The 57671-nt window shown below is 44.3% G+C and carries 48 protein-coding genes and 1 riboswitch (1 of these 49 cut by a window edge); of the genes, 9 read left to right on the top strand and 39 right to left on the bottom strand.

The window, feature by feature from the left end; genetic code table 11:
• Positions 1–53: 53 nt before the first annotated feature.
• The 8 genes from MTR82_RS07480 to MTR82_RS07445 form a co-directional block, all read right to left on the bottom strand.
• Positions 54–1370 (bottom strand): GntP family permease, encoded by a 1317-nt coding sequence (locus tag MTR82_RS07480; RefSeq protein ID WP_246808572.1) that lies wholly within the window; start codon positions 1368–1370, stop codon positions 54–56.
• 143 nt (positions 1371–1513) lie between these two features.
• Positions 1514–2794, bottom strand: coding sequence for a histidinol dehydrogenase (gene hisD / locus MTR82_RS07475; protein WP_246808525.1), 1281 nt, complete (start codon positions 2792–2794; stop codon positions 1514–1516).
• An 86-nt stretch (positions 2795–2880) separates the two neighbouring features.
• Positions 2881–3867, bottom strand: coding sequence for a LacI family DNA-binding transcriptional regulator (locus MTR82_RS07470; RefSeq protein ID WP_246808524.1), 987 nt, complete (start codon positions 3865–3867; stop codon positions 2881–2883).
• Positions 3868–4062: 195 nt separating this feature from the next.
• Entirely contained in the window at positions 4063–4392 is a 330-nt protein-coding gene (locus MTR82_RS07465; RefSeq protein WP_052650881.1) for a hypothetical protein, read from the bottom strand.
• 145 nt (positions 4393–4537) lie between these two features.
• Positions 4538–5680, bottom strand: a complete 1143-nt coding sequence (locus MTR82_RS07460; protein WP_052650880.1) for a YeiH family protein — start codon at positions 5678–5680, stop codon at positions 4538–4540.
• A 137-nt stretch (positions 5681–5817) separates the two neighbouring features.
• Positions 5818–7176 carry a phenylacetate--CoA ligase family protein gene (locus MTR82_RS07455; RefSeq protein WP_246808523.1) on the bottom strand — a complete coding sequence of 453 codons (1359 nt, stop codon included), beginning with the start codon at positions 7174–7176 and terminating at the stop codon, positions 5818–5820.
• Positions 7177–7189: 13 nt separating this feature from the next.
• Positions 7190–7888 (bottom strand): CpsD/CapB family tyrosine-protein kinase, encoded by a 699-nt coding sequence (locus tag MTR82_RS07450; protein ID WP_246808522.1) that lies wholly within the window; start codon positions 7886–7888, stop codon positions 7190–7192.
• Between the two features lie 99 nt (positions 7889–7987).
• A complete protein-coding gene (locus tag MTR82_RS07445; protein WP_052650878.1) occupies positions 7988–8686 on the bottom strand; it encodes a response regulator transcription factor in 699 nt (232 codons plus the stop codon).
• 290 nt (positions 8687–8976) lie between these two features.
• Between MTR82_RS07445 and MTR82_RS07440 the strand changes: the two genes are divergently transcribed.
• Positions 8977–9900, top strand: coding sequence for an LCP family glycopolymer transferase (locus MTR82_RS07440; protein WP_246808521.1), 924 nt, complete (start codon positions 8977–8979; stop codon positions 9898–9900).
• Between the two features lie 81 nt (positions 9901–9981).
• Here the strand turns inward: MTR82_RS07440 and pdxA are convergent, their stop codons facing one another.
• The 6 genes from pdxA to MTR82_RS07410 all read right to left on the bottom strand — a co-directional run bounded on the left by pdxA (position 9982) and on the right by MTR82_RS07410 (position 19105).
• Positions 9982–10980: a 4-hydroxythreonine-4-phosphate dehydrogenase PdxA gene (gene pdxA / locus MTR82_RS07435; RefSeq protein ID WP_246808520.1), complete on the bottom strand. Its 999-nt coding sequence runs from the start codon at positions 10978–10980 to the stop codon at positions 9982–9984.
• Positions 10967–12265 (bottom strand): four-carbon acid sugar kinase family protein, encoded by a 1299-nt coding sequence (locus MTR82_RS07430; RefSeq protein ID WP_246808519.1) that lies wholly within the window; start codon positions 12263–12265, stop codon positions 10967–10969. The genes pdxA and MTR82_RS07430 overlap by 14 nt, the downstream gene beginning before the upstream one ends.
• 14 nt (positions 12266–12279) lie before the next feature.
• On the bottom strand, positions 12280–13272 hold the full coding sequence (locus MTR82_RS07425; RefSeq protein ID WP_052650874.1) for a 2-keto-3-deoxygluconate permease: 993 nt from the start codon (positions 13270–13272) through the stop codon (positions 12280–12282).
• A 174-nt stretch (positions 13273–13446) separates the two neighbouring features.
• Positions 13447–15156: a sigma-54-dependent transcriptional regulator gene (locus tag MTR82_RS07420; protein WP_246808518.1), complete on the bottom strand. Its 1710-nt coding sequence runs from the start codon at positions 15154–15156 to the stop codon at positions 13447–13449.
• Between the two features lie 244 nt (positions 15157–15400).
• Positions 15401–17056, bottom strand: a complete 1656-nt coding sequence (locus tag MTR82_RS07415; RefSeq protein WP_246808517.1) for a sensor domain-containing protein — start codon at positions 17054–17056, stop codon at positions 15401–15403.
• Between the two features lie 45 nt (positions 17057–17101).
• Positions 17102–19105 carry a sensor domain-containing protein gene (locus MTR82_RS07410; protein WP_246808516.1) on the bottom strand — a complete coding sequence of 668 codons (2004 nt, stop codon included), beginning with the start codon at positions 19103–19105 and terminating at the stop codon, positions 17102–17104.
• A 255-nt stretch (positions 19106–19360) separates the two neighbouring features.
• Here MTR82_RS07410 and MTR82_RS07405 point away from each other — a divergent pair, with 255 nt between their 5' ends.
• Positions 19361–20125 carry an NRDE family protein gene (locus MTR82_RS07405; protein ID WP_246808515.1) on the top strand — a complete coding sequence of 255 codons (765 nt, stop codon included), beginning with the start codon at positions 19361–19363 and terminating at the stop codon, positions 20123–20125.
• Positions 20126–20166: 41 nt separating this feature from the next.
• On the opposite strand, the gene MTR82_RS07400 is transcribed toward MTR82_RS07405, so the two are convergent.
• Positions 20167–20652, bottom strand: coding sequence for an SRPBCC domain-containing protein (locus MTR82_RS07400; RefSeq protein WP_246808514.1), 486 nt, complete (start codon positions 20650–20652; stop codon positions 20167–20169).
• Positions 20653–20790: 138 nt separating this feature from the next.
• Here MTR82_RS07400 and uvsE point away from each other — a divergent pair, with 138 nt between their 5' ends.
• Positions 20791–21669, top strand: a complete 879-nt coding sequence (gene uvsE, locus MTR82_RS07395; RefSeq protein ID WP_246808513.1) for a UV DNA damage repair endonuclease UvsE — start codon at positions 20791–20793, stop codon at positions 21667–21669.
• Between the two features lie 90 nt (positions 21670–21759).
• Here uvsE and MTR82_RS07390 read toward each other — a convergent pair whose 3' ends face one another.
• Both MTR82_RS07390 and MTR82_RS07385 read right to left on the bottom strand, forming a co-directional pair.
• Positions 21760–22380, bottom strand: a complete 621-nt coding sequence (locus MTR82_RS07390; RefSeq protein WP_246808512.1) for a sigma-70 family RNA polymerase sigma factor — start codon at positions 22378–22380, stop codon at positions 21760–21762.
• Positions 22381–22444: 64 nt separating this feature from the next.
• Positions 22445–22966 (bottom strand): GyrI-like domain-containing protein, encoded by a 522-nt coding sequence (locus MTR82_RS07385; protein ID WP_246808511.1) that lies wholly within the window; start codon positions 22964–22966, stop codon positions 22445–22447.
• Positions 22967–23203: 237 nt separating this feature from the next.
• Here MTR82_RS07385 and MTR82_RS07380 point away from each other — a divergent pair, with 237 nt between their 5' ends.
• From MTR82_RS07380 to MTR82_RS07365, 4 genes are all read left to right on the top strand, one after another.
• A complete protein-coding gene (locus MTR82_RS07380) occupies positions 23204–24022 on the top strand; it encodes a TetR/AcrR family transcriptional regulator (protein WP_246808510.1) in 819 nt (272 codons plus the stop codon).
• A gap of 13 nt (positions 24023–24035) precedes the next feature.
• Positions 24036–27215, top strand: a complete 3180-nt coding sequence (locus MTR82_RS07375; RefSeq protein ID WP_246808509.1) for an efflux RND transporter permease subunit — start codon at positions 24036–24038, stop codon at positions 27213–27215.
• Positions 27216–27609: 394 nt separating this feature from the next.
• Entirely contained in the window at positions 27610–28635 is a 1026-nt protein-coding gene (locus tag MTR82_RS07370; RefSeq protein WP_246808508.1) for a LysM peptidoglycan-binding domain-containing protein, read from the top strand.
• 156 nt (positions 28636–28791) lie between these two features.
• A complete protein-coding gene (locus MTR82_RS07365) occupies positions 28792–31992 on the top strand; it encodes a hypothetical protein (protein WP_246808507.1) in 3201 nt (1066 codons plus the stop codon).
• Between the two features lie 84 nt (positions 31993–32076).
• Here MTR82_RS07365 and MTR82_RS07360 read toward each other — a convergent pair whose 3' ends face one another.
• The 4 genes from MTR82_RS07360 to MTR82_RS07345 all read right to left on the bottom strand — a co-directional run bounded on the left by MTR82_RS07360 (position 32077) and on the right by MTR82_RS07345 (position 36062).
• Positions 32077–33486 (bottom strand): glycosyltransferase family 2 protein, encoded by a 1410-nt coding sequence (locus MTR82_RS07360; protein ID WP_246808506.1) that lies wholly within the window; start codon positions 33484–33486, stop codon positions 32077–32079.
• Entirely contained in the window at positions 33483–34535 is a 1053-nt protein-coding gene (locus MTR82_RS07355) for a HEAT repeat domain-containing protein (protein ID WP_246808505.1), read from the bottom strand. Before MTR82_RS07355 ends, MTR82_RS07360 begins: the two co-directional genes overlap by 4 nt.
• Positions 34536–34719: 184 nt before the next feature.
• On the bottom strand, positions 34720–35424 hold the full coding sequence (locus tag MTR82_RS07350) for a GDSL-type esterase/lipase family protein (protein WP_246808504.1): 705 nt from the start codon (positions 35422–35424) through the stop codon (positions 34720–34722).
• Between the two features lie 80 nt (positions 35425–35504).
• A complete protein-coding gene (locus tag MTR82_RS07345) occupies positions 35505–36062 on the bottom strand; it encodes a DUF4126 domain-containing protein (RefSeq protein WP_246808503.1) in 558 nt (185 codons plus the stop codon).
• A gap of 275 nt (positions 36063–36337) precedes the next feature.
• Between MTR82_RS07345 and MTR82_RS07340 the strand changes: the two genes are divergently transcribed.
• Positions 36338–37363, top strand: a complete 1026-nt coding sequence (locus MTR82_RS07340) for a glycosyltransferase (RefSeq protein WP_246808502.1) — start codon at positions 36338–36340, stop codon at positions 37361–37363.
• A gap of 59 nt (positions 37364–37422) precedes the next feature.
• Here MTR82_RS07340 and MTR82_RS07335 read toward each other — a convergent pair whose 3' ends face one another.
• The 3 genes from MTR82_RS07335 to MTR82_RS07325 form a co-directional block, all read right to left on the bottom strand.
• Positions 37423–37965, bottom strand: a complete 543-nt coding sequence (locus MTR82_RS07335) for a hypothetical protein (protein ID WP_246808501.1) — start codon at positions 37963–37965, stop codon at positions 37423–37425.
• 73 nt (positions 37966–38038) lie between these two features.
• A complete protein-coding gene (locus MTR82_RS07330) occupies positions 38039–38989 on the bottom strand; it encodes an ABC transporter substrate-binding protein (RefSeq protein WP_052650857.1) in 951 nt (316 codons plus the stop codon).
• Positions 38986–39534, bottom strand: a complete 549-nt coding sequence (locus tag MTR82_RS07325) for a hypothetical protein (RefSeq protein WP_052650856.1) — start codon at positions 39532–39534, stop codon at positions 38986–38988. The genes MTR82_RS07330 and MTR82_RS07325 overlap by 4 nt, the downstream gene beginning before the upstream one ends.
• Before the next feature lie 173 nt (positions 39535–39707).
• Positions 39708–39898, bottom strand: a riboswitch (cobalamin riboswitch).
• A gap of 201 nt (positions 39899–40099) precedes the next feature.
• Between MTR82_RS07325 and MTR82_RS07320 the strand changes: the two genes are divergently transcribed.
• Positions 40100–40504 carry a GIY-YIG nuclease family protein gene (locus tag MTR82_RS07320; RefSeq protein WP_052650855.1) on the top strand — a complete coding sequence of 135 codons (405 nt, stop codon included), beginning with the start codon at positions 40100–40102 and terminating at the stop codon, positions 40502–40504.
• 51 nt (positions 40505–40555) lie between these two features.
• On the opposite strand, the gene MTR82_RS07315 is transcribed toward MTR82_RS07320, so the two are convergent.
• The 15 genes from MTR82_RS07315 to MTR82_RS07245 form a co-directional block, all read right to left on the bottom strand.
• Positions 40556–41647, bottom strand: coding sequence for a threonine aldolase family protein (locus tag MTR82_RS07315; protein ID WP_246808500.1), 1092 nt, complete (start codon positions 41645–41647; stop codon positions 40556–40558).
• 172 nt (positions 41648–41819) lie between these two features.
• Positions 41820–43523 carry a glycerol-3-phosphate dehydrogenase/oxidase gene (locus MTR82_RS07310; RefSeq protein WP_246808499.1) on the bottom strand — a complete coding sequence of 568 codons (1704 nt, stop codon included), beginning with the start codon at positions 43521–43523 and terminating at the stop codon, positions 41820–41822.
• 129 nt (positions 43524–43652) lie between these two features.
• Positions 43653–45176, bottom strand: coding sequence for a glycerol kinase GlpK (gene glpK, locus MTR82_RS07305; protein WP_246808498.1), 1524 nt, complete (start codon positions 45174–45176; stop codon positions 43653–43655).
• A 21-nt stretch (positions 45177–45197) separates the two neighbouring features.
• Entirely contained in the window at positions 45198–46031 is an 834-nt protein-coding gene (locus tag MTR82_RS07300) for an MIP/aquaporin family protein (protein WP_052650851.1), read from the bottom strand.
• Positions 46032–46275: 244 nt separating this feature from the next.
• Entirely contained in the window at positions 46276–46821 is a 546-nt protein-coding gene (locus tag MTR82_RS07295; RefSeq protein ID WP_341801984.1) for a glycerol-3-phosphate responsive antiterminator, read from the bottom strand.
• Between the two features lie 166 nt (positions 46822–46987).
• Positions 46988–47644: a sugar transferase gene (locus tag MTR82_RS07290; RefSeq protein WP_246808570.1), complete on the bottom strand. Its 657-nt coding sequence runs from the start codon at positions 47642–47644 to the stop codon at positions 46988–46990.
• 78 nt (positions 47645–47722) lie between these two features.
• Positions 47723–49048, bottom strand: a complete 1326-nt coding sequence (locus tag MTR82_RS07285) for a UDP-glucose dehydrogenase family protein (RefSeq protein ID WP_246808497.1) — start codon at positions 49046–49048, stop codon at positions 47723–47725.
• Positions 49049–49064: 16 nt separating this feature from the next.
• Positions 49065–49955: a UTP--glucose-1-phosphate uridylyltransferase GalU gene (galU, locus tag MTR82_RS07280; RefSeq protein WP_246808496.1), complete on the bottom strand. Its 891-nt coding sequence runs from the start codon at positions 49953–49955 to the stop codon at positions 49065–49067.
• A 437-nt stretch (positions 49956–50392) separates the two neighbouring features.
• Positions 50393–50596, bottom strand: coding sequence for a hypothetical protein (locus MTR82_RS07275; RefSeq protein WP_199876590.1), 204 nt, complete (start codon positions 50594–50596; stop codon positions 50393–50395).
• Positions 50597–50813: 217 nt separating this feature from the next.
• Positions 50814–51791, bottom strand: coding sequence for a mannose-6-phosphate isomerase, class I (gene manA / locus MTR82_RS07270; RefSeq protein WP_246808495.1), 978 nt, complete (start codon positions 51789–51791; stop codon positions 50814–50816).
• Between the two features lie 34 nt (positions 51792–51825).
• A complete protein-coding gene (locus tag MTR82_RS07265) occupies positions 51826–53211 on the bottom strand; it encodes a sugar phosphate nucleotidyltransferase (protein ID WP_246808494.1) in 1386 nt (461 codons plus the stop codon).
• A gap of 369 nt (positions 53212–53580) precedes the next feature.
• Positions 53581–54822: a glycosyltransferase family 4 protein gene (locus tag MTR82_RS07260; RefSeq protein WP_246808493.1), complete on the bottom strand. Its 1242-nt coding sequence runs from the start codon at positions 54820–54822 to the stop codon at positions 53581–53583.
• Positions 54823–54833: 11 nt separating this feature from the next.
• Positions 54834–55982, bottom strand: coding sequence for a glycosyltransferase family 4 protein (locus MTR82_RS07255; protein ID WP_246808492.1), 1149 nt, complete (start codon positions 55980–55982; stop codon positions 54834–54836).
• Between the two features lie 28 nt (positions 55983–56010).
• Entirely contained in the window at positions 56011–57375 is a 1365-nt protein-coding gene (locus MTR82_RS07250) for a hypothetical protein (protein ID WP_246808491.1), read from the bottom strand.
• Between the two features lie 51 nt (positions 57376–57426).
• On the bottom strand, positions 57427–57671 hold the final stretch of the coding sequence (locus MTR82_RS07245) for a glycosyltransferase family 2 protein (protein WP_052650842.1). 712 nt of this gene lie beyond the right edge of the window; the window shows 245 of its 957 coding nt (coding positions 713–957); its start codon lies beyond the right edge, outside the window — the gene reads right to left on this strand; it ends in the stop codon at positions 57427–57429.

The following is a 57671-nucleotide window of genomic DNA, read 5'->3' as shown; positions in this document are numbered from 1 at the left end:
AAGTATACCCAAAAAACTTTTGGTCGAAAAAAAGTTTTTTGGGTATCGCTTTTTTATAAACCTAGTGAAAATAGAATAACAGCCAATACGGTTCCGAGAATCGGAACAACTACAGTCAATGCCCCGAATGCCGGATACGCGTCTTTATGCGTTTCTCCAGCAATTGATCGTATAGTGGTTACCACGTATCCGCCTTGCGGCAAGGAATCCAGAGACCCCGAAGAAATCGCGACTGACCGATGCAATGCTTCCGGATCGACGCCAAGATCCAGATAATGAGGAGCCAGCAATGGCAAGGCAATGGCTTGCCCGCCTGATGAAGATCCTGTAAGTCCTGCGATAATGGCAACCGCCAACGCGCCGCCGATTAATGGGCTTCCTGGAATTCCAGTCATCACATCTACAGCTGCTTCAAAAGATGGCGTGGCTTTTACCACACCGCCAAAACCGACTACTGCAGCCGTATTGGCAATTGCAACAACAGCGCCCATTGCGCCGTCCCCGACCGCTTTTCCAAAATTATGGAAATACTTCCGGTTGATTAGGTACGTAGCTAAAATCCCGCCGGATAACGCAATGATTAACGCAGAAGTCCCTAAACTATTATGGAAGATAAATGAAATGATGAGGACAACCGCTAATGGAATCATGCTGAGCAATGGATTCGGCAAATCTTTTCTGGTTTCCTGCGTTTCATCCGTTGCACGTGCGACAAAACGTTCTCCATTTGCCAATGCTTTGTTGATCATTTTTTTCAGCCACCAATAACCGAAAATCATCATAAATATAGCAACGAAAATACTGACTTCCCATCCTGCATAGGGAGTTGTCTTTAAGAATTCAATTGGAATCCAGTTTTGAATTTCCGGAGATCCCGCTGAAGTCATTGTAAAAGTCGTAGAACCAAATCCAAGCGCCGCCGGAATAAAGCGTCTCGGCAAATCTGCTTGTCTGAACAAGCTCAGTGCCATCGGATAAACAGAAAACGCGACAACGAATAGGCTGACTCCTCCGTAAGTCAGCACGGCACAGGCAATGACAACCGCGAGCGCCGCCCGTTTCATGCCGATTTTTCCAACAATCCATTGGGAAACGCTATCAGCTGCACCGCTGTCCTCCATAACTTTTCCAAATATAGCACCAGCTAAGAACATTAAATACCATGAAGCGATAAATCCAGTAAACCCTGTCATATAGTTCGTTAAAAAGTTTGCCGCTCCCTCTTCCGCTAATTGCGGAAAAATGGGCAATCCGTTGAATATTGCTACTAACAGCGCCGTCAATGGGGCTGCAATAAGTAAATTCATCCCTCTCATTGTTAAATAAATCAGCAGAGCCAACCCGCCGAACATTCCAATCATGCCGATAATGCCCAACATACCTTTCCCCCTCTTCTTAAAATCCCAAGCCCTGCTCCCCCTAATGTAAATCACGAGCAAAACTTTTCTGCACCATGTGTCCACTTTATACAGAAATCAGCGGGAATTGATTTCCCGCTGACGGTTGTGAAAAATTATTTGTTGCCGTATCTTCTCACACGCAATAGTGCCTGTTCGGCATGCCCAGCGAAGTTTTCCAATTGGCATAGGCGTGCTGCATATTCACCAATATAGGCGCTCGCTTCCGGAGTGGTCACTTTTTGATACGTCACGGTTTTGATAAACTTTCCTACCCATAGTCCGCCTGTATAGCGGGCTGCGCCTTTAGTCGGCAGCGTATGGTTGGTTCCAATCACTTTGTCACCGTATGCGACATTTGTTTCTGGCCCTAGGAATAAGCAGCCATAATTCGTCATATTTTCTAAGAAATAATCGGGATCTTCCGTCAGGATTTCAACGTGTTCGAAAGCTAAACGATCCGCTTCTATACGCGCTTCTTCAATGGAATCAACCAATAAAATCTGTCCGTAATCCGACCAGGATACACGTGCAACGTCTGCTGTCGGCAAAGTTTCCAATTGGCGTTCAATTTCTTTTACGGTTTCTTCAGCCAACTCTCTGGAAGTGGTAATCAATGCCCCAGGAGAAGTCGGTCCATGTTCACCTTGTCCTAAAATATCTGTTGCGACCATTTCTGCATCCGCTGTATGGTCAGCAACTACCAGTGTTTCCGTAGGCCCAGCAAACAAATCAATTCCTACGCGTCCATAAAGCTGGCGTTTTGCTTCCGCAACAAATGCGTTGCCCGGACCAACAATCATGTCGACAGCTTCAATTGTTTCCGTGCCAATGGCCATGGCCCCCATCGCCTGGATGCCGCCAAGCAAGTAAATTTCATCAGCGCCTGCCAACGACATCGCTGCGATCGTCGCATGTGGAATTTCTCCGTTAATTGGCGGTGTGCAAGCGATAACCCGTTTGACCCCAGCAACTTTTGCTGTCATCACACTCATATGTGCCGAAGCTACCATTGGATAGCGCCCGCCAGGAATGTAGCAGCCTACACTGTTTACCGGAATATTTTTATGGCCTAAAATAACGCCTGGAATATGCTCGACCTCTACATCATTCAGAGAAGCCAATTGCGCTTCTGCAAATGCACGGATATTTTTTTGGGCAAACTTAATATCCTCTATCACCTCTGACGGAACTTTGGAAACGATTTCATTTATTTGCGCTTCACTTAACCGGAATGATTCCGGAGCCCATTTATCGAATTTCTCAGAAAGCTCTTTTACTGCTTTGTCTCCTCTAGCTTCTACATCCTTTAAGGCCTCGGCAACGATTTGAGAAACTTTCGAATCGCTGGCGCTTACTTCTTCCTGCGATTTACCTGCTTTTAACACTTCAACCATTTGAATCCCTCCATTTTTTGCATACGTATGCAAATTTCACTCTACCTAGAAGAATATTTCAATTATTTATAAAAGTCAACATTTTTCTAAGTTGTCAGTCGTTCAATTAAGGCTCCATCCACTTCTACTTTTCCTGATTTCCCTGTATATGCAGCAATTTCATCCATTAAGTATGAAGTTGTAAAATGAATCATTTTCTCTACAGGCTGCCGCCAAGTTGTCAGTTGATATGAAGGCCAATCAGCCATTTCAATATCATCAAATCCGATAACTTTCGTCTCTTCAGGAATTTTCACCCCTTGTTGTTTCAAAGCATCTACTGTTCCAAGTGCCATAATGTCATTGGCTACAAAAAAAGCTGCCGGTACATGTCCCGATCGGATTGCTTTAAGAGCTGTTTGGTAGCCTCCTTCATACGTATAATTAGAAGCATATTTTGTATAAGGAATCTGTCGGCTTTCAAGCACTTCAAAAAAACCTCTTTGCCGCTCACGGCTTGTCGAAGTATCTTCATTGCCGCTGATATATACCATGTCAGTTACCCCTTTTTCTAACAAGTACATTGCTACTTTACGTCCTGCATCCAAGTTGTTGCAGCTGACGGAATAGAAATCATCGGTCTGCAATTTACGGTTAAAAAAGACAAGCGGAATTTTATTTTCTTTAAATTCATTTGCTACATTTAATGACATTGTCGCATCGGTGATAATAACGCCTGCTACGTTGTAATTTAATAGTATTTCAATATCTTCTGCTTCCAATTCTTCATTGTTGGTATGAACGAATAATACACTAAACCCCAATGCCTTGAACGCTGCTGTAAACCGGGTCAATACCTGCGGGTAAAAAGGATTGTCCACGCCTTTCATTACCAGTCCGATAATCCGGGTCCGGTTGGTGATTAAGCTTCGGGCAAATTCATTGGGCCGGTAACCCAATTGTTTAGCAGCCGCCAATACTTTTAACCGTGTTTTTTCCGACACTTTTGCTCCCTCAAAATAGACGCGGGATACAGAAGATTGGGAAACTCCTGCTAGTTTGGCAACGTCTTTTGCAGTGACTGTATGATTCATGTCCATCAACCCTTTTCCGATATATTCGAATAATAGAATACACTATTTTCCATTCTTAAGCACTAATTGCTTCTAGTATTTCCGAATATAAAGCGGCTTATTGATAAATTGATCTTTCAGTTTACGGTTTCTGCATCTTTTTCTGCCCATTAGAAAAACCCAGCAGAAGCAATGGAGCTTCGTACTGGGCCATTTTCACAAATGAAAGGATTCATCATAAATCGGCTTCATATGCAAATCGAATTTGCCTTTCACTTCTTCAATATCATAGATGTTTCCGGGAATTTCACCTTTTTCAATTTTTTCGATATGGGTTTTTACCAGATCCGCAAAATATTTGCCGCAAGCGACATCATTTGGATATTGCGCTTTCACTCTTTCGACAAGTTCTTCACTCATAATTTCCTTAAATGCGTAGTACAAGGCTGCATTGATGAGCGTTAATGAATCTTTGCCTGCATAGGAAACGAAATAATAATTGCCATACCGGTCTTTCAACAAGTCTCTTTTCGCTACAACTTCCATTCCGTCCACTCTCCTTCAGTCCTTTGCCATTCCATACCCTTAGCCTTTCTTCCAAAAACGTATGCCTGCAGATTTGGCTTCCCAATCTGTCGGCTTTCCATCCAACCCAAAAACCAGCGGCGATGGCCACTGGTCTTTTTTTCATTTACACCGATATGAATCCGCCGAATAAAGAGATCAGCAATAAGCTGACCATGCCGACGGAAATCGCTGCGATAAACCCGATATAGAACGGCTTGATGCCCATGCCTTTGAAGACTTTCAAGTTCGTGCCTAGCCCGACGGCTGCCATTGCAAGCCCGAGCATGTATGTGGAGCCAAAAGAACTCCAGAAACTATAAAAGCCTTCCCACGCCGCCGGATCAAATAGGCCAAAAGCCAAACCGGAAGAAGCAACGGTAGAGTCGCCAATTGTCCGCAGCAACGACAGCAATAGAAACCCTAAAATAAATAATGGGAATAATTTATACCATTTCGGCAATTGAGCTGCCTGCCCATTTTCCCGATTGTTCCGGTAGAACAAGAATGAGACAAACGGGATGACCGCGATGATGAACACATTGCGGGTAAGTTTCGTGATCGTTGCGACATCGACTACTGTCGACGAATTGTACAATTGATCGTAGATTAACGCTGCCCCTGTAACTTGCGCTGTATCATGGATGGCCGTACCCAGGAATAACCCCGCTTTTATCGGCTCATCAGCGAAAAAAGCATTGGCCAGGTATGGATAAAACAGCATGCCGAGCAAACCGAAAATCGTAATATTGGCAACTGCATAGGATATTTCATTTTCCTTTGCTTTAATAACAGGTGCTGTCGCCATAATGGCGGTAACACCGCAAATGCCGGTGCCTGTCGCAATCAACGTCCCTAATCGCTTGGATTGATTCATTTTCGCGGTAAAAAATAAGGTTACAAAAAGTCCGACTGAAATACATGCCACGATGAGCGGCAATCCCCAAGCTCCTAATTTTAACGCTTCTGTCATGCTCAGGCGCAGTCCGAGCAAAATAATTCCCGCGCGCAATGCATATTTAAGGGCAAAACTGATGCCTTTAGCAAATGCATCCGGCAAACCGATTGTATTGCGGATCAGGATTCCAAGCACGATGGCTACAAAAATCCCTGATATTGGGCTAGCGCCGCCCTCCGGCAAAATTGCTGCAGCGCGCAATGCAGCGCCAATCCAATCTGCACCGATGATCCCCGCCATCATGACGATAAAACAAAGCAATAATCCTGGAATCAGGCGGAGAAAAGATGCTTTCTTAACATTTTTAACCATAATCCTTCTTCTCCTTACCTCTAACTAGTCTTTCCTATCGTAACATTTTCAAAGCATTAGAGGGAATGAACAGGCTTCTAAGGCACTCCACGAAAAAAGAACAGGGATTTCTCCCTGTTCCCAGTTTTACTATCACGCTATTTGGCCAATTTGTTAATGACTAATTGAAAATCATCTTTAAGGCTTCGTGGCATTTCTTCAACCACCCGGATATTAAATTTCGTATCCTGGCTGAATGCGGACTGTAAATTTTGGTGAATCGTTTCAGTCAATTCATTTGTATAGGACTCTCCAGCTTCGACAAACACTTCAATCGCTTCTTTTTTGTGTTGGAAAAAATGGATTTTCTTTATGCCGTCGGATAACTCATGGCCGGTTTCATCCAATTGCGGAATGTCTACTTTGGCGTTATCTGCTGTACGCAAACGGCTGGAATCAGGATCTTTGCGGCTTTTAATAACAGGTTGGGTAGATCCACAGGCACAAGGAGACTCCGCATCCTTCACTTCTGCATATTCCCCTGTTCTGCATCTTATAATCGGCGTCCCATAGCTCATAAAATTCGTCACAATCATTTCTCCATCTTCAGCCAGTTCAATAATGCCGGCTTTAGGATGGACGTGGAATTTCCCTGCCTCGCATTCGGACATGACCGGAAATTCATAAGACGGAAGAAACAAATTTCTCACCGGACAGCCAAAAGCTTTTTCGATTTCTGTTCTTTGAGCAGCATCCATTAGTCCCCCTTGCAAAAAGAGCGCTTGCGGCGGGGAAGCCAGCTTCTCCTGCGCTTCGTTCAAAAAGGCAGCCAGCTTGTATAGGATGGGAGCAGTCCCGATGATAAGTGCCGGCTTGAAATCGTTCAAGTTTCGAATGTACACTTCCGAATTGCCATTCGTGCAATAGTAGTTTGAATACAACCGTATCTTCTCTGGACGGTTATCCCTCCAATAGATTTTCTTTTCCTGAGCTTCCGGCACGATTTTTCTCGAAGTGAAAATCGCTTGTTTCAGTCCTTTAGAGTCAGCGCCGTCCTGCTGTTTAAAGAAATCCATAAAGGCATTGCGCTTTTGGATATCTCCCTTTGTAAGCAAAAACTTAAGCGGGATCCCTTCCCGGTCAATTTCATGGGCTATAGCCGCTGCTGAATCATCCGCTGCATGCATCATCTGAATATTTTGATGGATGGCTTCTCTTTCTACTACGGGAAGCTTCGGCAAGTCAGAAAGACCTTTGAGCGCTTCTACATCTATGCCTTCATAAAACTTCCGATAAAATGGGCTATGCTCGATTGAATGCTTCAGCAATTTGTGAATTTCCTTCCACTGGACTGCTTCTCCAAATTCATCCGCTCTTTTTGATGCAAGCTCCCGCAGCAACTCGGCATAGATTTCACCATACCGCTCTTTTTTCACCTTTTTGTTTTCGAAGCGCACATAAAGGTTTTGGAAGTATATCGGCAGATGCTTATAGAGCATCGATGAGAAATTTCGCAATGCTGCTTCCTCCTTAGTCCGAATGATAGCCCTCATAATAATTCCGGCTTTTTCCAACTTCGTGTTTATTTAAAATGACCCCTAATATAGTGGCTTTTGCGGCTAGCAATGCTTCCTTTGCTTTTACTATTTGCTGTTTATCGGATTTTCCGCTGCTCGCTACTAAAACTGTACCGTCGCATTTATTGGCTAAAATTTTCGAATCTGCAATGGTTAAAACCGGAGCCGAATCAAAAATGACTATATCGTAATACTTTTTCATTTCAGCCATCAATTGTTCCAAAGCGGCGGCTCCTAACAGTTCCGCCGGATTGGATGGAACATGGCCGCAAGGAAGCACTTCCAAGCCGACTATGCCCGTTCGCTTGACCGTATCCAAAAGTTCGCCTTTTTTCATCAGCAAACTCGAAAAGCCGTTGCGGCTTGAAATGTCGAAAAAATGATGCAGGGCCGGCCTCCGCATGTTGCCATCCACAAGCAGCACTTTTTTGCCTGATTCTGCGTAGACGATGGCTATATTTAAAGCGGTGGTCGTCTTCCCTTCCCCGTTAGTTGCTGAAGTGAAGAGAATGGTTCTTACATTCGAATCTGGCATTGTAAAATTCAAGTTTGTGCGGATGCTTCTATATTGTTCTGCAGCGAGCGAATTCGTTTTGGGTATGTCGAAGCGCTTTCTTTCGCCTGCATGCTTTGTTTTCTTTTGAATCCCCATCGGGTTCCAACTCCTCCGTGCTGCAAGATTTCCCCTCTCCTTTCGATAGGGCAGGTTTATCTTGGCGAACATTGTTTGCTGGGCTGTATGCCATTGAATTCAATTCGCGCTATGCGCAAATTTATAGCCGAATCCTCGGATGGTGCGGATATAGATTGGATTGGCCGGATCTTTTTCGACTTTCCTTCTCAGATTGCTGATATGGACCTTAACTGTTTGAAGTTCTCCGGCAGAATAATAGCCCCATATTTGGTTGTATAGCTGTTCGGCTGTCCACACACGATTGGGCTGCTTGGCCAGCAATAAAAGCAGCTGAAACTCTTTGTGATTCAAGTGAATAGGCTTTCCGGCTACATACACCTGCCGTGCATCTGCATGGATATGTAAATCACCAAACCGAAGCATCGCTAAATCGTCCGTTTCTTTCGTCCATCCGGTTCTTCTTAGTACAGCACGAATTCTTGCTTCAAGTTCATTGAAATCGAAAGGTTTTGTAATAAAGTCATCTCCGCCCGCATCCAGGCTTTGTATTTTGAAAGATAGCTCTTTCCGGTAACTGATGAAAAGGATGGGCAGCCTTGACCGGGAGCGGATTTTCGCACACACTTCCAAACTGTTGATGCCAGGCATTTCAGCATCCAACAAAATCAAATCCGGTTCTCTTATTTTGAGCAGTTCAATAACCTCAGAGCCTTCATTTACTTCGATGACTTTGTATCCTTTCGTCTTCAAAAAAGCATGGATCAACTCCCGCACCCATTTTTCCTCTTGAATTACCATGACTGTCGCGCTCATCATCCTATTTCCCCCTATCTGAAATCCGCCAGACCGGTAATGGATACCTTTAAATTTAATTAAATATTCAGAAATATTAGAATCACTTACATTCCATTATATGGACCGAGTGTAGGTGTATTCGTACAAAAATCATACCATTTTTATCATTAAAAAAGTATATTATTTTTTCTGAAAATTCAAATAAAACTATTGACCTAATATCGAATCCGGTTTACGCTATGAAAAAGAATGCATTTGGTCTAAACGTCCCCTCCTTCCTTTCTTAAAATTTCTTTAAAAGGAGAATGAAAATGGCTCAATATCCTACGAATCGCAAAAAGAAAACTTTTACTAAGTGGCTATTGATAGCTCTCGCTTTGCTCGTTGTTACAGGGTCTCTCGGGTTCATTGCGCTATTCCCGAAAGCTACGAGTACATTGGAGGAAATTCATGAACCGCTGACCCGGCAAGTATCGGCGAAACGCCCAGAAAAGGTTGCTCTGGAAGAAAAAGAACCCCTGTCCATTTTGCTGCTGGGAGTTGATGAGCGGGAAAACGATAAAGGAAGATCAGATACGATTGTGGTTCTGACAGTCAACCCCTCTACTCAGTCCATTAAGATGATCAGCGTTCCAAGAGATACCTACACTGAAATTGTTGGTTTTGGCAAGCACGATAAAGTAAATCATGCTTTTGCTTTCGGGGGAGCCGAAATGTCTTTGGAAACGATTGAGCATTTGCTCGATATTCCCATTGATTATGTCATGCAGGTCAATATGGAAGGGTTTAAGGATATTATTGATGTTCTGGGCGGCATTACCGTTACAAACGAATTTGCTTTCGATGGATTTAGCGAAGGGGAAATTTTGCTGAGCGGCGAAGATGCCTTGGAGTATGTGCGAATGAGAAAAGAAGATCCGGACGGCGACTTTGGAAGGCAGAACCGGCAAAAGCAAGTTTTGAAAAGCATATTAGCTAAAACGGCTTCTGCTAATGCTCTCTTTAATTATTCTAAAATCCTGGATGCTTTAGGCGACAATGTCAAAACCAATATGAGCTTCTCGGAAATGATGGATGTCCAAAGCAACTACCGTTCGGCCATCCAATCAATCGAATCGATCAGTTTTGACCGCGGCCGCGGCGAAATGATGGACGGCATCTGGTACTACCAGATGGATGAACAGGAATTAACTGGAGTTCAGCATCTTTTAAAAGAACATTTGGAGATAGAATAAAAAAACAAGGCTCTGCCCACAGCAGAAGCCTTGTTTTTTTCATTATAAAGTTATCCATCATGAACCCTGTGAACAGGCTATTTATTTCTTTGGCGCAAGCTCTACTGCTTGCCGCAAAGCTTCTACTAAACTCTTTTCATCCGCAATTCCTGTACCGGCAATATCAAACGCTGTGCCGTGATCCACGCTTGTGCGAATAATCGGCAAGCCGACTGTAATATTCACTCCTGCTTCCAACCCCAGTACTTTGACAGGAGCATGGCCTTGGTCATGATACATGGCAACCACGATATCGAAATCGCCTCGCACGGTGCGGAAAAACAACGTATCGGCTGGCAGCGGCCCTTGAACATCGATGCCTTGGGCTACCGCTTTTTCGATAGCCGGAATGACCTTTTCTTCCTCTTCGCCGTAGCCGAACAAACCATTTTCGCCCGCATGCGGGTTAATTCCGCAAACTGCAATTTTCGGGTTTTCGATTCCCGCTTTTGTCAGTGTTTCATGAGCCAATTGAATGACATGAAGCACCCGTTCCGGATTAATCATCTTAATCGCATCAATAATCCCTACATGAGTGGTTACATGAATCACCTTTAGATTTGGTGCGGATAGCATCATCGAATAGTCTTTTGTTCCTGTCAATTCCGCTAAAATCTCTGTATGCCCAGGATAGCGATGGCCGCCTTTTTGCAGCGCTTCTTTATTCAATGGAGCTGTACAGATTGCGTCGATTTCCTGGTCATTAGCTAAGCTGATCGCTTTTGCCAAATATTGAAAGGCGGCATCACCCGCTGCAGCCGATACTTCTCCAATCGGCAAATCGATCGGCAATAAATTCAAGTCCAGACAGTCAATCGCCCCTTTTTCAAATCCGGCTTCAGAAGGATGCGAGATGCGGTTGATGGTTTTCGTACTGCCTGTATACTGTTTGGCCCGCTCTAAAATAGCGGCGTCTCCGATGACAAATGAACGGCTTGTTTCAAATACCACATCGTGTTCGAAACTTTTCAAAATAATTTCCGGCCCTACTCCGGCCGCGTCCCCCATTGTAATGCCTATAACCGGTTTAGTTGTTTGCATCTGATCCTGCTCCCTTCAAATAATCCACTGTATTTGCCAACGATTCGGCAACTCCAAAGCCTCCCGCTTTTGTCACAACAATCATTTCGCTGCCGTTCCTGTTTGCCAGGCCAAGCGGCAGCCCCGCTTCTACTTCAAAGCGCAATTCCATATCGTAAATTCCTAACACATTGCAAATATCTTTGGCTGTGTCTCCACCTGTCATCACGAGCGCATTAAACGCTGACAACTCCATCGCTTCTTGGACAAGAAGGCCCAATCCGTTTGAAATTCCTTTAGCCGTTTGATGTGCCGAACGATTGTGGACCGTAGCCCATTCTTTTACTTTATCACGATTCTCTTGGTGAGCCCCCACATAAATCACTGCACTGTCCCAACCATCTTCCTGTTTTAATGATTGAAGCATGGCAACTGGCTCGAGCGGATTTTCAAGCAGCATGACGGGATCTATCTCGATCATTTTTGTGCGCGGCCGCTCTTTCAAGACTTCAATTTGCTCTTGAGTCCGAGCGGATAGGCTCCCGGATGCGACGAGAACTTTGTCGATCGGCATTTGAAGAACGCGCTTGAATTGCTTCTCGTCTCCTAACTCATTATAGAGATGATTAATCATCCCGGCTGATCCGGCCCATCCAAGATTCAGATTAAGGTTCTTTTCAATGTTTGCCAATAAGGCGAAATCTGCATCTTCCTTCACATCGCAGACAATCCATTGAACCCCTTTTTCCACTTGGCCAAGCACCCATTTTTCTGGATGATCGCCTTGCAGCATTTCTCTGTTCAACACAGCAATCGAAATGCCATCAAGAGCCAATAAATCGGGAATGTAGCTGTGCCGCACCGGCGTCTTCGGGTCCCGGCCGAATTCTGTATCGGCGACCGGTATGCCATTTACATATAGAGTGCCGTTTTCAACCGTTCTTCCCATGCTCGGAAAAGCAGGTGCAATAAAGATGACATCCATTTTTGCGGCTTCTTGCATCGCTTTAAGTTCAGCCGAAACAGAACCCCTTAAAGTCGAATCCACTTTTTTATAAAAGTGGCTGACCCCGCGCGCTTTCAACTGCCCGATTTCTTTTAAGACTGTTTCATAGGCTTCTTTTTCTTCCATAGCCCGGCTATTCGTGTCTACAATCCAGACATCAATTTCCTGATCCGCCTGGGTATTTTCATTTTTGCGCTTTGCCAGGATGACGCGGGATTTCAGGCCTTTCTGAGCAAGCCTAACTCCTGAATCATTAGCTCCTGTAAAATCATCCGCAATGATGCCAATCTGAGTTGCCATATTCCGCCACTCCTTTAAACTTCTTTTTTGAGCAAATTACCATTATCAAACAAATAGCCTTTTTTCTCAAGTCTCTTTACTAAAAACGCTACATAAAGCGGCAAGAGAATAGCAGTTGTCACAGTGGATGCCGCTACCTGTACCGTTGCAATATCAACAACCGAAGCAAACCCTGTGCTGGCTGCCGCAATAGCAGCAGGTGTAGCTACAGCATTTCCGGCTGTCGAACCTTCCGCAGCTCCGACAATCGGATTCCATTTTAACGCTTTAAATACTAAGTATCCCGCTGTACCCGTGATAAACACGGTCATCAATCCAAGTGCGATACCGCCAAGTCCGCCTTCAATAATGGCCTTAAAGTTAATGCCCATCCCTAGTGCGAATGCAAAGAATGGAATCAGCATCGAGCTTCCCTGGTCCAAGAACGAGCGCATATCTTCATCCAAATTCCCTAAGATCATCCCAATTAAAATCGGCAGTAAAACTGCGATAAATGAAATTGGCGAAAACAGTCCATCCACAAAGCCCATCGCACCAAAAATGGTTAACGCCACCATCGTCAAGAAAGGCCCGTCATTTAAAGCTAATAGCGAGTAGGCCGCCCGGTCTTCCTTGCTGCCGTATTGGCCGACTAGCGCCACAAACAGGCCGCCATTGCTGTTGGTCATTGCTGCAATGACTGCGATCGGGGCGATTCCCAGCCACAATCCATTATCTCCGGCTAACATATAGGCGATTAATCCAAAAATGGCGCCGACCACCCATTTCGTAGTCAGCAGCGTTGCTCCTTTTGCCAATGAAACGCCAAACGTTTTTACATTGATTTGTGCGCCTGTACATAGTAAGAAAAGTGCAATCAACGCATTCGCGCTATCTACAAAAAGTGCTTGTGTAAAACCGCCAATGCGCAATAAATCCGGCGCCAATGTGTTAATAATGGCTGCCAATAGCAATGGAACTACCATCATACCCCCTGGAATGCGTTCAAGTGTCGCTTTAATCTTCATTCTAACCCCTCTTTTCTTTAAATAAAAAATATGCGAATTTCTTCTTGAGTAATCGCTTTCATTTGTAACTATAAAAATAATTGTATAAAAAAGCAACATTATTTTTAAAATAATATAGTTATAAATAAAAATCGTTTAAAAATGCAACACTTATACCTATAAAAAAACGCAAACTCATTTATTGAGTTTGCGCCATAAAGTGGCTCGGTTAATGCCGAGGCGTTGAGCTGTTTTCGTCTGGTTAAAGTCTTCTTCCTCCAGAACTTGTTCAATGATTTGCTGTTCTATTTCCTGTAAACTCATGTTTTTGAAGGAAGCATCTAATTCTTTTGATTGGCTCGTTGAATGAAACGGCATGCTGGCAAGCGTCTTTTGTTCAATCACGTACTCTTTTTCGAAGAGAGCCAGTTTTTTTACGTACATTTTTAAGTCAATCAAATTTCCGGGCCATTCGATTTGTTTAATTTGCTCCATGGCATCTTCTCGGACTTTGATCGCTTGAGTGCCGAGGTTTTGATGGAACTCCAATAGAAATTGGCGAACCAATGGAGGGATATCTTCTTTTCGCTCGGCTAAAGAAGGCACTGTTATTCGAATCGCATCCGCCAATCCAATTTTCGATAAAAGTTCAGCAGAGATTTTCGTACCAGCCAAGATCACCTGAACATTTTTTTCACGCGCCCATTCCAGTGCGGAACGCATTGCGCGTACCGGTTCCTCTGCCTTATAGCTTTTCAAATGAATCAGCAGCGTAGAGGCTTCGGAAATGTCAAAGCGGCTTGGTAAATCTTCAAACTCATCCAAAGCGAGATGAATGATAAATCCACTTTTTTGATGGAAGTGATGGAGATAGCGCACGATTTCCTTTTTCCCAGTTCCCAGCTCTCCTTCAAGCAATAAGGGCTCTTTCCCCATTGCAGGCTTTTCAAGAAGCTTCTTTATGCCTTCCATCACGGGGCTTTCTGCTACGAGAGAAGGCAATAAGGAAACCGGTTCCATGCGGATCCCGGGAATCGCCATTTTGTAGTTTTCAGGATGTTTGATTGTGCAGATAAACACATTCCCTTCGCGGTCTTCCATCCGTTCTGCCCGTATTTCAACTACCACGCCATCATTACCGGCCATTTGGACAACCGTCTTTTCTTTCCCTCGAACTTGATGATGGATTTCCGTTAGTTGGGACGAAGAGAAAGGCGATCCGTCAAAAGAAACCCAATTCTCCAGGAGCGTCCGTCCATCTTCTGAAAAAATCAACATATCCTGTTTTTTTATTTCCAGGAGATTTCGCATCACCCGCAGCAATTGTTGGCTGTCTTTCTGCGACTCAAAAATTCTTTTCGCTTCTTGGAAAGACTCTACAATCGATTCTTTCCCCGACTGGAGCAGCAGCCCGTTCAACCCGAGCTTTCCAGCCGCTTCAACAGTGACCACATCGCCAAGGATGCTCTTATAGCCTGCATCTTTTAGTTTTAGTAAGACTGCCTCTACTTCAGTTGCTTCTTTAAGCGTCACAACTTCCATCTCGATGTCTAAAAGACTGACGATGGAAGCCGCTCCCAATGTAATATTCGAGAAGCCAACCAAAGCCTTTTTTTCGCCGGAATAGCCATTGGCAAGCATGATGGAGCGCAAAAGGTCATAGCCGGAGATATGGACATCAATCACTGGCACAGAGACAGCTTCCCGAATTAAGTTTGCTGTCCCGCCCCGGCTAATTAACAGGTCGATGCCTTGCTTTTCCATGGCCAGCGCATAATTGACGCCAGCCGCCAGATTTCCGACTTGTACGGCCACTTCAAAATCGTCCTGATCTTTCTTTAATTCATCGATTAGCGGAACCATCGCCTCATACGGCGAAATAAATCCTAATCTGATTTTCCTCATTGCGGCAGCCTCCATTTAAAACGCTCTTTTGACATTATATCAAGCTGTCCGAAAGCAGCAATTAAAACGAATAGAAAAAGCCATCCCGCTAAACAGGATGGCACAAGGTAAGGCACACATAACATAAAGTTAGTGTATCAAATCAATTTGAGGGATTCAAGCTTAATTGTGTTTATTTTAAAAAATTTTCTGTAAAATTATTCCTTGATAACTTAAAATTGGTGAGTAAAAAATCAAACAACGGTTAACGGTTTAACTGAAAATTATTCTTCCCGGCATTTTTGGCTTCGTATAACGCATGATCCGCTTTCTTCAATACATTAGAAGGATTGGAAGCATCCGCAGAAGCAATATGAATGCCGATACTGGTCGTAATTTTTAGTTCAACACCTAAAGCTTCCCATGATATTTCCATAGACCGGCGTATGATTGAAGCTTTTTGAATGGCCTCTGCGGAAGTGATCGGCCCTTTATAAAGAAGGACAAATTCATCGCCGCCGAGCCTGGCGGCCAAGTCATGTTCTCCGATGTTCTGCGATAGCCTATGCGCAAATTCCTGGATGACTTGATCTCCTATTTCATGCCCCCAACCATCATTAATCTCTTTGAAATCGTCGATGTCTAAAATCAGCACGGCAAACTCTTCGTCGTGTTCAATTTTGCGGTACATGGCTTCTTTCAGCATGCGGCGGTTGGGCAGCCCGGTTAAGGCATCATGGTAAGCGAAAAACTCAAGTTTGGACTCATACTCTTTTTGCTTTGAAATGTCGCGCAGCAGCAATACTTTATGGCTAAATTTCCCGTCTTCATCAAAAACGGGCGTTCCCAATAGTTCCGACCATACCCATCCGCGTGTCTTGTGCTTAATGCGCAATTGCATTTTCCATAACTCTCCGGTTAAAATCGATTCCGCCAGTTTTCGATCCAATTCTTCCGTTTCTTCCGGATGGACCAGGGATAATAGAGGTTCGGCTTCGATTTCTTCTCTTGTGGCACCATATACATTGAAACTGGAGGGAGAAATATACATAAACTGTCCGCTATTGTTTAATAAAATGATGACGTCATGGGCATTTTCAGCAATGATTTGAAACAGATTTTCGCTTTCAGCAAACTTTCCTGCCATTTTATCGAGCTCTGTCATATCTTTCAAGATGGCATAAATGCCGACACGATTCCCGCCGACTATAATTGGAACCAGTTTGAGCAAGCAGCTGATCTGGCTCCCGTTGTTTGCCAAAAAACGGATTCGGGTGTCTTCTAACGGCGTGGATAATGCCTGGTCCAGATAATCCCGAAACTTCTCGGGATCTTCTGCAATGACGTAATCCAAAAACCGCTTATCTTTCAGTTCATCGATGAGAAATTCGGTCATATTCGCAGCAGTTTGATTTCCTTCGAGGATTCGTCCCTTTAAATCCAATGTAAACACGGCATCCGTATTATTTTCATACAATGAGCTGTATCTGGAGCGGCTTTCTTCAATTTGCTTCCACATTTCAAGCGCATCCTGATCTGCTTTTCTTTCTTTCGTCACTTCTCTTATAAATGCCGAAACATGTGTGCATTCTTCTTGTCCATTCAATAATGGCGTCAAAACCATTTGGTACCAGCGCACTTCACCGGTACTCAATTGAAAAGCCTCTTCGATTTTCAATTTCTTTGCACTCTCGGCCGCTTGCCGGTAATGGCTTTCCATGCGCTTCCCTATTTCGGGAGAATGGACTTCACGCACACTGCGGCCAATTGCACTGGCGTCAAGGGCGGTTTGGTTTATCGCTTCCTGGTTCAAGAATTCATAAAAGAAATTTCCGGAACGGTCTACTTTTACGATAAAAACCATTTCTTGTGTACTATCCATCAACACCCGTTCGACTAAAAGTTCCTCAGTAACCCCCACAGCCATGTTCCTCCCCAATACGCATTCAATCGTAAAATGATGTTGCTAACGCAAATACTTCTCTTCAAAATCCGCTACTGTCAAGGGCTTATCAAAATAATAGCCTTGGAAATGAATGCAATCATGTTTCTTTAGAAAGTCCACTTCCTCAATCCTTTCTACGCCTTCTGCCAGCAATTCGCATTCGATGCTTTTGGCCAAATGAATTAACGAGGCAAGGACCGCTTCCGACTTTTTGTCTTCCCCGATTTTTTGAATAAAAAATTTATCCAACTTGATTTTATTGATCGGAAATTGCGTCAAATAGGCAATCATGGAAAAGCCTGTGCCAAAGTCGTCTATGGCGATGGAAATGCCCTTCGATTTGCATAGCTGCAAGTTTTCCAAAGTGCAGTCAGAATAGGTCAATTCCGCTTGTTCTGTAATTTCGATTTCAATAAACTCTGGCTGGATCTCATAGCGGTCGATCAACGCAAAGAAATCTTTGAAAAATTCCGGGTTGCCAAGCAAGGATGGCGTCATATTGATCGCTGTCTTTAAGTTCCATCCGTAACGTTTTTGCCATTCTTTCAATTGTGTAAAGACTTCATGTAATAGATGGGTTGTCAACGAAACAATCGTCGACGATTGTTCAGCGACTTGGATGAATTCCAAAGGCGAAAGCTCCCCTAACTCGGGATGATTCCACCTGGAGAGAATTTCAACTCCAATGACCTTGCCGGTTGCTCCATCAATTTGTGGCTGCAGAGTAAAGTAATACCCATTCTCTTTTAAGTCTTCCTGCAATCCTTTTTCAATTTTGATTTTTCTTTCGCGTTCTGAATTCATGGCTTTCCTGAAAAAGCAGTAACTTGTTTCTTTTGTTTTCTTAGCCTCGAACATCGCGGTTTCTGCAAAAGAAAGCACTTCTCCTAAGTTTTGGGCGTCATAGGGATAGCAGGCAATTCCGATGCTTGCGGCAATATTGACAGATTGCTGGTTTTCCAGCTGAAATGGATGCATGAAGATTTCTTTCAGGTTCTCTGCGAAATTTTCGAGCCGTTCTTTCCCTTGCGGTTGGCGGATCACAACGAATTCATCTCCGTCCAGCCGGCCAATTTTACTATAGGGACCTGCCAGTTCTTTTAGTTTGGCCGCGACCGATTCAAGCACTTTGTCGCCAGAATTGAAATTGTGCATGGCATTGACCACTTTTAAATTGTCTAAGTTAATAAAGAATAACGTGAATTTCGTTTTGCTTCGCACCAATGAGTTCGCGAGTTCCGACATGGCTCTGCGATTGGGTAAACCCGTTAGAAAATCAGTGTAGGCATATTCCCAGAGCTTTTCTTCCGTTACTTTCCGTTCATTGATATTTTGGAAATACAGCGCCATGCCGCCGCTCGACAGCGGATACGCATTCAAACGGAACCAAGTTGAGAGCGGTTCATAATATTCCTCGAAATGGACGCTGGCCCCTTTCAAGATCACTTTGTCAAATTCCTGATGAAACTTGGAGCCTACCGCATCCGGGAATAGATCCCACCAGTTCATGCCGACATTTTCTTCCCGCGGGCTTTTCAATACTTCCTCTCCATACGCATTCAAATAATGGATTTTGTAATTTTCATCCAATAGCGCAAATCCTTCATCCATATTTTCAAGTACACTCTCAGCGGTGATGGCTTGGATGGTGTGAAGGTTGACCAGCTTCAATGAAATAACCGTCCCATTTAAATTTTCGTTCAAGGTTTTCATGGGACGCGCTTTTATAGAGAACCATTGCAGGGAATTGTCTTTTAAGATGACAGGGATGATGTCCAGATATTCCTTCAGGTCTTTGCCAATCACTTTCTTCAGCGTTCTTAATTCATCGCCTTTTCCAAAGTCTTTGATGAAATTAAAAAAATTCACGCTGTTTTTCCAATACTTTTCAGGAAGGCCATGCTCTTTCCCGAACTCTGTCCATCCTTCGATGTTTCGGATAATCTTGCCGGTTTCATCCAGAATGAGAACGAGCTCGCCGTTGTTTTCAGTCATTTCCTTTATCGCATTTTTATCGCTCTCCATCTTTTAACACCGCCTTCATACATCATGAAAAATCAGATATGTACTTTAGTAATAGTCATTATATACTAAATCCATTTATTTTATTGGATTATTTTTCCTATATTAAATAAAATTTCTTATACGTTTCTACTTATCTATTCCCCCAAAAACTTTTAGCTAATCAATAACTTCCGTATTTGTCTCGAAATTTTCAATCTTCTTTTCTGTTTTCATTTTACTTCCTTCTATATAATGAAAACAAAAGGAGTGAAGGCGATGTGCTTAATCAATTTCAGTTTCCAGGATCACCCCCGCTACAAACTGGTGATTGCCGCGAACCGCGACGAATTTTACAAAAGGCCGACTGAAAAGGCGCATTATTGGAACGATGCACCGGATCTCTTAGCCGGCCGTGATCTGTTGCAGATGGGCACCTGGCTCGGTGTCACGAAGACCGGAAGAATTGCAGCACTCACGAATTTCCGAGACCCTTCCATGCCGGAAACCGGAAAATTATCACGTGGTGCGATTGTGCGGAATTTTTTAAGCACCAACGCTTCCCCTGAAGTTTTTTTAGGTTCTTTAATTGCTGAAGATTATACAGGCTTCAATTTGATTGCCGGCACAGCGGATGAACTTTTCTATTACAACAATATTGATAAAAGACTTTCTTCTATCGATCAGGGCGTCCATGGACTCAGCAATCATTTTTTGAATACGCCGTGGCCGAAAGTCGTCAAAGGCAAAAAGCATTTGGAGCGTTACCTTTCCGCCAATCTGGAGCTCGACCTGGACCAGCTTTTTGAACTGCTCGCAGATGCAGAACAGGCGGACGAAACAGCATTGCCCCATACTGGCGTTGGCTTGGAATTTGAAAAAATACTCTCCCCGATGTTCATTAAAACCGCTGACTACGGAACCCGTTCTTCCACCATCGTAGCTGTCAATATGGATAATCACCTGACGTTCGCAGAACGCGTTTATCAGAATGGGCATTTAAAAGGGGAACAAGTTTTCAATTTTAAAATCAGCCATTCCTAATAAAAGCCAAAGCCGATTTCTCATCAGCTTTGGCTTTTTCTTTATCCTAACGAACCGGTCAGGCTATCCAGCAGCCGTTCATATTCCGGAAGTTCTTTTTGCCATTCCTGATCTCGGTCGATCTCTTCACCATCCAATCGCGCTTGAATAACATCCAGGCACACATGCCAACCCGTAAGTTCTTTAGCCGTGTGAGGCGTAATTTGGCGAATCGTTTCGATTAACAGAAGCTGGGTGTCGCCATTTAGAGACCGCACTTCAAAATGGACTTGGTCTTTCCACCATTCAAAACCCAGGATGCTTCCTTCCTCATACTCCAGAATCGCCAATTCCTCATAAGACCCGCCTTCGAAATCGAATCGCATCGTTCCGCCTTCCTTTAAGTCCTCTACCGATAACTCGGAGAACCATTGCTTAAGCTTTTGATTGTCGGTCAGCATTTGCCAAACTGATTGGGGTGTATGCGCCAAAGTGCGTGAAAATGTTGCTGTATAGCCTTGCTTATCTTGAATAATTTCTGCCCTCATCAATTCCTGCCTCCTCGAAATATTGCTTTTCCTCTCCTTTACCCTTGTAGAAAGTATTTTCTCCAAAAGCCCTAATTTTTTTTGTATCCGATAGACCATAGGAAAGTTGGGTATACAGCTTTTAAGGAGTTGAACAATATGAGGCTGGGTTATGCTTGTATGAATACTGAATTGAAAACCGTTTTCCGCACTTTGCGTGTTGCAACAGCAGAAACTGAAGGAACAGCAAAAATTAAAGAGTTAACGCTGAAAAATATGCAAACGACTTTCGAAATCCTGCAATGGAATCTGGAACATGATATTTTTTTCTATCGTGCTTCAAGTTCGATGATTCCTCTTTCCACCCATCCCATCAATGATTGGATTTGGTGGGAAGATCCGGACTTCCTTTCGATCGCCGCTCAAATACGGGAACTGGCAGAAACGCATAGAATGCGCATTTCCATGCATCCCGGCCAATACACGGTCTTGAATTCCCCGAAACCGGAAGTGGTAAAGAAATCCGTCGAAGATTTGGTGTATCACGACCGGCTCATTGCATTGTTAGGCGGCAATGACTTGATTGTCCACACTGGCGGTGCCTACGGAGATAAAGAACGGGCCAAAATCAGGTTTGCAGAAAACTATGCTTTATTGCCAGCCAGTATTAAAAAACGGCTCCGTTTAGAAAATGACGATAAAACCTTTACGGTGCGCGACGTTCTAGATGTCAACAAATTATGCGGAGTGCCGATTTGCTTTGACATCCATCACCATAATTGCAATAACGATGGAAGCCCTGTCGACTACGCCGAAATTCTGGCCACTTGGGAAGGCTATGGCATTCCCAAAATCCACATCAGCACCGGAAAAGAAGGATTTACAGACTTGCGGCATCATAATATTGTTACCCAAGAAGATTTTGATGAACTGCTGCTGCTTTTAAAAGGGACGGATGCGGACATCATGTTTGAAGCCAAGCTGAAAGAACAAGCCGTCCTTCCTTTTGTGAAACAGCTAACGGATAAGAAACCATAAAAAATTCCGGAGAATTTCTTCTCCGGAATTTTTTTGGTCGACTCAAACTTTAAATTTGCCAATTGCCTGACATGGGCCGCTAAAGCGTTGCTATTGCCTAGATAATGCGATTTGGTCCGGGCCTATATTTTCTTTAAGCTTTTTTAATACACGCTCCCTTCTTTTTTTCATGCCAGCCAGCGAAACTCCTTCACTGGCGGCGAGCCCTGTTAAACTGGTTCCTTTAACGAAAAGTTCTTCCAGCAATCTTTTTTCGCCGTTCTTTAAATAGCGGGCATCTATCCATTCCGGCAATTCATCTTCCTCCATGCAGAAAACCAAGTCATCAAATTCATGGTTTTGCTGCACGAGATTCCGTTCAATATATTTCGCCTCTTTCTTCAAATGGTCTAGCATCGCTCCATGAATGGTCCGATAAGCAAATGCGGTAAAATTCCCTTTCGATTCATCATAGCGGATGCTCGCTTGCCAAAGCGCAATTTTCCCCACTTGGCGAAAGCTTTCGTAGTCTCGGTAGATGTGGAGCTTCCGCATGAGGGCGTTGATCATGGGTGCATACTGAGCGTCTAATTCTTCGTATTCTTTCAAGTTCCCATCCTTCTGGATATCCTTTGTATTCCCGGGTATCACCAGAATAGCGGTTGAATTTTCCAGCAGCAAAAACCGGTTTTGGGCATTCAAGCCATCACGCAGCTGATTTAAACGATTCAATTTCCCTATACGGTTGAGTAAACCTTTCGTTTATCACACCGTTCCGGATATTCAGGACCATTTTTTATGCGATTTCATCGCGCAAAATTAAAAAAGATAGCTCAATTTCCCATTTGGTTAAATCCGGTTCCGTTTCAGGATCTGTTAAATATTGTTCGAAGCGCCCATTCCAAATTTCAATATTCCCTTCAAAGCGTTTATCGAAAGACAAGCCTTCCTTTTCCGCCCATTTTTCTACTTCATGCACGGAATCCGCAAGCGTATCCGGATGCCCTCTATGGATAGCGCAAACATAAGACCCTTCAGGAATCGAACTGGCAATGACCCGTTCATCGCCGGCAACCATGCTTTCCAGTGGCACTCCAACTTCCAGATCGAATTCACTTTTGCCATCTCCAAGGCACCAATATCGATAGAACGGTGCGCCTGCCGGCAGTGCGTTTTTGTTCTCCAGCCACTGAAAGAGTTCAGGCACTAAAGCGGTGGTTTTATTCCACTCCTCTAAGGCCGCTTGAATGGGGATTGCTGCGTACGGCTGTTCCACTCTATATTCCACAGTCGGTCCAGACAATAAATACGAAGCCATTTAAAACCTTCCCTTCTTCGAATTACTTTTGATGGAATGCTGCCAAGTATTTGCTGTTTCTTTCTATTTACCCTAATTTTTCGCGGAAAACGCACTGTCCGTTCAGCGCTTTTTCAAGACACAAAATAGACACACGATATAAGTCCCTATAAATTGACTCAATTTTTTTCAAGCTTTATCCTAAAGTATGACCGAAGGGTTACTTAAAATGACCAATTGGTTTTAAGGAGGGGTGTTATGGACAAACGGCAGGAATTGATGAATCATGCTGTACATTTCTTTTCCATCAAAGGATTTCATCAAACATCTGTCCAGGAAATAGCGAAGGCAGCGGGAATATCAAAAGGCGCTTTTTACAAGCACTTTGATTCGAAAGAAGGCATCTTCGTTGAAATCCTCAAACAATACCACGAGGATTTGACGAGAGATTTAAATAGCGCCGACTTCGAATCCGGCTTGACTAACCGGGAATTTTTCAAGAAAAAATTATTGCTTGAAATTGAGCGGACAGTGATGAACAAGGAATTCTTTTTAATGGTCTTCAAGGATTTCCCGGCATACGACAATGAACTTATGCAAAATTTGCTGCAAGAACTTCGGATGGCGCAGTTAGTCTTACATAAATATAGTTTGCTCGAAGTCTATGGGGACCGAGCCAAACCTTTCATCTACGATTTGGTGACCGTCTATGAAGGGATTAAAAAGGAGTATTATTTTTATTTGATTTTTGAGAACCGGCCGATCAACAAGGAGCTTCTGGCTGAATTTATCGTTGCCAGCCTTGATGCCATCGTTAACCACTCGGAAAAGATCCAACACGTTCTGACCGGCTTTACCTCCACCATTTCTCCACTTGAAGAAGCTTACAACCAATTGGAAGAACAGATCAAACAAACTTCTTCCCAACGGGAAAAGCACTTATCCGCTTTTCTGATGTTGAAGGAAGAAATGGCCAAACAAGATGCCAAGGCATTTTTGGTCGAGGCCTTACTGGACTATTTAAAACAAGAAGAATCATTAGCAACCGAACTTTCAACTTTAGAAAAGTTCATTTGAAGGAGTGTATCGATTGAAGAAAATCATTGATTTTTCACTGAACAACAAGTTTGCTATTTGGATTTTGACGATCATGGTTGTTGTCGCCGGCCTTTATGCTGGATTGACCATGAAACAAGAATCCATTCCAAGCATCACGCTTCCTGCGGTGACTGTTGTCACGACGTATCCAGGTGCTGCACCGGATGAAATCATGGAAGAAGTCACGATTCCGATGGAGCAGCGGATTCAAAATATGAATGGCGTCGAACTGGTGACATCGACTTCATTGGCAAATGCCTCTACGATCCAAGTCCAGTACGCTTTTGAAGTGGACATGGACGAAGCGACACGCCAATTGGAAGATGCTTTGTCCCAGATTTCCATTCCGGAAGCTGCAAACGATCCGGAAGTATCCCGCGTCAGTTTAGATGCTTTCCCGGTCCTTGCGCTAAGCGTAAGTAAGCCCGGCAGCTCTTTGGAAGAATTGACGGCAGATGTGGAAGAACATGTCCTCCCGGCTGTCGAAGGCATCGACGGATTGTCTGAGGCTCAAGTTTCTGGACAGCGTGTCCAGAAAGTGACCATGACTTTCGATGAAGCGGCTTTAGCCCAGTATGGATTGACAGAAGAAACGATTCAGCAATTGATCCAAGGATCTAACTTGACTTTCCCATTAGGATTGACGAATTTTGATGGCGAATTGAAAAACTTGGTCATTGATGGAAATGTAACAACCGTTGATGATTTGAAGAACCTTCAAATCCCAGCGATTCCACAGGCAGCGCAAGCCCCATCAGGCGATGCAGCAGCCGGCGCACCAGAAGATCCAAGCGCTGCGGCACCCGAGGCACCATCTGCAGCACCGGCAGCGCCTTCTGCTGAAGTGCCGGCCGCAGCCGCAATTCCGACTGTCGTATTAAGCGAGTTAGCCGAAATTGAAGTTGTCAGTGAAGCAGAGTCCATCTCACGGACGAACGGCGAAGAATCAATCGGCCTTTCCATTGTGAAATCTCCGGATGCCAATACCGTAGAGGTTGTAAACGGCGTCAAAGATGTCATCACGGATTTGGAAAAAGATTTCGATTTAACTGTGGCAACAACATTTGACCAAGGAGAGCCGATCGAACAATCAGTTGAAACTATGCTGAGCAAAGCCTTATACGGCATCCTATTTGCCGTTGTCATCATCCTGCTCTTCTTGCGCAGCTTTAAAACGACTTTGATCTCGATCATTTCGATTCCGCTTTCTTTATTGATGGCGATTTTCTTATTAAACCAACTCGATATTACCTTAAATATCATGACGCTTGGCGCTTTGACCGTAGCAATTGGGCGCGTCATCGATGACTCGATTGTCGTCATTGAAAATATTTACCGCCGTATGGCATTGCCAGGCGAAAAACTGCGCGGCAAAGAATTGATTCGCGAAGCAACACGTGAAATGTTCCTTCCAATCTTTTCTTCTACTGTCGTAACGATTGCCGTATTCTTGCCGCTGGCGCTTGTCAACGGACAGATTGGTGAATTGTTCTTGCCATTCGCGCTTGCAGTGGTCTTCGCACTTGCAGCATCCCTGCTCGTTGCAGTCACAATCGTTCCGATGATGGCCCATTTGATGTACGGCAAACAATTGAAAAATTTGGATGCCACTAAATCAGTGACAAAAGAACACAAGCCTGGAAAAATGGCTGCTGGCTACAAACGCATTTTGGAATGGTCTTTGAACCATAAGATCATTACATTCGGCGGAGCTGCTGTCCTTCTTGCAGCGAGTCTTTTCTTAGTGCCGGTCATCGGGGTAAGTTTCTTGCCTGAACAAGAACAGAAACTTGTAATGGCTACTTACAGCCCGGAACCTGGACAGACGCGTGAAGACGTGGAAGAAATTGCGCTTGAAGCAGAAAGCGCAATTGCAGATCGCGACGGCGTCACTTCGTACCAATACTCGCTTGGCGGCGGCAATCCGTTGACAGCGATGGGCGGCGGCGGAGACAATTCCGCGTTGTTCTATATTGAATACGATTCTGATTTTGAAGAATTCAGCGAAGAAAGCACAAACTTGATTGATTCGCTGAACGAAAATACAGAAGCCGGCGAATGGAGCAGCCTTGACTTTGCGGCCATGGGCGCCACAGGACTTGAATTATTCGTCTACGGCGACAATCTTGAAGACATCCAAACCGCTATTGATCAAATCCAGCCGATCATGGAAAATCATAAGGAATTGGAAAACACGGAATCAAGCTTGACTGAAGCTTATGACCAGTTTACTTTAGTCGCGAATCAACAAGCGCTGAGTGAAAAAGGCCTGACGGCTGCTCAAATCGGCATGGCATTAAGCAATGTCGGCGAAGCGCCAATCTTGACGACTGTTAAAAATGATGACAAAGACATTAATGTTTATATTGAAACTGAAGAAACCACTTATGCAGGAATTGATGATGTAACAAACGTCCAAATCCCGACAGCCCTTGGCACAACCGTTGCTGTTGGCGATGTGATGGAAGTGGAAGAAGGCAAATCGCCTGATACTATTAACCGCAGAGACGGCCAAATATACGCGTCATTGACTGCAGATGTACTTGGAAACAACGCAGCGGCCATCACGACGGAAATTGATGAAAAAGTGGCGGATCTTGACTTGCCTTCTGGCATTTCAATCGACCACGGCGGCGTGACCGAACAAATCAATGAATCGTTCAGCCAGCTCGGCTTAGCGATGCTAGCTGCGATCGCCATTGTCTACTTCGTACTCGTCGTCACATTCGGCGGCGCTTTGGCTCCATTCGCGATCCTATTCTCGCTGCCATTCACGGTTATCGGTGTGCTGGTTGCGCTTTGGATTACCGGTGAGTCATTGAGTGTCAATGCCTTAATCGGTGTCTTGATGCTGATCGGTATCGTAGTCACAAATGCCATTGTATTGATTGACCGGGTTATCCATATGGAAAAAGCCGGACTTACGACTCGCGAAGCCCTGCTTGAAGGCGGCGTAACGCGTCTCCGTCCGATTTTGATGACGGCCCTTGCAACCATTGGCGCATTGATTCCGCTTGCTATCGGCGCTGAAGGCGACGGCGGCGGGTTGATCTCTAAAGGACTTGGCATCACCGTAATCGGCGGACTTGTCAGCTCCACTCTATTGACGTTGGTCATTGTGCCGATTGTTTATGAAGTGACAGCGAAATTCCGTAAAAAACAGCACGATTAACTAGAAGCAGCCCCTTTCAAATTGGAAGGGGCTGCTTTTTTTCCTTAAAAGGGGACGAATGAAGGCGAACGCACCTCATTGCGAAAGTTTCGCACCTCAGACCAGTTTTTTCGCACCTCGTATCCCTAATTTCGCACCTCAACACGAAAACTTCTCACCTTCAACAAAAACCCGCTTTTATTTTATGCGAATAAATTCAGGTACTTGAATTAGGTCTTTTTATGCGTATTTTTATAAAACGAATAAAAAAATATTATTAAAAATTCAGAAAAATGATATAATAGAATTATAAAAAGAATACGAATTGAAAGACTCGAAGTTATAAAAATGTATTCATTCCATGCTTATACATACGCACTCAACTAAATGCGTAACGATTAAAGGGGTGGATATGATGTATAGCAAACTTCTTAAAATTGCCGCAGCCTTCTTATTAATTCTTTTTGCCGCCCTCTCCTTCTCGCCGCCTGCTGCAGCTGCCAGTTCAAAATTCATCTCAAAAGCGACTATTTCAAGCAAAGTTGTCGCACTCACATTCGATGACGGATCCGACGGCACCAATATCCAGAAAATCCTGAATACCTTATCGGCGAATAAAATCAAAGCGACTTTCTTTCTGACGGGGTCCGGTGCCAACAACCATCCGCAGGCCATTAAAAACATTGCATCCAGCGGCCATCAACTGGCCAACCATTCTTATTCCCATCCTGACTTTACAAAACTGAGCGCTTCTCAAATAAAAACGGAATTGGATAAAACAGAAGCCGCTGTGAAAAAAATTACCGGCAAATCAACGAAGCCTTTATTCCGTGCACCATTCGGCGCTTCAAATTCAGCCGTTTTGGCGGCAGTCGGAAATGCCGGATACACCCACACCATCCAGTGGAACATTGATACCTTGGACTGGAAAGGTGTATCTTCCACAGCCATCACCAACAAAGTCGTCAACAATATCGTCCCTGGCTCTATCGTCTTGATGCATACAGGTGCCGGGGCATCCGGAACTCCTGGCGCCCTTCAAGGCATGATCACCAAATTAAAAGCAAAAGGCTATTCTTTTGTGACGGTCTCGCAATTGCTCAAATTGCCTTCCGCTCCTCCGCCTGCCGGCACTAAATACACGGTCAAGTCAGGAGACACACTTTACAGCATCGCTAAACGCTATAACGTCACGGTCAACGCTTTGGCTTCAGCCAATAAAATTTCAAGTCCGTATATCATCCGTGTCGGCCAAGTATTGATCATTCCAGCTAAGGCCGCCCCTCCTGCTGCATCAGTGAAATATACGGTCAAAGCAGGAGATACGCTTTACAGCATTGCCAAAAAACACAATTCCACTGTCGCAAAAATTGCCGCAGCCAATAAAATTCCAAGCCCTTACATCATAAAAATTGGCCAAGTGTTGACCATCCCCAAATAAATGTTGAAAGCAGCCATTTGCACCGGCTGCTTTTTTATTGGAAAATTTCCCATCTTTCTTTAAAATTACCTCTTTCAGCCTAAGTAAAATACAATAATTCCAAGATAATTTGCGCTATAATGAAAGCTGAATTTAATTTTGCTTGAGAAAAGAGGAATGCTGGTGCGAAAAATTCTATTTTCCATCCTCGGACTTATCATTGTAATTGCTTTGCCTTTCGTTTTCTGGTTTTTGCAGGAGAAAGAAAATTTGCAAGTTGCCATCATCGATAAAACGGTGCCATCCGAAACGTATCGAGAACACCATGGTTTGACATGGCTCTTAAATCATATGGGTTATTTAAAAAACGACGATTCAGCCTATGAAGCCAGTAAAGATTATTACGGCTTTAAGCCTGACGAACAAAATGAATCTTATAAGTTGAGTGAGGTTCCGGAAGATTTCGGCGAAACCGATATGATTTATTTAGCCGATACATACGGAGTCTATGAAGAAGACCTAGCTTGGCAGACAGCGGGACAAGAAGCGAAAGAGGCTCCTTCTTTGGTTTATGGCGGACTTGAAATGGCTGAGTGGCAAAGCATCCAGAATCAAGTTGATAATGGAGGCAGCGACTTGGTAGTGGAATTCAATACGCTTGCGTCCCCCACCTCCATTGAAGTCCGGGATGCAGCAGCTGATTATTTGGGGATTCAGCCGACTGGCTGGAGCGGACGGAAATTCAATGAACTGGATAAACAGCAAGATGAAGTTCCTCCCTGGGTCATCTCCCGTTTTGAAGAAACTGGAGACCGCTGGAATTTTGCCGGCAGCGGCTTTGTGTTGGCCAATGACCTATCAGGTGAGATCCTGGTTCTGTCTGAACAGGAAGGGCTGATTGGCCCTGATGGGATTCAATTGGATTTTACAGAAGCGGGACAGGAATTCTTTTCAATGGAAGACTCTCCCGAATTTACTTATTGGTTTGATATTAATGAAGCAGAGGAAAGCAGCATTTTAGCGAATTATGATTGGGATCTTTCGGAAAAAGGGAAGTCCCTGCTCGCTGAAAATGGCATACCTGCCTCTTTCCCGGCCATCGTCCACCAGCAAAAAAGTGCGGCTGACACGTTTTATTTCGCTGGAGATTTTGTCGACATTGCAGAAGTCCCGAGCTTTTATCAATTTGCCGGATTTGCGAAAGTGCGGTCATGGCTATCATTTGAAAGCCTTTCAGGAGAATCCGGTTTCTTTTGGAAAACGTATGCTCCAATGATGAAAAAGATTCTCCAAAACAGTGCTGCTTCTAAAACGGCGGCGGCTGCTCCGGAATTAGCCAAAGACGAAGGAATCGCTTTCCCAGCCAGAGTCAATGGGCAGGATTTCCAAGTCTTTGAAAACGGCGAGTGGAAAGATTTCACCGTCAAAGGAGTCAATATGGGAATGGCAAAACCGGGCACTTTCCCCGGTGAAGCAGCCATTTCACGAGAAGAATATGACCGCTGGTTCGAGCAGATCGGGGAAATGAATGCCAATGCCATCCGGGTCTATACTTTACACCCGCCCGCTTTTTATCAAGCATTGAAAGCTTATAACGAGCAGGCTGACCAGCCTCTTTACGTCTATCATGGCGTCTGGATTGACGAAGAACCGCTTGTGGAGAAACTTGATGCTTTCGATCCTGAAATTACCGAAAGGTTCCAAACAGACATCAAGACGTTGGTAGATGTTGTCCACGGCAGTGCAGAAGTCGAACCGCGTCCCGGACATGCGGCTGGAACGTACGATGCGGACATTTCCCCTTACGTCATCGGCTGGATTGCGGGCATCGAATGGGATCCGTCCATGGTGGACCAAATGGTGAACACGTATCCCGATCTTGGCGACTTCAAAGGAAAGCATGTCTACACAGAAGGCGCCAACGCCATGGAAAATTGGATTGCGCAGCAGTTGGATATGCTCGCTTCATACGAAATGGATCAATACCAAAGTATGCGCCCGCTAAGCTTTACCAATTGGGTGACTACGGATAATTTAGAGCAGCCTTCAGAGCCAAGTGAAAAAGAAGATATTGCAGAAATCGATCCCAATCACATTAAATTGGCAGGACAAACTGAAAATGTCGGGATGTTTGCTTCTTATCATATCTACCCTTACTATCCTGACTTCTTGAATTTAGAGGAAAAATATACGGAGTTTATCGATCATCGCGGCGAGAAAAACAACTACGCCGGCTATTTGAAAGACTTAAACGACTCGCATGAAATGCCAATATTAGTAGCCGAATTCGGTGTGCCCGCTTCCCGCGGAAAAACGCATGAAAATCCATCCGGCTGGAACCAAGGTTTCATTTCCGAGAAACAGCAAGGTGAAATCGCCCAGCATCTCTATGAAGATATCTTGCATGAAGGCATGCTTGGCGGGCTAGTATTTACCTGGCAGGATGAGTGGTTTAAACGGACATGGAATACGATGGACTACGACAACCCGGATCAGCGTCCATTCTGGTCAAATGCCCAAACAAACGAGCAGCAATTCGGCATCTTGAGTTTTGACCGGCATAAAGTGAAAGTAAACGGCGTGGATGACTGGGAAGCGGGTGAAACACTTTACGAGAAAAATGAAGGAGCGATGCAGTCGATCGAAATGGACCACGACGAACGCTACCTTTACATCAAAACCATTTTTGATGAAAGCCGCAGGGATTGGTGGAACCAGCAGCAATTCCACTTATATTTCAATATTCGGGACGGCCAAGGAATTCCGGTAGACATTGGAACGGACGCCACATTCAAAGCCGACTTCCATTTGCAGATCAACGGCAAAGATTCTGCCCGTCTATTGGTTGCCGGAGATTACGATTCGTTCTACTACGATTATGCAGAGAGGCTCAAAATGATACCGGAATCGAAAGAGGACATCTCAACGGTCTTCCATCCGATCCGCCTCGCCTTGAGCAAAGAAATCACGCGCCCGGATACCGGAGAAGTCCTTCCGTTCTCTTCTTACGAAACCGGCGTGCTGCAATTCGGAATCGCAGATCCGGAAAGTGAGGACTACGACTCCTTGAACGATTATTTCTATTCGGAAGACACGGGTGTGCTTGAAATCCGCATTCCATGGATGCTGCTCAACGCTAAAGATCCAAGCCAAAAAGAATTTGCCGGCGATTTCTGGAAAGACGGCCTTGAATCGTCCATGTCAGCTGACCGCATTGCCGTCGCTGCCACTTTAACTGATCAGGACAAAATCGTTGATGCATTCGCTGGCGAAGAACCTGCGGCGTACACGTGGGAGCCATGGGAACTTCCTGAAACAACAGAACGCTTGAAACAATCCTATTACATCCTCCAAGAATTCTTTGGAAAAGTGGAATAAAAAAAGGAAGCCCTCAAATGAACTGACCCAAAATTGTTAGACACAACTAACAATGGAGGTGCAGTTCACAAATGGGCTTCCTTTTTAGGTTGGCGTATCGTCTGAGAAAACGCCTTTTCGTTCCATGTCTCCCCACGCATGCTTTTTGCGGAGCGAATAAATTAAACCCTGCACACGCCAGAAATTGGCCAGGATCCGGTACCAGAATATTTCGGTTAACGCATAGACATAGAGGATGAAAATGCTTTTGACGTCCGGGTATTTATGGTACGTCCATTCCTCCAACAGCACCGCAAGGGCGGATAAAAGAGAGCCGTACAAAATCATGACGAGCAGCATCACCAAAGCGATGTCGGTATCCACGAACGAAAACAGCAATCCGCTGATAATGATGCCGTAGCCGATGACTTCAAAAACCGCGCTTAACAGCTCGATGAACAAATAATAGGGCATGGAAAACATCCCAATGCCTTTATATTTCGGATTAAACAGCATCTTCCGGTGAATCCAGATGGTTTCAGCCAATCCGCGCTGCCAGCGGATTCGCTGTGCCCGCAAGGAAGCGATGGTGCTCGGCGCTTCTGTCCAGCAAACTGGATCTTGGATGTATTCGATGCGCTGATTGGACTTTTCCTCTTTGATCGACCGGTGGATCCGAACGATCAATTCCATATCTTCTCCCACCGTATTGGTGTTATAGCCGCCGACTTTGATGACCCGGCTTTTCTCAAAAACCCCGAAAGCTCCGGAAATGATCAACAAAATATTCGCTCGGCTAAAACCGAGGCGCCCAATCAAAAAGGCGCGGAAATATTCAACGATCTGCATGACTTCAAGCGGCCGTTTCGGCAATTTGATTTCCGTGACTTCCCCTTTGACGATTTTGCAGCCATTGGCGATCCGGACCGTCCCGCCCGTAGCCGTGACCCTTCCGCTTGAATCAATGATCGGCTTCATTGTTTTTAATAGTGCATCTTTTTCAAGAATGGAATCGCCGTCGATTGCAGCGAAATAAGGATATTGGGAAAAATTCACACCGGCATTCAAGGCATCCGCTTTTCCGCCATTTTCCTTTTCGATCAAATAGAGGTGAGGATGCAATTCGGATTGATAAGCGGCCGTCAGCTTGCCCGTTTTAAAATAGCTTCTTGCGGCCAGCTCGATCCGTTTCATCTGAAAGACATCCATCAGTTTTTCGCTCGTTTTATCGGTTGAGCCGTCATTGACGACAATAATCTCATATTGCGGGTAATTCAAAGACAAGAGCGAACGGACGGTACTGGCCACTCCCGCCTCTTCGTTGTAAGCAGGGACTAACACAGAAATCGGATAGGTATCTTTGTTGATCATTATCTCTTCAATTTGCTCTGTCCGATTCAATTTTTTCTCCCGGTTGATTTTCGGTCCGGCTACCAGGAAAAGCACAAGATAGATACCTCCGGCCGCCAGCATATAAACAATGATGCCTAAAGATATGATTTCAATCGCGTTCATCGATTTCCGCCCCCTTTCTTCGTCAGCATATGCCTTGCGACATCGCGGGCATAGGCATCTTCACTGGTTGAAGCAATTTCATGCAGCAGCGCATTGCCATCTTCAAATTCCTGAAGATTGTCTGCCGCTGCAAAACGAACCCACCAAACCGGATCCGTGAATAATTGGATAAGCTGTTCTTTAAAATCGGTCAATTTACAAGCTCCCGCTAACTTAGCTGCATACATGCGCTCTTCCCAGAAAAGGGAGATGAAGAAAGCGGACAATTTTTGGGGGTCTGAAAGTCTGCCGTAATGCGTCAAACTTTTCATTGCTTTGATCCGCACTTCTTTCCGTTCGTCGGTCATCAATTTTTCGACAAACGGGAAAAAACGTTCACTTTTCCGTTCGCCATTCAGCATAATAAATGCGTACAGCAGGTTTTCAGGCGCATCATCTTTCATAAACATCCGCGCCATGATTCTTTGATGCAGTTCCTCATCCATTCTCATTAATAATTCTTTGGCAAAGCCGACCGATAAATTCGACTCTTCGAACAGTACATCCACGACTTTCGGCTCTTGCAGGATGGCAGCCGCCCGGAGACATTGCCAGTACTCATCATCTTGTTTAGCCAAGCTCTTAAAATGGCTAAATACTTCTTCTTTTAATGAGGCAATGCGAAAATCTTCGATGAAATAAAGGGCATTGATCCGTTCTGCCCATCCCCCATTTTTCAGGATGGATTGATAGCGCGGAGCCAAGTGGCGTTCTGCCAGATCCGTGATGCGGTTTCGTTCTTTTTGATCTTTATAAGTCTCTTGAAAATCAATGAGCATTTCTTCAATCGCAGCTTGCCTGATCGATTTATTTGAAGGAAGTTGGGGTTCCATCCACTTTTGTTCGGGAGCTTCGATAAACTGGCGGTAAATCGGCATGACCTGCCCTTTGACCCACGCTATTTTCCGTTGCCGTTTAAGCGCCTTCTGTTTGCCAACAATTAATACGGCCAATAACACCAATTGCACCGCCAGCAATCCCACCACTACCCAGAGGAATGTCTGTACCATTCTCATACGCCCCTTCCATTTAACCCTGCTTCTATTTTTTTCATACCCTATTTTTTCTAAAATAAGTTAATTTCATATAATAAATTGTAAATATCCAACAATTGCAAACTTAATTCTACAATAAAAACCAAGGAAAAAACTACATGAGAAAAGCACCTTATTGGTTATAATAAGGTGCTTAAAATTAGTATTCCAGGCTTTTTATCCATTTATCGTAACCGACGCCCTTTAAATGGATGCCGTCAATCGTCAGATCCTTTTCCAACTGCCCATTTTTCCCTTCAAATTCCGGCTGCAAATCAACATAGCCAACTCCATACTCCTTAGATAGGGATACGAGGATTTGATTGAAGTCATCGACTTTCTCATTAGACAATTCGTTATTGAAATCCTGATTGTTGATCGGCAAAATCGACTGCAGGACGAGCTGAGTCTCCGACAAATCGAATGCCTCGATGATGCGGCGCATATTCTTTTCGTAAGCTGTCGGACTTGAACCCGCTCCTATGTCGTTAATGCCAATCATTATGTATACTTCTTTCGGATGCCGATCCACGATTTCATCGATGCGGTTCAAGACCCCTTTTGATGTATCTTCTGCGATTCCTCTGTTCACTACATTCTCATCCGGGAAGTATTCCGGAAATTCTCCATGGTCGGTGATGCTATCGCCGAGAAAGACCTTATCCGGCGCCTCCGTATCCAGTGACTCAAAGATCGCTTTCTTTTGCACATAGTAATCCGGGAATTCCTGATCCGAAGTCAGCGAAGCCCATTGTTCTTTCACAAAAGCGATGCCTCCTTGTTTTGCAAGAAAAAACCCGGCCATGACGATAAAGGCAAGATTTAACGCCACGGATATTCCTAAAAACATTTTGATTTTTTTCATGTTGTCCACTTCCTGTTTCTCTAGTTGCTTTTCGTTGCACAATAGAAAGTATTTCCTTCTTAGCCCGGCGTTAAACCCGCCTAAACCGCTTTTGGTTTGGAAAAGAAGCGGCGATAAATTTTCAGGAAGATAATTGCCAGCACAATCAAGAAGACAATCGCTAATATCGGAATGATGAAAATCAGGATGGGTACAGCCGTGGCCGTCGCGTCTTCGATCCCTGCAACGGCCGGGCTCATCAAGACGGTTTCACTTGCCCCTTTGACGGATGCTACTGCAGCATGGGAAGTAGTGGCAATGCCTCCGCCTCCAATAATGGCGATGCTCCATTCCAAAAATGGACTCATGTCCCCGATAAATGAAGCCGTCAGCAAAATCCCTGCCAGTGCAGCGAGCGGCGTCTCCAATACTTTCATAAACGAACCGACAGCCGGGATATAGTTGACCGTAATTTCCAGAACCGTCGCTACACCAAATGCGATCAATGCCGGAGTACTGCCAACCCAGCTAAAGCCTTCAGCCAGCGACAGCCAATCCGCCCGCACAAATAAGCCGGTGATCAGTAAAGGCGTGAATACACGGAAACCAGTAGTGGCGCTTAAAGCCAGTCCAATGCAAATTGCGAGTATCATTTCCATCCTAGCCCTCCGTTCTTTAAAACGCTTTGCTTTACTATGACCTGATTAGCGCTGCTTCAAACACTCCCTGGATATCATCCGATAGCACGCTAATAAAACGATAAGTTGATGACATGGATGAAAAAAAAGATTATTATAGCTATTACACTAGTAAATGAATGGAAGTTTTCAATCCACTCGCCGTATTTAGCCCAAAACCCTGCCTTATGTTTTAACAATCTGGTTTCAGACAGTGTACCATCGGATGATTGAAATTGACCGAGGAGGACATTTGAATGCATTATGCAGTGACTTCAACCTTGTCTGCAGAATTAACGGGGCGCACAGAAGCATTATTAAAAAGAACGCGCTTGTTAAGTGCGCACGGCAAGTTTCCGGCTGCCATTATATCCACAGACTATAATCCGGATTTAAACTCGGTTTACAAGCTTTACTATGAAAAAGCGTTGATTCCAAAACAGGTGCAATTATTGAATATCTACGATTTCCTTTCCAAAAGAACTTATGATGTACGGGAAATTGAACATCCGCTAGAAGAAAAAGGGTTGGTATGGTCAGCAGTAGAAAATGGCAAGGCATACCGCTATTTTGATAATGGCAAATATGTTTTGTACAAAAATTACGAGACCCCCGATAAGCGCTTGAAATTTATCGATATGCTGGACCCTTATCAGCATAAGAGAAAGGTCCGGAAAGAATACAACTGTGCAGGGCTCTGCCATAAAGAAATCCATTATCGGCAAGGCACTGTATATGTATTGGAAGAAATTTACTTAGATGAACTTGGGAAGGCTTATTTGAATAAAATGTATGACGGAACATCCGAACAAAAATTGAAAAGCATTTACGTTTTCCAGGACGGAAAAGCACTTGAATTTCAGTCAGAAACCGAATGGATCCGCTTTTGTTTGGGACAAATGATAGAGGCGCATTCCACCGTGGTTTGCGATGAACGCTTGTTGGATCGCCCGGTTCTCGAAATGGAGGTCCCTAAGGTCAAAAAGATTTTATTCCTCCAACATTTAGAGCTAAATAGCGTAGAGCATTCCTTTTGCCGATATACGCGGGATCACCTCGACCAAATTGATGAACTCGTGGTTTTAACAAACGAACAGAAAGAAGTTTTAAGAGAAGCTTTACCGCATATAGGCAAAGTCACAGTCATCCTCCACTCCCCGGAAGAAGCGGACGAAAGTATGGGGGCCCCCTACTCGGATGCACTATTTCTTCAAGCGTGGCGCTCGTTGTTAAAAGCGCCAAAACCTGCCAGCCCGTTCAACAAGTTTTTTAGACGGGCATAAGGAAATAGCCGATTGGATAAAGACTATGAAAGCGGCTTTATCCAATCGGCTATTTTTCACTATTTTGCCCACTCAATCTCCAGTATATTCAACGAATGGACATGTAAACAAATGCGGACTTCATCGCCATTTTGATAAATTACCGCTTTCTCAATGGAAAGCTTATCTGAAATTTTATCCGGTTCTTTGAAAATGGCTGAGAAATTTCCGTGTTTGGTCCGGTAAGGTTTTACATCAAAATAGCCGGTTTTTGCCGTCCCGAACAAGCCGAAGGAATCTTCGAAATACCGGGCATCCGCCATTAACCGCGTCTGGATTTTATAGCCTTCGAATGCGCTGATTAAAGAGAAATCAAAATAATGCGGTTCTTCGATTTCCCTGACAAATGACAAATCAAGTACAGCATGAAAATAGCCATGTTTTTCTTTTCCTTCCGGCACAGTCAGCAAAGGCATCCCCACGCTATTCTCTGAAAGCCCGGACTTCGCAGGGATCCGGTAGACTTCATCTATGTCGCGCCTGCTCATCAGCAGCGTCAAAAAAGGCGCTTCCGGGAAAAAACGGCTATGGTATTGATGCCCTTCAATGATAAAGTTGACCAATTATACCAGTTATCTGAAAATTTAATCAATTTAAAAACCACCGCCCTTTTTTCGGACAGTGGTTTTAATGAACTTATTTCAATAAATCTGGGTAAGCGGTTTCGGCTACAAGTTTCACGGCTTCTCCGATTCTTGGCCCCGGACGTGAGGTGATATCTGAATCCAACAAGAAGACTTGCTCATTTTGGACAGCCGCAATTTCCGACCAGCTATCGCGGGCTTTGATTTCATCTACAGCGTTCTCCACATAGGATACCGTTGTAAAAATCAGTTCTGGGTTCCGGTTCACCACTTCTTCTTCAGAAAGTTGCGGCCAGCCTTCCAAATCTGCAAATACATTTTCCACTTGAGCGTGATTCAAAATTTCCTGTTGGAAGGTCTTATCGCCAGTTGTATAGATTTCAGGCAATGGACTGATTTCAATATAAGCTTTTTTCTTTTGTTCAACTTCAGCAAGCTTGTCTTGGACATCTTTGATTTCTCCTTGAATGGAAGCGATTAGTTCTTCGCCTTTTTCTTCAACTCCCATTACTTGAGCGATTTGTTCAATGTCACCATATACATCTTCAAACGAAGCGGCAGATTCGATGACGAAGACAGGAATATCCGCTTCTTCCAACACCTCGAGTCCGGTCGGGCCGCCAGTCGAATAAGCAAGGACGATATCCGGATCCAATTGGATGATACGCTCTGCATTGAATTTCACGGAATCGGAAACCCGCTCGACTTCCATAGCTTCTGCCGGATAGTTGTCAAAATCCGTAGCGCCGATCAATTTATCCCCTTCTTCTAACGCATAAAGGATTTCCGTATTGCTCGGAATTAAAGAAACGACTGTTTCCGGGACTTCTTCAAATTTTATTTCATTGCCTAGATCGTCTGTCACTGCATAAGATTCAGCCGCTTCGGTTTCTGTGCTGGTTTGGTCTGTTGGATTGTCGGCGCCTGTACTTTCCTCACTTTGGCAGGCACCAAGAAATACAGCGAGTGCAAGTGTTCCGCTCAATAGATAAGATTTCTTCATTTAACTTTTTCCTCTTTTCTCTTTTTCGGTCTTGTCGGATAGGATTTGCTGATGAACGGTATTTCTTCCATGCCGTGTTTGCGGTTGGCATAAACCGCCATCGCAAATAATACATTGGCAAGCAATTGCGCATAATCAAATAAAATCTCGGGCACTTCGCGCTCTAAGCTGACTTTATGCAAGGCCCGCACGGATTTTTTCGCCTCGCTGCGGCATACATGCAAACAGCAGGCAGCGGGCGTCCCTTGCGGCAAGACAAAATTTCCGATGCTGTCTTCCACTTCCGCCACGTAAGCATCGTATAACCCGCTTAAGATTTCGAGATCTTCCGCAGCAATAGCGATTTTCCCCCGCACTGAACCGTTCAGATGATAAGCCATGGGCTGCAGATAGCGGAGGTCCCGCTGCAGTTCCGGGATGTCTCCAGCCAAGGAAATGGCTTCCCCAATTCGGGTTGTCAATGAATCGGTCCGGATTTCAAAATCCACTGTGGATGCGGACTCCCGCATAAACGGATAGCAGATATAGCGCATATCTTTTTTCATTCCAATCACCTCTTCTCTTTATGGGCTTCGTGGTAATCTGCCGCATCGCACTTCAGATAAACAGCAAAAAGCCGCCCTCATAAAAAGGGCGGCACAATACCAATTAAACGGCTCGTCAATAAAGCCGCAAGAGGAAAAGTTGCCGTATGATTCCCTTATCTTCCGAAGAGTAAAAATACGTTCAAAAAAAGGCAGGTCTCCTGGCTTGTGCATCGATTTACTCTAAGAACCTTCCCGTCCAGATTATCTTAGACAGTGGCATTTTCTTATTTCATACGCACTTACAGTTGCGGAAACAGCTCCGGATTCACACCGGATTCCCTGTTATGCTGACGAATCAGTACCTTTTTTCTGCATGATTATTCACTTGTTTCCAGTGTAGCATATTTTATTCGGCAAAGATGCACATTTTCCGTTTAGAAAGCGCTTCCAGATATTTGAATAATACGACTTTTACTTCTGCTATCGCTTATTAATCGTTTATTGGGTAAACTAATAATCAGATAAGTCGAAAATATGAAATAGGACTGAATTTTCAAAGCCGACCAATGAGGGGGATTATTAGATGAAAGAAAAGATTCATGAGCTTCTGAAAAAAGAAAATTATGCATTTGATAATGAAAATTGGAAGTCGATCGAAAATGTGCCTTTTCTTTTGAATGATGAGACTACCAAATTGCTGAATAAAATCAAACTGAACATGGGGATGGCAAAGGGCATTTACATTTTCTGCGATTCCAATCAAAATATCCTCTACATCGGAAAAGGGGCACCGATCTATAACCGCATCCGCCGCCATTTTGCAAAATTGAAAAAGGCAACTCATGCCCCCCACGGATTCTTTCAAGCGATTCAATCACCTATCACGATTCATTGGGTGGAAATCGAACAGCCTGAAAAAAGAGAAATTGTTGAACATATGCTTGCCTACACATTAGAACCGGTGTACAAGAAATGGTATGTAGGATAATAAGGAAGCCTGTAAATGACATTTTGGGTCTTTTAAAGGCTTCCTTCTATATTAAATTGCCTTCATTTTTTCATTCAGCTTGGCAAAAAGCGCCTCTACTTTCTCTTTCGGCACCGTTTCGTACAAATCCCCCATGCTGACTTCATAGGAACTGCCGCCGTTTTCCAGCTCTTTGACGTAGCTGGTCAGCCCGATTCCGGTTTCCTGATGGAGATCAGCCAACAGCGCTTCCATCGTTTCTTTCGGGTGGCTGAAATGGACATGGAACATATTCGATACAGGTTCGACGGGCAAAGTGCTGATGCCTTCACAGCCATTGAACAAGCGGGCCAGTTCTTTCGCCTGCTCATAGTAAGCTGCCATTTTGCCAGAGCGTTTGTCAAAATAATAAACTGCAGAAAGGATATACGGATACAGCGAGATCAAATCTCCGCCGTGGCGCCGTTTCCATACTTTCGACTGGTCCGTAAATTCCTTGTCCCCTGCCAGGATCGCTCCTGCTATGCCGCCGATTCCTTTATATAGCGAGAGGTAGACACTATCAAAAAAAGCGCAGACTTCACTTGCAGTCTTATCGTAATACGGAAGCACTTCCAACAGCCGCGCTCCGTCCAGATGCAGTTTGATCCCTTGTGTGCGGCAATGGGCAGAAATCTGTTCCAATGTTTCGTAGCTTGGCAATTGCCCGCCGATTTCACGCTGCGGCAACTCGAGCAGCACACATGCTACTTCCTCTTCCATTTGAAGGACATCTCCAAGCTCAATTACGCGATTTTTTTCAGCAAGCAGCACTGATTCGATTCCATGCAGTTCTTGCAGTCCTTTTTCTTCGTGGATTTCCAGATGGCTCAACGGATGGTAAGCCACTTTCCGAATGCCTGCTGCGTCGCACCAAATACGCAAAGCAATCTGCTGGGCCATCGTTCCGCTTGGGAAAAACACCGCACTTTCTTTCCCCAATAAATCCGCCATTTTCTCCTGGAATTTTTCGATAACAGCTCCTTGGCCGTACATGTCGCTTTCCACATCGCCGTCTATCTTCTCAAATGCCTCTTTTAATACGTGGACTTCCCGTTTGCCATGCCCTGCCAATACCTGCTCAGCGTCAAAATAGCTTTGCTTTAACCGTTCATTGAATTTCATTTTCTAGCTCCCCATCTATCAGAATACTTGCGCTTTTCTCCACTATATCACTTTTAAAGACACGGACAAATCGTTAAAAACCTGGAAAAGCGGATACAATTTAAGAAAAAGCGAGCAAGCATTAAAAAAAGCCGCTCTGATCTGGATGGATCAGAGCGGCTTGCTTATGAAATTAGGAATTTGCTGCAGCTTTAAAAGACGCACTTGAACGGCTGCCGCCCACTTCAACCGGGTGCACAGCTTCATATAGAAGGCCTTCCAGTTCATTGCTGTAGGCAGTTGCCTGTTCTTCTGTCCAGCCAAGCACTTTGCCCATATACGCATTTACAGATGCTTTATTGGCATGTACCCAATTGATGTCGAAGAACAGCGCGCCTGTACGGCGGATAAAGAAATCTACCGGTTTGTAAGCCGCTTCGTATTCCAAAGCGTAGCGCAGCATTGCGAACGCGATTGGATCGATTCCTTCTCTAGCCGCTTCAGCGTCTCCGGTAAACAAGAAATTAAAGACTTGGTCCACATTGGATCCGTAGCGCTGAACCAGTTTGCGTGCTGCTTCCGGAGAAAGGCCGCGGCTTACGCCTAAACGCACACGGTCTTCAGAGAACTTCACAAATCCTTTTGAACCGCCTACTTCGCCGCCTGAAATCGGCAAGTGTTTGGTCGATACTTTTTTGAATTTCAAGCCATGTTCTTTTTCCAATTGCTCCGCTACCATATCAACGATGCTTTCGCCCATTTTACGGTATCCTGTCAATTTACCGCCGGCAATCGACAGCAAGCCGGAATTGGAAACAAAGATTTCATCTTTCCGTGAAATTTCAGAAGGGTCTTTACCTTCTTCATGAATCAACGGACGAAGTCCAGCCCAGCTGGATTCGATGTCTTCAATGCGAATGCCGACTTCCGGGAACATGAAGTCAATCGCTTTTAAGACGTAATCGCGGTCTTCTGTTGTCATTGTCGGATGCGCAATATCTTGTTTGTAAACGGTATCCGTTGTACCCACATACACTTTTCCTTCGCGCGGAATCGCAAATGCCATCCGGCCATCCGGCATATCAAAATAGATCGCCTGTTTTAACGGGAAGCGGCGGCCATCAAATACTAAGTGGATCCCTTTTGTTAATTGCAAAGTCTTTCCTTGTTTTGAATGGTCTTTGTCGCGCAGCGTGTCCACCCACGGTCCAGCTGCATTGACAATTTTTTTCGCATAAAGTTCATGGATTTTGCCATCGATTTGGTCTTCTACACGGATGCCGACCACTTTGCCGTTATGGTAGATGAAGCTCGAAACTTTTGCATAGTTCATCGCCAAAGCGCCTTTTTCAACAGCTTTTTTCATGACTTCCATTGTTAAGCGCGCATCGTCTGTTTTGTATTCGACGTAATAGCCGCCGCCTTTAATGTCTTTCTTTTTAAGCAATGGTTCGCGGCGCAACGTTTCTTCTTTTGACAGCATTTTACGGCGTTCGTCTTTCTTGACGCCTGCCAAAAAGTCATAGACGCGCAAGCCTACGTTCGTGCTTAGCGGCCCAAACGTTCCGCCTTTGTAAAACGGCAATAGCATCCATTCAGGAGTCGTCACATGTGGTCCGTTTTCATAAACGATCTCGCGTTCTTTCCCGACTTCAGCCACCATTTTCACTTCGAATTGCTTCAAATAACGAAGACCGCCGTGAACTAGTTTAGTAGAACGGCTGCTTGTGCCTGCAGCAAAATCCTGCATCTCAACGACTGCCACTTTCATGCCTCTCATCGTGGCATCAAGCGCTGTTCCGGCCCCTGTAATCCCGCCTCCGATAACAATCAAATCAAGAGGCGTGCTTTTCATTTTGCTATACGTTTCCGTCCGGTTAAAACTAGAAAATTTCATATTATACCGCTCCTTTAGTTTTTTACATTTTTTGGAAATGAAACAAAAGAGACCAAGCTACAGTCGCGGAATTTCTTCAGCTGAACTGGCTTGGTCTCTCGATATCTCCGGCCAAATATTAACTTTTACTTAAGAATTAACAATTGTTTTTGATTCAGGTTTTTTAAATGTACGAGTTGCAGCTACTGCATTTTTCCAACCTTCGTAAAGTTCTTCACTTTGCTCAGCTGGCATTAAGCTCGTAAACGTTTCTTCCACTTTCCACTGTTTCGCGATTTCTTCTTTGTCTTTCCAGAAGCCGACCGCTAAGCCTGCAAGATATGCAGCACCAAGTGAAGTTGTTTCTTGAATGACCGGACGTTCTACCGGTACATCAAGTATATCACTTTGGAATTGCATCAGCAAATCATTTGCAACGGCTCCGCCGTCGACGCGCAAAGTTTTCAGTTCAATTCCAGCATCTTCGATCATGACATCCACAACATCTTTTGTCTGGTAAGCCAATGATTCAAGCGTCGCACGGATGAAGTGGGCTTTTGTCGTACCGCGAGTTAAACCGAAGATCGCACCGCGTGCATCCGTATCCCAGTAAGGAGTTCCAAGGCCAACAAATGCCGGAACCATGTATACGCCGTCTGTTGATTCGACAGAAGCCGCATACGCTTCACTTTCAGGCGCATTGTCCAGGATTTTCAAGCCATCGCGAAGCCATTGGATAGCTGATCCAGCGACAAAAATACTGCCTTCAAGAGCGTATTCGACTTTGCCGTCTACTCCCCACGCAAGCGTTGTCAACAAGCCATGGTCTGAAACCACACCTTTTTCACCAGTGTTCATCAACATGAAGCATCCTGTGCCATAGGTGTTTTTCGCCATGCCTTTTTCAAAGCAGGCTTGGCCGAATAATGCAGCTTGCTGGTCACCCGCGATGCCGGCAATCGGCACTTCGTGGCCGAAGAAATGATAGTCAACCGTGTTTGCATAAACTTCAGATGATTGGCGTACTTCAGGGAGCATGCTCTTTGGAACTGTCAGAATTTCCAACAGCTCATCATCCCATTCCAAATCGTAGATATTGTACATCAATGTACGGGATGCGTTGCTGTAATCCGTGATATGCGCTTTGCCGCCGGATAATTTATAAACCAGCCATGAATCGATGGTTCCAAACATCAAGTCCCCGTTTTCCGCTTTTTCGCGGGCGCCTTCTACATTGTCCAAAATCCATTTTACTTTTGTTCCAGAGAAATAAGCGTCGATCAGCAAGCCCGTTTTCTTGCGGAACGTGTCTTCCAGGCCTCTTTCTTTCAAGTCTTTGCAGATGCTGTCCGTTTGGCGTGACTGCCAGACGATTGCACGGTATACCGGTCTGCCGGTTGTGCGGTCCCACACGACCGCTGTTTCCCGTTGATTCGTGATTCCGATCCCTGCAATCTGATCCGGTGTGATGTCTGCTTTTCTTAGCACTTCTGCGATACAGGCAAGGACCGACGTCCAAATTTCATTGGCATCGTGCTCAACCCAGCCTGGCTGCGGGAAAAACTGTTCGAATTCCTGCTGAGCTGAATTGACGATTTCCCCTGCATGGTTGAACAACACCGCACGTGAGCTTGTTGTTCCTTGGTCAATGGATAAAATATAATCTTTTGTCAAAACGATCTCCTCCTTTGGGATTTAAGAAATGATTTTTTCTTCTAATTTATCAGCTGCTGTTGAGCCTTTTCTCAATTCTACACTTGCTGCTCCGAATAAAACCAGCAAGAAGACTGCACTTAGTACCCAGAATAGCAAATTGAATTCGCCGACAAACATCGCTTTATAGAATACTGCCCCGTAGATACCGCCGAAAATCGGTCCGACGATCGGCACCCAAGCGTAGCTCCAATCGGAACCGCCTTTGCCTGGAATCGGCAATAAAGCATGGGCAATTCGTGGCCCCAAATCACGGGCAGGGTTGATGGCATATCCTGTAGGGCCCCCTAAGCTTAATCCAATCGCAAGGATCAATGCCCCAACGATCAGCGGGTTTAACCCTTCTGTAAATTCGTTTGCTCCGATGAACAATAAGCCCATTACCAAAACAAATGTTCCGATGATTTCTGAAACCAAGTTCGAAAACGGCTTACGCACAGCCGGAATTGTCGCAAATACGCCAAGCTTCGTTTCTTTGTCTTTTGTACGCTCCCAGTGCGGCAAGTAATTGAAAAAGACGATAGCTGCTCCAATGATCGCACCGATTATCTGCGCCAAAATATAGACAGGAACTTTCGACCATGGGAAGTCGCCGACTGCCGCAAAGCCAAGTGTAACAGCTGGATTCAAGTGGGCTCCCGAGAAATTGCCGACAGCATATACCCCCATCGTTACTGCTAAGCCCCACGCGATTGTGACAACGATCCATCCGCCGTTTTCTGCCTTGGAATCCTTTAAGGCGATGCCAGCTACAACTCCGGCACCAAAAATAATCAAAATCATGGTACCAATTACTTCAGCTAAAAATTCCGTCATTTTTCAACACTCCTTTATCATTTTGTTTAAGAACCGAAAAGATAAAAAAGACCTGCACTGAAATGAGCAAACTTCTACTTCAGAAGTACTCATATCAGTGCAGGTCTCCATTTCTCCAACACAGCTCTTAACTTGTTAATCCTAAATTAGCACTTACTGAAAGCGCTGTCAACATGATTTTTTCAAAAAGTTTCTGGATTTGACATATTTCAATCCAGAAACTTTTTTCTTGCAGGCAGCGCATTTATTTATCCCATAATTCCGGTTGGGAAGTTGAAATTGCTACAGCTCCGCCCTTATAAGCCAGGCTAATATCTTCTGCAGTCCGGATCAAACCGCCGGCAATTACAGGAATTCCCGTTTTTTCTTTTACTTCTTTGATAACCTTAGGAATGATTCCAGGGAGAAGTTCAATGTAATCCGGCTTCACTTGATTGATCAGATTGATATTGTTTTCAAGCGCTTGGCTATCCAGCAAAAAAAGCCGCTGGATGGTCATCAGTTTATTCTTTTTCGCCAGCGTAATGACATTGCTCCGTGTGGAAACGATGCCATCCGGTTTAATTTCCCTAACCAGATATTCGATGCCGTACATATCCGCTTTCAGGCCTTGGATCAAATCGACATGAAGGATCACTTTTTTATCCGCTTTTTTCGCCGCTTGCACAAGCGTTTTCAGCTGCGATAAACGCACTTCCAAATAAATAATGTATTCATGGTCGCTTTTCAATAAGCGCTCAAATTCTTTCATATTGCGCAATGCCGGCAAAACGCCTTTTAAGTCAGCCACGAGTCAATTCCTCCTTTCAACGAAAATTGCTTGGGAGATCCATTCATTCCATTATCCACTGCTTTGCAGCGCCTATCAACCGTTTTTAAAATCCTTTTCTGTCCATTTGCCGCAGCATGGAAAATCCCTGCATCGCCAAACTGCGATACAGGGATTGGAACGGTTCTTAGTAAGCATCTTTCGAGCCAAACAGCACCAATACGGTTTTCAGAATTAATTTGATATCGATAAATGTATTGCGTTCGCAAATGTATTTCAGATCTAAATAGACCCATTCTTCAAATCCAATATTGCTGCGGCCATTCACTTGCCAGTAGCAAGTCAGGCCAGGTATCACACTGAGCCGTTTCATTTCATACGGCGTGTATTTCTCGACCTCATCCGGCAAAGGCGGACGGGGGCCAACCAGGCTCATTTCGCCTCTCAATACGTTCAAAAGCTGCGGCAGTTCGTCGATGCTGGTCTTTCGGATAAAGCTGCCGACCTTGGTCACCCGCGGGTCGTGCTTGATCTTAAAAACCGGTCCTGAAACTTCGTTTTGGCGCAGCAGCGCTTTTTTTAGTTCTTCTGCATTGCAGACCATGGAACGGAATTTATACATATAGAAGGTTTCTCCGTCTTTCCCTACTCTTTTTTGCTTGAAGAAAACCGGTCCCGTCGAATCCTCAGCCTTTATAAAAATAGCGACCAGCAGGAATAGCGGGCTTAAACAAATGATGCCAACCAGGGCACCCATCAGATCGATCAGCCGCTTCGTAGCTAAATACGCGTAATTTTCATTGGTAGTGACCTCTTCAAAGGTCAATTGCGGCATCTCATTCATCACCGGTTCTTTTGTTTTTTCAGGAGTGGAAATTGACAATAAAATCACCACTTTCGCCTAGAAGTTAAATTTCACTATTCACAGAGAGGCAGTTTCAATAATTTCAATAACAGAAGGCCTTCCAATCGAATGGTACTCGATTCTCGCTTCTTTCATCGCATCGAGCGAATAACAGTTTCTTCCATCGATGACCAGCGGCTGTTCCATTTGTCTAAATACAGAGAGATCCAGACGCTTAATTTCATCCCACTCCGTAAGAATCAAAGCGGCATCGCATCCCGCTATAGCTTCTTCCACTGAATAAGCATACCGGACAAGCGGATCTAAAATGCCTTTCGCATTGTCGATAGCGATCGGATCATAGGCAATGACGTCTGCACCTAAGCTCAGCAATTCATTTGTCACTTGGATAGAAGCTGCTTCTCTCATATCATCCGTATTCGGCTTGAATGCCAGCCCAAGAATGGCGATTTTTTTGCCTTGCAGGCTGGAGAAGCACTGCTTCAACTTATTCACTAAGACCCGCTGCTGTTTTTTGTTGACGCTGACAACGCCTTTCAGCAATTTAAAATCGTATTCAAAGTCTCCGGCGATCTGGATAAGCGCTTTTGTATCTTTTGGAAAACACGATCCGCCGTAGCCGATCCCGGCTTTCAGGAATTGGCCGCCGATGCGTTGGTCCATCCCCATGCCAGCCGCTACATTTTCAATATTTGCTCCAACCAGCTCACAAATATTCGAAATTTCATTGATGAAGCTGATTTTGGTAGCTAAAAATGCATTGGAAGCATATTTAATCATCTCTGCACTTTTAATATCCGTTTTGTAAATCGGAATTCCGAACGGCTTATTGATGGTTTCCATCACTTTGAAAGCATGTCCTGTTTCAGCACCGATGATAATGCGGTCGCCATGGAAAGAATCGTAAATAGCAGAACCTTCCTTTAAGAATTCAGGATTTGAAACGATGTCCACCCGCACCGGATGGAGCAGGTTCTGTTTGATGATTTGCAGCAGTTTATGGTTAGTGCCCACCGGAACCGTGCTTTTTGTAACGATCGTGACAGGTCTCGCAATATGCCTAGCGATGTCAATAGCCGCCTGTTCAACATAATCCAGATTCGCCGCCCCGCTCGGCTCTTCCGGTGTCCCGACGGCAATATAAATCACTTCCGCATCCTTAAAGGCTTCGACATGGCTAGTGGTGAATTTCAAGCCGTTCTCCAATATGTTTTTATTCATTAACTCACTGAGGCCAGGCTCATAGATCGGTGAAATGCCTCTCTTCATTTTCTCTATTTTCTTCTCGTTTATGTCTACGCAAGTGACTTGATGGCCGATTTCCGATAGGCTGACACCCGTCACTAGCCCGACATATCCCGTACCGACTACCGAAATTTTCATCCTCATTCCTCCCAGGCTAGATTAATGATGCAGCAGATTTTTGGCTAAGCAGTTCTTTCATGATTTCTGCAAGAGGTTCTGAAAATTCTTCATTGTCCAAGGCAAATTCAATGGTAGTCCGGATAAAGCCGAGCATCTCCCCAACATCATAGCGCTTGCCTTCAAAGTTATAAGCAAAAACATTCTGGATTTCATTCAATTTTTGGATGGCGTCCGTCAATTGGATTTCTCCGCCAGCTCCCAATTTCTGTTGGTCCAGGAAGCTGAATATCTCCGGCGTCAGAATATAGCGTCCCATGATCGCCAAGTTCGATGGAGCGGTTCCTTGTTTCGGCTTTTCTACGTAATTGCTGACCTGGTAGCTCCGTCCGTCTACCGCTACGGGATTGATAATGCCATAGCGATGGGTTTCAGTATCCGGCACTTCCTGGACGCCGATAACAGAAGATTGCAGGCTATCGTATTGATCCATCAACTGCTTTAAACAAGGCTTGTCCGCCTTCACCACATCGTCTCCAAGAAGCACGGCAAACGGTTCGTTGCCGATGAACTTGCGTGCACACCAGACGGCATGTCCCAGACCTTTCGGCTCTTTTTGCCGAATGTAATGGATTTCCACTTTTGAACTGGCACGGACTTTCTCCAACAAATCGTATTTGCCTTTCTTGAAAAGATTATCTTCCAGTTCGAAATTCTTATCAAAATGATCTTCAATGGCCCGCTTTCCTTTTCCTGTAACGATAATGATGTCTTCAATCCCGGAAGCGATGGCTTCTTCTACAATGTATTGGATCGTCGGTTTATCAATGATCGGGAGCATTTCTTTCGGCATGGCTTTCGTAGCCGGCAAGAAGCGTGTTCCAAGGCCTGCTGCCGGAATAATGGCTTTTGTAACTTTTTTCGTCATTGGATTCCCTCCTGAACTTAGCAATTAATTATATTTCGGCTATTCATCTAGCCATTTTAAGAATGCTTAAATGCTTTTCTCCTCCATATTGAAATGATTCTATGCTTCACTTAGTGGTTAAGCATAAGTTTTTATTAATTCTTCTGGAAAAATCCATTATTATTTTGATGGGATAACCCCACAAATTAACTAATACTTTTTACCTAAATAAACAATTTTATTCAAAATCACTCTCCTTTCGTGGTTATATATAATTAGTAATATTCTTAATAATCAATTTATTTAACTATTTTAACATCCATAGTCCTAAATAGAAAGCTTTTTCAGTGAATATATTACATTTTTCTAAATTTTCTAGTAAATTAGAATATTGTTGTGTGGGAAAATAAAAATAGCTTGAGTGTTCGCCCGTTGCCGGACCTGCACTCAAGCTATTTTTAATCAATGTTTCGCTGCGCTTCTTTTTCTTTCGGGATTTCTCTGTTCATCAGTTCTTCCCGGTGCTTTTCAGTTATTTTTTCTGCCCGAGAACTTGTTTTTGCAAAAGAAAATGCAAATCCTGCCACTACCGCTATTCCTGCCGTTAACGCCATCCACATAATTGACTCCTCTTTTATCTGCATATGTATTTTTCTGTCCATTCAGCTTCCTGCACAAGTTCATTGCCGATCTACTGATTTAATATCTTTAGTTTACCATCTTATTGGGAGTTTTTTGTAGATCACGTAAAATTTTTTCTTAAAAAATGCTGACTGCACACAGTTTTCAACGACTGCATATAAAAAAGCGATTGGAAGTTCCAATCGCCTTAGACTAAATATTCAGAAATTAAAGTATAGAGAGATGTACAGTTGAACTTCATTTTAACCCGATTGCAGCGTTTGATGTATGCGAAACAATCATTTCCATTTCTCCGCTGATGAAATAATCTTTAATGGTAGCCGGCACAATAAAATTGTCGCCTTTTTTTAGCGCCATTCTACAGTCTTCGCTGCCAAATTCGCCTGCCCCCTCGATGACACTGACCATCAGAAACCCCGCGGCTAAACTTGCTTCCATTTTGCCTTTCAAGAGCCAATGGTAAACCGTAAAATACGTTTCTTCCACTAACCGGGTAGATGTCAGATTCCCTTTCTCTTCACGCAGTTTCTCGCATAGAAAATCCTGATGGGGATACATTGTGCATGTCAAAGCATGCTCTAGGTGCAGCTCCCGTTTTGCACCATTCCGATCCGTACGGTCATAATCATAGACGCGATAAGTAATATCGGAACTTTGCTGGGTTTCCAAAATGACAATTCCTTTACCAATCGCATGTAAAGTTCCGCTCGGCACGTAAATAAAATCGCCTTTTTGAACCTTCATGGTCTGGAGAAGATTTTGCCATTCGCCGTTTTTCACCATTTCCTGAAATTCCATTTGGCTGCGCGCTTTATGGCCAATAATAATTTCCGCATCTTCGTCGCAATCCAATATATACCAGCATTCAGTTTTCCCGCACGGTTTCCCCACAACTTTCTGGGCATACTGGTCATCCGGATGGACTTGGACAGACAAATTATCATTGGCATCCAAAATTTTGACCAATAGCGGAAATTCATCATCGGAAGCGTTGCGGCCAAATAAATTGGGGTGCTCTCGCCAAACCTCCGATAATTTCTTCCCTTTCAACGCGCCATTCCTTACCACAGAAGGGCCATTTTCATGCGCAGAAATCACCCAAGCTTCGCCTGTCAAATGAGTAGGGATTTGATAATCGAATAACGTTTGCAGCCGGCTGCCTCCCCATATCCGTTCCTGAAAAACAGGATCTAGAAAAACCGGTTCCTTATACATGGACGCACCTCCCCTAAAGATCAGAACTGCCTTTTTATTGCTGGATTGCCGATACTCTTCCTTTGCAGACCGCTTCGATTTCCTCCCACTCATTCAATGCGCGGAATATATCTTCCTCAATCAGTTCACTGCCCGTCTGGACTTCAATGATCTCCATTTCAGTCGTCGCACGGAGTGTATGCTTTGCGGCCAAAGGAATATGGATGACGTCGCCCGTGCGCACATGGCTGAGCTGGTCATTGATCACAAAAACCCCTTCGCCTTTTACAATCGTCCATACTTCACTGCGCTTATAGTGAACTTGGTAGCTGAAATTTTTGCCTGCATGGACGCTTAAGCGCTTAATCAGCACTTCATTGCCTTCCGGATATTTCGTATACTCCAAGACCCGATACCATCCCCACCGGCGTTCTTCATACATCGGGCGGCCGCCGAAGCCGTCGACATATTCCTTCACTTTTGTGCTGGCATCTTTATCCGTCACAAGAATTCCGTCCGGGCTCGCTGCCACGACGACATTATCTAGCCCGAGCAGCGTAATCGGCACATCTAGTTCATTGACGATATGCGAATTAGTCACATTTTTGCCAATGACGCCTTTCCCCGTAATCGAGCCGCCCATTTCTTCCGTCAGCGTATTCCAGGTTCCAAGGTCTTTCCAGTACCCTTCATACGGCAGGGAAATGATCTGCTTCGCCTTTTCCACCACTTCATAGTCAAAACTGTTTTTCGGCAAAAGATGATAATTTTCAAGAAGCCCTTCATAGTCCGTCGGAAGGCCCCGTTCAATCAGCTGGTCGATAATATAATCGAGGCGGAACGCAAACACCCCACAATTCCATAAAGCATTTTCAGCAATCAGGCTTTCCGCTTCCGCTTCACTAGGCTTTTCTTTGAAATAATCAACTGTTAAATAATCCTCGCCATTTGACGCTTTCGGAATGATGTATCCGTATTTCGCAGAAGGATAGGTCGGCTTAACTCCCATCAATGCCAAATCGGCGCCCGATTTTTTCAGCGATTCCTCCAAATCGTGGACACGATTAAAAAAACCGTTATCCACATACGGATCCACAGGAAGCATGCCGACTACTTCGTCCAGCCTGCATCCTTTAACCGAAAACAAGTAAACGGCAGCGAGTGCGATTGCCGGGAAGGTGTCTCTTCTTTCCGGTTCTGTCACGATATGGACAGACGGCCCTAATTGAGTTTTAATCATATCCACCTGGGAATAGCTCGTCGCGATAATTGAATGATCCGCCAAGTTCGTTTCCCGAAGCTGCTGCCATACCCGCTGGACCATCGATACCTTATTGCCTTGCCGGTCATTCAGAACCTTCAGGAACTGCTTTGACCGCGCATCATTTGACAGCGGCCAAAGCCGTTTGCCTGAACCCCCTGACAATAAAACAAGTCTCATATAGAATCCTCCCATCGCCTTCGAATAAGTTTTGTTCACTTTAATCCAACCGCATGATTATTCGCGGCTCTTAATTAGGTATAAATAACTAAAATAAAAATAACCCAAGCTTCTTTTTACCCTCATAAGAAATTGATATAACCCCATTGTACTCACAAATATCTGATAATTCAATATAAATATTCAAATTAGTTTGAAATATCAGATATTATAAAATTATTTATTGGAAAATATCATTCATTTTCATAAGTAAATAGGATTACTTATAGCGTTTATTGGATTTCAAAAGGTTAGTGGTATATAGGTATTTAGATTTTTTAACGAAAATAAAAACCGCCTCTTCCATAGCGGGACTAGACGGTTTTTTCCTTATAATGATTTCAAGACTTCCCGGTATTTGCCGATTGAATTTTCCCTCGTGAGATTCTCTTCTAAATACAGGCGGCCATTTAATCCCATTCTTTGCAGCTCGTCCTGGTTCATCCGGTAAAGCTTCTTGATGGAATCGACAATTCCCGCATAATTCTGCGGTTCCACCACTACTCCCGACCCGCTTTCCGAGATCAGCCGCTCCACTTCGCTTCCTTGCTCCAAAACACCCAAAATAGGTTTTCCAGCTGCCATCACGCCATAAATTTTGCTCGGAACCGACACGCCTTTGATGCCTTTTTGATTTACCACTAAATGGACGTCGGCTGCATTCAAGGAATAGCGGATAAACTCTTTTGGCTGATAAGGGAGAAACATCACATTCTCTAACTGATTCACTTTTGCAAATTCCTGCATCCGTTCCTTCACTGCACCTTCGCCGATAAACAAGAAAACAATGCCTGTTTCTTCCTTAAATTCTTTGATGATTTCTACGATATTTTCCAGATCGTAATACAGGCCCAAATTCCCCGAATACATCACGATGAATTTATCCTGCAATCGGTGCTTCGCCAAAAAGTCAGCCACCATCGGCTGTTGTTTATCGAGCGGCAGGATTTCTTTCTCGTTGGTCCAATTGCTGATGACGGAATGGTCAGGAACGCTTTTATTTGAAAAGCGCTGCCTAAGCGTTTCCGCCATGTCCCGCCCGACGACCAGCACATGGTCAGCGTAGCTGCAATTCCACTTGTCGACCATTTTTGCTGCTTTAAAGATCAGTTGGTTGTTTGTATAAGAAACAGCTTGTGCCTGCTCAGGATTAAAATCATGGATACTGTAGACATGCTGAGCCCGCTTAAGGAATTTTCCGATTGAACCAATCAGTCCGCCTAAAATAGGAGGCTGAGAAATCGTAAAGATGATATCTACGCCCTTTTCTTTTAATAGCGCGATATTTGCGAGCGCAAAATACGAAAGAATATAGCGGATCCGGCTGAGCTTCGAATTTTTATCAACTTCCGGCAGCTTAATCCGGACGATTTTAATCTGTTCCAGGTAATCTTCCTCGAAAGTCTCTTTTACTTCTTTCTTTTCTCCAGCATACCCAGGCTGGGCAGCGATAACCGTAATCGAAAAATCTTCCTGGAGGTCTTTCGTGAGTTCAGTCAATAATTGGCTCGTAGCTGCTAAATCCGGATAAAAGTAATTGATGACAAAAACAATTTTCTTTTTAGGTTCCATAAGTCGCCTTCCTATCCTAAAGAATTAACAGAGATTGGTGCTTCCTGATTATCAAATTCATTGAAAATAGCGATGAGCGAATCGGTATACTTGTCTTCTGTGTAATATTCTTCATAGATTTTCCGGCTGATTTTGCCAAGCAGCTTCCGCTCATCTTCATTTACAGCGAGCCGTCTGATCGCTTGTTTGATATCCGCTACTGCAGGTTCCACCAAAATGCCGCAGTCTTCGATCAACTCAGCAATGATCCCACGGTCAGACGAAATAATCGGCAGTCCCGCTGCCATCCCCTCGATAATGGACATCGGTTGGCCCTCCACCTTGTATTTCGTAGGCAGCGCCATCATATCGGCCTCGAGGAAAAACCGCTTTTTCTCTTCGCCGCGCTTTGTCCCATGGTAGATGATCCGATCAGCCATCCCGTTTTTATCAATGAACCGCTTTACTTCCTGGAATTCATTTTCACTTTGAATGGCCCCTACGAGATTCAGTTCAAGATCCAATCCTTCTTTTATCAAGCCGACAACAGCGTGGATCAATTCGACATATCCTTTTTCAGCCATCAAATTACTCAAGTACAAGATGGATAATCGCTCTTTCTTCCGATTAAAATTAATTTCATTTTTTCGGATGAAGTGTTCAGGTATTCCATTTGACACGACTTCTACCCGCTTTACGAGATTTTTAAAATTAGGCGCCAACTTCCCGCCCAAAACGATGCCGACATCCACTTTCTTTAAAGTATTTTCAATAAATTTCCGGAGTCTCCCTGAGGTAGCATCGATGGTTCCGCCGAGATTATTGCCATGCAAATGGGCAACTACTCGATTTCTATTGGAAACTTTGGCAAAGCGGATGAACAGGCAATCTCGGATCAGCCCCATTTTCGTTTGGGAAATCGAAATGTACAGGATGGCATTTTTATTGAAAACACTGAGAAAAGCGGTATATGCAAGCTTAATCGAATCAAAAAACAGCTTATCCATCGCCAGGCCGCCTGGATTTTCAAAATCTTTCCGGCTCAAATTCATTTTTTTCACATCAAAGATTTCATGAAGCTTCTCTGCTTCATACAACGATTGAAGAGCGATGCTTTCCCCTAAAATCGGCGGCGGCAAAGGCCCGACAAAGATCAGCGTCTTCTTTTTCACATTCCCCATTTGATTCACCTCTCCATTCAACGGATCGCTATTTGAATTTCAGCACAGGCTTTCCGGCCAACTCTTTTTCCAAGGCGTTTATCACCAAATAGATCAAGATAAAGACTGGCACGATGACCAGCATGGGTTTTATATAGTAGATATAGCCGTACCAGAAAACACGTGCGATTGTCGTGACAATCAAGTAATAGCCAAGAGAAAATCCAAAATCTCCAAATACCTTCCGCAGCAGCAACGCCGGAACAAAAACCACAAGATACGTCAGAAACGGAGCTAAAATCACGCCTATCACTTGATAATTCAAGAAATACTCTCCGTAAATAAACAATCCGTAATTGGTATGGATCGACTCAGCCACAAGATGCGCTGCCCCCGGTCCCGCTTCCGATCCCAGGAAAGAAGGCATCAATTGCGGAATATACCCGAGAAGCGTTGATGACGTTCCATGGTCGTAGGTCACTTCAATTGCAGCAGCAGTGGAGTAGACCAAATCCTGGACTGTTGGATAATTCACCAACACCGCAAAGGAATCCAAAATGGCTGCTGCATCAAACACCAATCCGTTATGCCGCACAATCCCTAAATAAGAAAAGACCAAAAGCCCGATGGCAATGATGCTGAATTTCTTAAAATTAAAATTGGCCTTAAAAATCTTCCCTTTTTTCGTGTTCGTAATGATGACGTATAAAATCAGGATCAAGCCCAGAATATCCACCCGTGCATAATGGGAAAGCAGCCAAAAAGGCACAAACAGCAAAGCAGCTTTTCGCAGCATACTTCCCTTAACCCCAATCAGGACAAAAAAGTAAGAAATGGCAACCACTGAATTCCAGGCATTCCCCGGCAGCAAGCTCGGCGAGAATTCGTGGTAGGCGCGCCCCGGAAGATCCGGCAGATAAATGATGGCGGAAGCAATCGCAACAGCGCTGAAGAACCAGGTGGACAACAAGCTATTCGTCTCTCTAAAAAAGAACTTTAAAATGATCGCATCATACTTCTTAAACGATTTATTGTCGAGCACCAGCAGCAGCGACCAAATAAAGTAAAAAAACAATGCAGCAAAAGCTAAAAGGTAGAAATGCTTTTCAATCAGCTGCGTCCGGTCGTTGAATAGCGGCTGCACATTGCCGGAAGGCGCAAATCCGAGAATGCTCAATATCGGCAAAAACAATAGAAGCAGCGAAAAAGAAGCGAAACCGACTTTAAAGATCGCCACATCCATCACAAATTTAACGGCAAAAATTCCTAATATAATAAAATGAAGCACATCCTTCGCCTGAAACTGCTGGCCGATTTGCGCAAAATAATACAGCATGGCGATTCCAGCCAGGATATTCACAGCCACTTGAAAGACCCGTTCATTTTTATTGTCTGATTCACTGTAGTTGTTCACCATATGATCATCCCTTTATCCTTATAATGCTCTTCGGTATTCGATTAACGTTTACGTAGAAAGAATTTCAGAGAATTTATAGTTCTTTTTCGATTGCTTATACATGATTTCCAAGACTTTCAACGGCAGGAAAGTGGAAAGATAATAGATGCACGCTTTTACCGAGCTGTTCTTTTCAAATGCCGCTTCGATCAGCACTTTTCTGGCCAATTTAACCGCTTCTTTATCGCAGCTTGTAATGGCCACTTTCAATAAGGTTTTAAAAATATTGATGGAGAACTTTTCAAAAACTCCGT

It is taken from the genome of Planococcus ruber, assembly GCF_022819085.1.
GTDB lineage: Bacteria > Bacillota > Bacilli > Bacillales_A > Planococcaceae > Planococcus > Planococcus ruber.
The sequence above is the reverse complement of the archived record's forward strand: the minus strand, read 5'-3'. Positions and strand labels throughout refer to the sequence as shown.

Coding starts and splice junctions, on each gene's coding strand:
- hisD (WP_246808525.1), bottom strand. CDS start 2,794: ATGGTTGAAGTGTTAAAAGCAGGTAAATCGCAGGAAGAAGTAAGCGCC.
- MTR82_RS07470 (WP_246808524.1), bottom strand. CDS start 3,867: ATGAATCATACAGTCACTGCAAAAGACGTTGCCAAACTAGCAGGAGTT.
- MTR82_RS07465 (WP_052650881.1), bottom strand. CDS start 4,392: ATGGAAGTTGTAGCGAAAAGAGACTTGTTGAAAGACCGGTATGGCAAT.
- MTR82_RS07460 (WP_052650880.1), bottom strand. CDS start 5,680: ATGGTTAAAAATGTTAAGAAAGCATCTTTTCTCCGCCTGATTCCAGGA.
- MTR82_RS07450 (WP_246808522.1), bottom strand. CDS start 7,888: ATGGGGATTCAAAAGAAAACAAAGCATGCAGGCGAAAGAAAGCGCTTC.
- MTR82_RS07445 (WP_052650878.1), bottom strand. CDS start 8,686: ATGATGAGCGCGACAGTCATGGTAATTCAAGAGGAAAAATGGGTGCGG.
- MTR82_RS07440 (WP_246808521.1), top strand. CDS start 8,977: ATGGCTCAATATCCTACGAATCGCAAAAAGAAAACTTTTACTAAGTGG.
- pdxA (WP_246808520.1), bottom strand. CDS start 10,980: ATGCAAACAACTAAACCGGTTATAGGCATTACAATGGGGGACGCGGCC.
- MTR82_RS07430 (WP_246808519.1), bottom strand. CDS start 12,265: ATGGCAACTCAGATTGGCATCATTGCGGATGATTTTACAGGAGCTAAT.
- MTR82_RS07425 (WP_052650874.1), bottom strand. CDS start 13,272: ATGAAGATTAAAGCGACACTTGAACGCATTCCAGGGGGTATGATGGTA.
- MTR82_RS07420 (WP_246808518.1), bottom strand. CDS start 15,156: ATGAGGAAAATCAGATTAGGATTTATTTCGCCGTATGAGGCGATGGTT.
- MTR82_RS07410 (WP_246808516.1), bottom strand. CDS start 19,105: ATGGAGAGCGATAAAAATGCGATAAAGGAAATGACTGAAAACAACGGC.
- MTR82_RS07405 (WP_246808515.1), top strand. CDS start 19,361: ATGTGCTTAATCAATTTCAGTTTCCAGGATCACCCCCGCTACAAACTG.
- MTR82_RS07400 (WP_246808514.1), bottom strand. CDS start 20,652: ATGAGGGCAGAAATTATTCAAGATAAGCAAGGCTATACAGCAACATTT.
- uvsE (WP_246808513.1), top strand. CDS start 20,791: ATGAGGCTGGGTTATGCTTGTATGAATACTGAATTGAAAACCGTTTTC.
- MTR82_RS07385 (WP_246808511.1), bottom strand. CDS start 22,966: ATGGCTTCGTATTTATTGTCTGGACCGACTGTGGAATATAGAGTGGAA.
- MTR82_RS07380 (WP_246808510.1), top strand. CDS start 23,204: ATGGACAAACGGCAGGAATTGATGAATCATGCTGTACATTTCTTTTCC.
- MTR82_RS07370 (WP_246808508.1), top strand. CDS start 27,610: ATGTATAGCAAACTTCTTAAAATTGCCGCAGCCTTCTTATTAATTCTT.
- MTR82_RS07365 (WP_246808507.1), top strand. CDS start 28,792: ATGCTGGTGCGAAAAATTCTATTTTCCATCCTCGGACTTATCATTGTA.
- MTR82_RS07360 (WP_246808506.1), bottom strand. CDS start 33,486: ATGAACGCGATTGAAATCATATCTTTAGGCATCATTGTTTATATGCTG.
- MTR82_RS07355 (WP_246808505.1), bottom strand. CDS start 34,535: ATGGTACAGACATTCCTCTGGGTAGTGGTGGGATTGCTGGCGGTGCAA.
- MTR82_RS07350 (WP_246808504.1), bottom strand. CDS start 35,424: ATGAAAAAAATCAAAATGTTTTTAGGAATATCCGTGGCGTTAAATCTT.
- MTR82_RS07345 (WP_246808503.1), bottom strand. CDS start 36,062: ATGGAAATGATACTCGCAATTTGCATTGGACTGGCTTTAAGCGCCACT.
- MTR82_RS07340 (WP_246808502.1), top strand. CDS start 36,338: ATGCATTATGCAGTGACTTCAACCTTGTCTGCAGAATTAACGGGGCGC.
- MTR82_RS07330 (WP_052650857.1), bottom strand. CDS start 38,989: ATGAAGAAATCTTATCTATTGAGCGGAACACTTGCACTCGCTGTATTT.
- MTR82_RS07325 (WP_052650856.1), bottom strand. CDS start 39,534: ATGAAAAAAGATATGCGCTATATCTGCTATCCGTTTATGCGGGAGTCC.
- MTR82_RS07320 (WP_052650855.1), top strand. CDS start 40,100: ATGAAAGAAAAGATTCATGAGCTTCTGAAAAAAGAAAATTATGCATTT.
- MTR82_RS07315 (WP_246808500.1), bottom strand. CDS start 41,647: ATGAAATTCAATGAACGGTTAAAGCAAAGCTATTTTGACGCTGAGCAG.
- MTR82_RS07310 (WP_246808499.1), bottom strand. CDS start 43,523: ATGAAATTTTCTAGTTTTAACCGGACGGAAACGTATAGCAAAATGAAA.
- MTR82_RS07300 (WP_052650851.1), bottom strand. CDS start 46,031: ATGACGGAATTTTTAGCTGAAGTAATTGGTACCATGATTTTGATTATT.
- MTR82_RS07290 (WP_246808570.1), bottom strand. CDS start 47,644: ATGAATGAGATGCCGCAATTGACCTTTGAAGAGGTCACTACCAATGAA.
- MTR82_RS07285 (WP_246808497.1), bottom strand. CDS start 49,048: ATGAAAATTTCGGTAGTCGGTACGGGATATGTCGGGCTAGTGACGGGT.
- galU (WP_246808496.1), bottom strand. CDS start 49,955: ATGACGAAAAAAGTTACAAAAGCCATTATTCCGGCAGCAGGCCTTGGA.
- MTR82_RS07275 (WP_199876590.1), bottom strand. CDS start 50,596: ATGGACAGAAAAATACATATGCAGATAAAAGAGGAGTCAATTATGTGG.
- manA (WP_246808495.1), bottom strand. CDS start 51,791: ATGTATAAGGAACCGGTTTTTCTAGATCCTGTTTTTCAGGAACGGATA.
- MTR82_RS07265 (WP_246808494.1), bottom strand. CDS start 53,211: ATGAGACTTGTTTTATTGTCAGGGGGTTCAGGCAAACGGCTTTGGCCG.
- MTR82_RS07260 (WP_246808493.1), bottom strand. CDS start 54,822: ATGGAACCTAAAAAGAAAATTGTTTTTGTCATCAATTACTTTTATCCG.
- MTR82_RS07255 (WP_246808492.1), bottom strand. CDS start 55,982: ATGGGGAATGTGAAAAAGAAGACGCTGATCTTTGTCGGGCCTTTGCCG.